Genomic DNA, 56,685 nt, shown 5'->3' with positions numbered 1-56,685 from the left:
CACGGAGGTGGAACCGACCGGTACCGCACCGGCGGCGACCAACCGCCGGGCCTGGTGGGAGCCGGTCCCCTCGGAGGCCTTGACGGCCAGGGGCACCCCGGCCAGGGGCAGGTGGACACCGCCGCTGGCCACGGCCGCGTCCACCCGGGCCGCGCACTCCAGCGCCGACTCCGGCCAGACCTCGACGAAGGCGCGCAGGTGCCCGATCCGCTCGACGGCCTCCAGCGCCTCCCGTACGGTCTCGACCGCGCTCGCCTCACCACGCGTCACCCGGTCCGCGGTTTCACTCGCCGTCGGTGGTGTCTCGTTCCTCACCGAATCGAGACTAGTGCGGTCGCGACACCGAGGGGGCTGGAACGCGGCCCTTCCGGCACCCCGGTCGCACCGACGGTCTCGGTGGCTCCAAGACGTGGACGGCGTCGCAGGCGTCGCGGACGGCCGGGTCATGGGTGGCGATGACCACCGCGCGGCCCTCCCGGCTCATGTCGCGCAGGACGTCCACCACCATCGCGCCGTTGTCACCGTCCAGTGCCCCGGTCGGTTCGTCCGCGAGCACCAGGGAGGGCTGCTTGACCAGCAACCGGGCCAACGCCACACGCTGCTGTTCGCCACCGGACAGGTGGTGCGCGCGCTCCCCCTCCCGTCCGGCGAGGCCCACCCGGGCCAGCGCCGCCGAGCGGTCCGTCCGGGGTCCACGCGGGCGGGCGACGGCCAGGTTGGCCCGGACGGTCGCGTTCTCCATCAGGGCGTAGTTCTGGAAGAGGTATCCCAGGTGGTCACGGCGGAAGCGGCGCTGCCCGCGCGCGCCCAGGCGGGTGAGGTCCGTGCCCCGGAACTCGATCCGCCCGCTGGTGGGCCGGTCCAAGAGCCCCATGCAGTTGAGCAGGGTGGTCTTGCCCGAGCCACTGGCGCCGACCAGCGCGAGGAGGCGGCCCGGTTCGACGGTCAGGTCGAGGTCCCGCCACAGGACACGACGGCCGAAGGTCCGGGTCAGACCGGTCAGGGTGAGCATGCGTCTCCTTGTGGGTCGGGGTTCAGCACCGGGTGGCGCCCTCACGGACGATGCGGCGGTGGAGGAGGGCGAGCACGCCCAGGGTGAGGCCGAGCGAGGCCAGGGCGATGCCCGCCGCGTGCAACGGTTCGGCTCCGGTGACCGGAGTGCCCGGTCGTGCCGGGTCGTCCCGAGCGGACAGGCCGACGGCGGTGCTCGCCACGGCCCAGCCCACGAAGCCCACCGCGAGGACGGCCTCCGTGGACAACAGGCGGCGGTGCGTGGCCAGGAACCCCCACCCGCTGATGTGCCGGACGAAGATCTCCTGTGCCCGGGCACGCACGTGGACCACGCAGGCGGCCATGGCGGTCAGCAGGAGCACGGCGCCCGCGCCGACCAGGTTGAACGCCTCGGTGCGCAGGGCGTGCACGGCGACGGCGTGGGCTCTGCGCGCGCTGGTGCCCAGGGTCTCGACCATCGAGACGTAGCGGGCGGCCTCCGGACTCCGCGCGCGGAACGCCTCCACCACCCCGGGGTCGGGGAAGACCGTCTGTCTCGCGGACATGTGGTTGACGTAGGAGTTGTCGGACAGGATGACGCCGTTCGGCAGGGCGATGAGCAGGGGTTCGTGCAGGAGGGGCAGTGCGCCGCCGAGGCGTTCCTGCGCGCCGTAGGTGAACAGGGTCTGGTTGTCGGCGATGGGCAGGACCCGCACGTCGAACCGGTCGCCCGGGTCGCCGTTGACCTCCAGCCACCCCGTCACCCCCTCGACCAGTGGCTCGGTGGACCCGCAGACGGACGCGGGCAGGAGGACCCGCACGGTCGCGGCCGGTCCGTACCGCTTCCCGTCGGGGGAGAGGACCTCCTCCTCGGTCAGATAGGTGTCGTTGACCAGGAGCACCGGACGGTCCTGGGGCGGGGTGCCTCCGGCCGGAACGATCTCGGAGAGGCGCATCTGGACGGCCAGGACCAGGTCGCCCTCCGCGTCGGCTCTCCGCAGCCACGGGCCGAGCGTGTCGTCCACGGCCTGTTCGTCCGCCCACCCGTAGTTGGCGCTCAGCGCGGGTCGGGACGTCTGCCCGTACCGGTCGTGGAGCTCCAGGCCGAGCCGGTGGTCCCGGACCTCCCGCGCCGTGGTGACCACCGAGCCGATCAGCACGAGGGTCAGCGCGAACGCCGGGACGCGTACCAGGTAGACGGCGGCGGTGGTGCCGCGCACGGGCAGCCGCCCCTGGAGCGCGGGCAGGATGCCGGTGGTGCCGACCAGGGCCAGCACCACCGCGTGCGTGATGAGGCAGGGCAGGGCGAGCGAGGCGAGGAGGGCCAGCGCCAGCACCGTGTAGAAGCCGAGCTGCGCTCCTCCGTTGTAGAGACCGAGGAGCCCCAGCACGACCACCGCCGACACGGGCAGGACGACCGCCCACAACCGCAGTACCCCGCGCAGCTCCCCGAGGAGCAGCCGCCCGTAGGAGTGTCCCTGGAGCCGCCGGACGGCGTGGTCCCGGGAGGCGAGCAGGACCCCGGCCCCGGTGGCGGTGACCGTGGTGAGCACGGCGACGGCCACCAGGTGCCACAGGTGCCCGCCGGCGAGGAAGTGCCACAGCCGGGTCCTCTGGACGCCGGGTGCCTCGGTCAGTCCGTGCCCGGCCAGCGCCTCGCGCAGCGCGGGAGCGGCGTCCGGGGCACCGAACACCAGGTAGTAGCCGTGCGGCCCCACCTCCCGGAACTCCTCGATGGGGTGGGTCCGGACGGTGAAGGACCGGCTGAAGGACGGATACCCCTCGTCCAGCCAACGGCCGTACCGCGATCCGGGGTCGGAGACAGCCAGGTACAGGTGGGCCAACGAGGACGGGGTACGGACGTCCAGGACGCTGTAGCCGATGGCGGCGTCATGGGCGTCCGCGACCTCCCGCACCGTGCGCGCCACCTCGTCGGTGGCGTGGGTGCCGTCGCTCTGGGTGATCCACACGAGGTCCGGGTCGTCGAGCACGTGCACGGTCTGTTCGGCGGTGGCGGCCAGGAGGAAGGCGAGCAGCGCGGCGAAGGCCACGCAGGCGGTGTAGGCGAAGGAGAGGGTCCGGTTGGGCACCTGGCGGTCCTGTCAGGGAGGGAACCCCGTGGTCCCGGGAGCGGATCAGCAGCCGTCGCGCCAGTACTGCTGGTTGTTGGCCATGGCCCGTGCGGCCTCGGCTCTGGCCCAGATACCGGCCGAGGCGTTGACCCGCTCGGTGTGGGTACCCACGGCGGTGGCTCCGTGGCAGTTCTTCGGATGCAGGTAGTGGGACCGGACGAACCCCTGCCCGGGGACTCCGGTGAGGCTGCGCTCCCACACCCCGCCGCCGACGTGGGAGGTCTGGGCGAGGGCGGTTCCGGCCGCGAGGACGACGACGGTGACCACGGTGACGGACAGTCGGAGGAGGGCTTTCATCGAGGGCTCCCTGCCGGGGTCTAACAGTTGTTGCGCCAGTAGCTCTGGTTGTTTCCGTTGGCGCGCGGTGCGTTGGCGCGGGCCCACTGCCCGGCGTTTCCGTTCACCCGGACGGTGCGCGATCCCACGGCGGTGGCCCCGTGACAGGAGGAACCGTGGCGGTAATGGGAGTAGACCTCGCCGGATCCGGGAATTCCGGTGATTCCCCAGATCCATTCACCGCCGCCCACATAGGAATGAGCGGCCAGTGCGGCGGTGCCGCCGCCCAGGGCGATCCCGGCGGCGGTGAGGGCGGTGGCGAGAGCACGTGCGGCGGTGTTCACGGGGCCCCCTAGCAGCCGTTGCGGTAGTACGACTGGTTGTTGGTCCAGGCCCTGGGGGCGCTGGCGTAGGAGGTGTGTCCGGGGGCGGCGTTCCTGGAACGGTCGGTGTAGGTGCCCACCGCGGTGGACCCGTGGCAGTTGCTGGAGTGGTGGTAGTTCGAGTACACGGAGGAGACCGTGACCCCGTGGTACCAGGTGCCGCCGCCGATCCGGGTTCCGGCGAGGGCCACGCCCGCGGCCCCGGCGGTGAGACCCACGACGACGAGCACGGTGACGATTCCCTGGTTGACTGTTTTCCGCATTCGAGAACCCCGGTCCTGTCGTTCTCCGTCACATCAGAAACGGAGAATGGGAGAATTCACAGAGGAGGGAGAAGCATTGCCCCTCTGAAATCCATTACTACCGCGCCCTTGCAGGTGTTCTCCTTTTTGTGGCCGGATGCGGACACGATCCAGACAACCGCTCCGACCTGGGGTAACGGGGTTCGCGAATCGGATGTCCGGTGGTCTGTCCACAGGCTGTGGAAAGAACACCGCGAGGCCCCGACCCAGGAGGGTCGGGGCCTCGCGGGGCCGGGCGTCAGCCCCGCACGCCGTCTACGGTGGCGGTGATCCAGTCCGCGTGTGCCACAGGGTCCGTGAAGACCATCGGGCCCACGCAGAGGGGGCTCTCGTCGAAGTCGCCGTCACGGCTGACGACACCGACCAGCTCCCAGTTCCCCTCCACCTCGCGGACCAGGGGGCCGCCGGAGTCGGAGATGCACATCTGCGCCTCGTCGGTCGGGTGCTCCGAGCAGAGGTCGCCCTCGGGGTCCATCTCCGCGCAGCGGTCCGGGGAGACGACCTCGGTGTCCAGCTGCTGGAGGGTGTCCGGCTTCCCCTCCTCACCGAACTCGTCGAGCATCCCCCACCCCAGCCCGCGCACCTCGGCGCCTGGAGCGGCCGACTCCTCCCCGATGCCGACGGGGGTCTGCTCGACCGGGGAGTCCAGTCTGAGCAGCGCGAGGTCGTTGCGCAGCAGGTACTGCGAGAGCGGGTAGTCGGGATCGTCGCTGACGTCCTCCACCTCGTACTCGGGGTGGAAAACGACCTCCACGACGGTGCGCTCGCTGCCGCCCGCGTTCACGTCGGTGCTGCCCACCCGCACGGTGAGCTGCTCGGGGGCGGTGCAGTGGCCCGCGGTGAGGACCCACTCCTCGTCGACCAGCGCGCCCCCGCACAGGTGCTGGTCGTTGTCGTCGTACAGGGCCGTCACGAACTCGTACCCCTCGGTGGCGTCGACACCACCGATGACCGCGACGGCCGGTGCGGCCAGCGCGGTCGCCCCCAGGAACGCCCCTACTCCCAGTGCTCCGGCGATCGTCGTGCTCCTGCGGCTGTCCGCCATGCCAGACCTTCCGTCCCGTGTTCGCGTTCCGTCCACTCCAAGCTAGGGAGCGGAACCCTGCGGAACATCGGCCGCGGGGACCACCTGGGCGTCCGACGAAAGTACGCGCACGACGGCGCGGGGGCTACGGAAGGTCAACCCAACGGGAGGCGGGAGCCGAGAGTCAGCCCGATCCCCTCGGACTCGAACTCGACGGCGCCGATCACCCACACGCGCTCGTCGAGGTGCGTTCCCCTCTCCGTGGTGTAGCCCTCCACCGCCAGGACCCGGGAGTCGCCGTCCCCCAGAACACGGGCGGTCGATCGCGAACCGTCGGAGAACCCCAGGGGAAACGACTCCGGCAGCCGGTCGATGTCCTCGGCCGTGGTCTCGACGAACACCCGGGCTCCGGGGAACAGGTGGCTGTACCCGGCGTGGGCCGTCGTCGGACTCATACGCGCTCCCGGGAGAAGGCTGACCCCACCACACTCCCAGAACACCGCCCGCAGGCCCGCCCCCGAACCCTGCGTGTCCTCCACCCGGAACGGGCCATGGTCCTCGTCATCCGGCCTGGCCGAAGCGGGTGTTCTCGGGCACAGGTCGCTCACCCGGGCTTGTGGCACGGCGACCGGGGAAGAGCAACGGCCGGGGCGGCCGACGGGAGCTGCGCGCGTCACCCGTGGCCCGGGCGCCCCCGAACACGAGAACGGCCCCTGGCGTGCGAACCGTGTTCGCTGCTCAGGGGCCGTCTCAAAGCCGGAGCGGATGACGGGAATCGAACCGCCCACCGTGAGTGGCGTGACCTGCCAAAATACGAGAATCAGCAGGCAGTGGAACTACCCGTCACTTGTGCAAGGCGAGACGTTCACTCAGGTTGCGGCCGGTTTCGAGGTGGGCGCCACCACAGCCTGGCGGTACGTGCGCGAGACCACGGCCCTGCTCGCCGAGCAGGCACCCACCCTGGAACAGGGGCTGCGCCGTGCACGCCGCAAGGGATGGGGGTACGTGATCGTCGACGGCCCGCTCATCGCCTGCGACCGTGTCGCGGCCGACCGCCCGTTCTCTTCCGGCAAGCCCAAGCAGCACGGCATGAACGTCCAGGTCGTGGCCGCACCGGACGGGGAACCCCTGTGGACGTCGTGGTCGCTGCTCGGATCGGTGCACGACACCAGAGCCGCCCGGGTGTGGAGGATCGCCGAACGCATCAAGGCCTCGGGCCTGCTCGGCCTGGGCGACAAGGGGTACGTGGGCGTGTCGGAGACCGTGTTCTGCCCGTTCGAGGGCTGCGGCAAGCCGCAGTGGAAGAATGACGCCAACTCCGAGCACGCCAACCTGCGCAGCCTCGGGGAACGGGCATTCGCCCAGTTCAAGAACTGGGAGGTCCTACGTCGGCTGCGGTGCTGCCCGCACCGGGCCGGAGTGATCACCCGGGCCGTGCTCGTACTTCAACTCCGAGAAGCAGGATGAAAAGCGCTCAATGCTTACTCAAGCTCTGCCATACCACTGTGGTAGTAAGCAAGGCGCGTGTTGATCTCCTCACGGTGGAAGCGCTCAGGTGATTCCTCCCTGAGGGATCTTCCCAGGTCAGAGAAGAACGCACTTTCCGGAACCTCGTCGGCCCCTTCCGGAATGAACTTCAGGACCTCTTCAAGCATGACGACCGCACGCTGCATGAGGTAACGGGCCACACGGAGTTCCTCCTTCGAGAGACCCGTGACATCCACCGGGACTTCCGACGCTCCTCTGTCACTGAGCCACAGGAACTCTCCCGGATCGATGATGCGCGATGGCGTACTTCCACCGATTGCCGGGTAACGTGCTCGTTCTCTGGTCTCGAGTTCGAACTCATACCGGCCTGACCCGGAACAGCGTTCGCACTGCCCCTCGTAGACAGCGACGAACACTCCGTCACGCTTCTCCAACCAGTGATCTACCTGATCCAGGATGGGGTAATCACATGAGCACAGGTGAAGCTGTAGATAGAGGCGGGCCTCTCGGATGGATCGTGCGTACAACATGGTCGCGATACTATCGGGAATCGTCCCTGTCGACGACTGGTGTCCGGTCATGACGGTGACAGGGGATCGGTGGCCGCGCGGACCTCGATGCGCGGTGCGGAGGTGGCGACGCAATGTTCACTCGAAGGGAGCATCGTGCCCGAACGAGACCCTGAGGCGATACGGGCCGCGGCTAAGGATCGGCTCCCCCGGATCGTGAGGGAGGAGTTCGGCGAAGCCTTTCTGCAGATCGAGCAGAAACGTGAGGGTCGCCGCGAATTCTTTGCTCTCGGCGACTCGAACAACACCCCCCTCACGATCCGTGTTGACGCGGGGCCACTTCCGGACAACGAGCTCGTCCGCGTTTACGGGAACACGTCCTCGGACAACCATGTCATTCTGCTCTCCGATCAACTGGATATCAGGGACGTCGACACGGTTCTCCTTGCGAGTCTGGAGGAGCTGGAGGACAAGCGAGAGTATGCGGGACTGGTGGAGGCCGAAAGCCGAGCCGCCGCAGCCGGTCACAGCCGGGGCCTGGGACTCCGTGCGACCTCGGACATCGGCCGTCGCAGGTTGTTGCCGGAGCGTTTCCACTACGCGATGCCGGGAACCCACCCCGACGGGCGAAGGATCAGCAGGGCCGAGCTTCCCACCGCGGTGGAGCGGGCCGGGGCTGAACGCGATCGCGTGAGTCGCGGGACCCTCGAGGAACTCCGTCGCGAAGCGGCTTCCCTGCCAGCCGGGGAGTACCCGAAGCGTCCTGTCATGGTCGGCGGTGGTGCGGCCTTGGCCGCGCGTGATCCCGACCGACTCCTCGTCGATGGGCGGGGACGCTGGCACGTCGACCCGATCCAGAGAATCGTGCAGACGGCCGACCACATGGACCATCTGCGAACCACGGGCATGGGCGACCCCTACCAGTTCGCGAACCGCACCGAGCGCGTCCCTCGTCCGGCGCTGCAACTGTGGGAGAACGAGATCGCCGCCCAGGGGCCTGTGATCGACGGCATGACGCGCTTGTACTTCGATGACCGAAACAGGCTCCTGGCCGAGATTCGTCCATCCGCCGACTCGGATCCGGTGACGATCGAGGTCGAAGGCAAACCGCTGATCGCGACCGGATTCCAGCCAGAGCTGGTTCCGGGGGTCGCGAGAGGCGTGCCAACGGTTCCCGACGCCACCGACAAGATCTCGGATCACCTGTCGGCGCGATCGCATCCCCAGACAGCCGAGGTCACACAGGCCCTCGCCAGGCTTTCGGCGGGTGAGGGCTCGGCGCAGAGCGCGCTTGACACCCTGGAGTCCGCGGATGTGCTGTCGGAATTGCGAGCGTCCGATGACAAGAACGTCAGCGATGCGCTGACGACCCTCGACGCCACGGCGCACTGGGATCGCACCCGTGAACTGGACCCAGATCGGGTTCTGCTGGGCGACGAGGTTGGCGAAGGGCGCTTCGAGGCCCATGCCACTGACCACTGGCTGGTGGTCGGCATGGGAGGCACGGGCGCTTCAGTGGTTGAAGCCATCCTCCAGGAGAACCCGAACGCCCGTGTCACGATTCTGGGCGGCGAACCGGCGTTCGTGCTCCAGAACGCCGTTCAGCTCAAGGAGCTGACAGAGCGGCACGGCCCCGACGGCGACGGGCGTCTGACGAAGATCGATGGTCGGCTCTCGTCACTGGACGCGGCCACCGGACCGGATGGCCGTCTGCGGGTTCACGTGGAGGCTGTGGACACGAAGAGGGACGCTGACAACAACATCGTCCATCAGGAGAGAAAGACCGTCGAGGCGGGCGCCGTCGTCGCGTGTCTGGGCAGGGTGCCCAAGGCGCCACCCGTCCTGAACGAGGTCCTGGGCCAGGCGGTCTCGAAGGACGCGGTCGAGGGCCGGTTGATGTTCGATGACAACGGCCAGTATCTGGGTTACAACCTCTCGGTGGATGTGGGGGGCGACCAGCGCGAGTTCGAGGTCACCGGTGCCGTCTCGCGTTTGCTCCCCGCCGATGTCTTCAGCAGGGAGGACAGCGCTCGTGTCGTCGATGTCGGTGTGACCACGGTGCCGGAGGAGGCCGCCAATGTGCCAGCCGGATTCATGGGCACGGCCCTGCAGTCGGTGGCCCTGGAGGAGCACCGCGCCAAGGGCAATGACGACGGGCCGACATCCGACCCCTCCGCTGGGCCGACAGATCCGGACCCTAACGACCAACTGAGGGCAGGGCCTCCCGAAGCCCGCCATCCGGCTGAACCTGCCACTGGGGAGACTCCCCAACGGAATCCGCGTGGAGCTGGGAAAGCCGCCAACCGCAGATTGCATGGAGTTGAGAAGTACCCAGCTCCTGACACTCCCAGAAGGGAACCCCGGAAAACCAAGAATTCCCCTGAGGTTCCCAAACGGAAACATTTGGGAATCAAGGGCACTCTAGTGCCCAGAGAGAAGCCTCAGACGCCACCCGATAGACCCGTAGAGGAGACGGAGGGACATCAGAACGCGGATCCGGAGAATACGGCGAGGACTTCGAGCGCGATTTGGGAAACCGTCAAGCCGTCGTTCGAATCGTGGGCTCGGCGGCGGTCCCATTGGGGGCAGTACGACGACCAGCATGGTTACGATCGGAGTCCGCCGGTCGGCTCAGTGATGATGCCCAAGATGGCGCCAGGTCCCTACGAGAAGCTGCTGCACCCGGACACGGTTGAGGCGTACGCGCGCGATCTGGAACAGTCCGGGAAGGGTCACCAGGGGCCCACGAAGTAGTGACTGACAGGCCGCCCCTCAGTGCTCCGGGAACGTGAACGGTCAGGTGCTCGAAAATATCGAGCGACCTGGCTGTCTGCGTGTCTGGAACGGACAACGGGAATCGAACAGCCCAAAGCCACCGGAGTGACCTGCCCAAACCCGAGGATCCCCAGAAGCGGCACTGCCCGTCACTTCGTTGCCCTTAGTTTCACAGGCTCATGCCCTCGGACTACGGGAGCACCTGGAGGTTGATCGTGGGATGCTCGCTCAGCTCCAGGAGATGTTCGAGCTGGGTGCGCTCACCTTGTTACCGTCGATCTGGCAGGTGAGGACGGGTTCGTCGATCACCCACCACATCTGTAAACCGGACGTATGACGGGAGTTGGGCACGTCATCTGCGGCCCCGTGCACCCGCCGGTGCACCCTGAACACGAAGACGGCCCCTGGTGTGCGAACCGTGTTCGCTGCTCAGGGGCCGTCTCGAAGTGGAGCGGATGACGGGAATCGAACCCGCGTTATCAGCTTGGGAAGCCGAGAACGCCTCTGGCGGCTGACCTTGCACTTCACCTACCTGCGAGGATACGGCCCGTTTGCCCGCGATTCCCCGTGGTTCCCCACCATTGACCGCCCCGTGTGGCACGCATGTGGCACGGCTCGGATGGGATGAGGGCTGGTCCTGTGGTTCGTTCACGCTTGCGCTCACCACGGCCCTAGTAACCCCAGGAGAGAGCAACCACGGTTCCGATCCCGCATGGGTTCTGGCGCGAACGGTCGTATCCCGGCACGTCCTGCATCGCGCCAGGTTCCATGCGGGCCCGGGGGTCCAGGGGACAGCCCTCTGGTACCACAGTCCCAGACGAAAAACCTGTTTCCCTTGAAAGTCGCACTACCCTGGGGCAATGCGTGCCAATAATGTTAAGATCATGAATAATAATCGCCGTGTCATCGGTATCTTCGGTGACTGATGGAATAATTAGAATTGAGGAGTCATGACTCAAGAGCCCCAAGGGGAAGAAGGCTGGTCTTTTGAATTGGGCATTTGGCAGCGGTTGTTAGCTGCATTGGTTGGCGTTGTTTCTGGCCTGACTGGCGCATATGCTGTGTTTGTTTCGGCCAATCAGGCTGGCACGGCTATTTTATTGCTTGCTTCAGTAGCTTTCTTGCTGATTGGAATTCAGGGAACTCCGCTGTCGACGTTCGGCTCCGGGGAGTACCAAATAGTATGGAAGAAATTTAGGCGGAAAATCGAAGAACAGGCTGTCCAAGCTCACGAAGCGGGGCAGTCCGAGTTGGCTCGTGTTCTAACGGACTATGCTCGGGATCCAAGTGGGTATTCCCCTCATAATGCCAGAATCCTACGGGCTATTGACTACGAGAAGCGTGTCGGGGAAGCCCTGAAAAGAATTCTTCCGAATGGGGCAGTTGTAAGTTCGATAGATGTGAGATCGCCTTTTGATTTTGTAGTCCACCGCAAAGAAGGCAATGATGTCGGAGTCATTGCAAAGCACCTGAAAGAGCCCAATTCCTTAAGGGATTTCGCGAGGCGGTTTGTAGGCTACCTTCCTGGTGCGGGATTCAGTAAGGTAGTCGTCATTACGAATTTGTCTGTCCCTCAGCGCATGGTTGAGCGCTTTCGTAGTGAGAAACCTTCGACCGTCGATATTGATATCGTCACATGGAATTCAGAGATTGATGATGGTATGGTTTTGAACGCTGTCGGTGACTAGCTATCAGATGTGCTAAGTAAAAACGGAAAGTTGTCTCTTTTTCTTCATTGGGTGAGCCGGAGGAAAGCAGGCGCCAGTAGCCACGGTCCAGGAAGGCAGGTGCTGTCCGCTCCTACTGTGAGTCCGACGTCGGTGCTCCGCTATCTTCTGGCTTCCGACCGAGCGAGGGACCGGGCGTCAGCCCGCGCCCTCGCTCGGTCGGGGCCCGCGATGGCGCTTGCGCCGTCGCCTTGATACCGGTCACTGGTCCTGCTGGCGACGTTCGGCAGTATGCGGTGGGGCGAGCTGGCCGGTCTGCGGCGTCGGCACCTGGACTTGGACGCTCGGACGGTGCGGGTGCGCGAGACCGTCTCGGACGTGGGCGGGCTGTACAAGGGCAAGCCCAAGTCCAAGGCGGGGTACCGGACCGTCTCCCTGCCGGAGCTGATCGTTCCGGACCTGCGGCGCCACCTGGACGAGTTCGCTGCCCCCGGACCGAACGGTTTCGTGTTCGTGGGTGTGCGCGGCAACCAGCTTCGCCGGGGCAACTTCTCGAAGTACTGGGCGGACGCCTGTGCGGCCGTGGGCCTGGAGGACGTTCACCTCCATGACCTCCGGCACACCGGGAACACCTACGCGGCTGAGGCCGGGGCGTCCGTGCGGGAGCTGATGCGGCGGATGGGGCACTCCAGCACACGGGCGGCGATGATCTACCTCCACGCGCGACGAGCGGGAGCGGGAGATCGCGGACCGGTTGGGGGAGAGGGCTGCCGAGGAGCTAAGGGCCAACGGGACGGACGGGTCCAAGCCCGGGGACGAGGGCGAGGACGACGGCGACGATCCGCCGTACGCGGATGTCTCCGCCCACCGCCAGCCCGCCGACCTGCACAGATACGAGAATCCCCAGGCCGCGTCGCTGCGCCTCACTCGGTTGCCCCCGGTTCCCCCGCGTTGCACCGGCCCCCGTCCACCCTCCGGGTGCACGACCTTTGCCGTTTTGGTGCACCCTAACGGGTGCACCGTAGGTTGAATCACGCCATCTGGGCACTGCATGTAGCGGGCGGGAAGGATGCGATATAAGCTCCACGCGACTCATCGGCCCGGAGGGCCAAAAATGCTTTTCATGAACGACCTCGCATTTCTCCGACCTGCGAGGATGCGATCCGAATCCCCATAATCCCCTGTGGTGTTCCATATCGCCCTCCTCGTGTGGCACACTGGTGCTCATCTGTCCTATTTTTGGGCCGTACTAATCAGCGCACGCGATCTCAACTTTGATGTATCGTTCGACAGCTCCGCGAACCTGTCGCGCGCCTGTGTGAAGTGTCTTTTATTGATTCTTCAATAGAGGATGGCTGGTCTCTATTGATCAAGGAAATGTCAGCCCATCGCTGTAGCTGTTTTAGGATGATCAAACCGCAGATTCATGGCAATCTTGACAAGGAACGGAAGTGGATTTAATGCCGATTCGAAATGTGGCATACCTGTCGGAGAGGAAAGTGGAGATGGAATTCACTCATGTTTCGGGGGAGCTCTCCTTGTCCAAGATTGATGCGAAACTAAATATGGCCGTGTTGGCCTCTGGTGTTGAGTTCGGCAAGGAGGGAGGATTCGGCCACGCGCTGCATGTAAAGCTAGAGGCACTCATTGATCATCTCGGTGCACTCGCGTTCGATTTCGGAGATTCTGACGTAAAACTGGGTTCCTGGATTAGATTTGATTTGACTTTCGACTACGCTACAGGCCATCGCGACAGTAGTCCTGGCGCTCCGAATGATCTGATTTTCTTTGCGGGTTCTGAATTCTCTTCTGTTGGTCCCCCTGTGAAACTGTTGCTTTGTGGTAGTTCGCGCCATGCACGCTTGCTTCGAAGTGAGCCGCTGGGTCATAAGGATGAGCATGACCGTGGCCACGTTGGTTCTAATACCGACTGGATCGATGATGTGGTTATGCAGATTGAGAGGGATGAATCAGAGAAGCGAACTATAACTCCGAAAATCCGCTCACGAATGACGGAGTCCGAACAAAGGAGGGAGCACTATGACTGGGTTGCTCAACAAGTTCACAGGATCACGGTTCAGGATCATCCTCCTGCGCAGACTGCCGACCTTAAAGGTCTGGCGCAAGTGCTCTGGATTGCTCCTAATGAATATATTGGTTCTGTTGTTCTGGCGACGCCGCTATATTTGGAATATTCTCACAAGAAAAAAAGCTTTCGTGAGCGAATGCGTCGTCGGTTTCGGAGTATCTAGGTGCTCAATCTGTGGGGTGGGGTTAATCACGTCGATAGTCTTTGGAATGAGCTATTGAAGGCGTGGGAAGATCATAGATTTAATTGCATTGGGGGAGTAATCAGAGGAAGTGGGAATGTAGGCTGCCCATCGCTAGCAGTTGGTCTGAGCGCTGTCACGCAGCGCGCTCTATGACAGTCGCGTCGTGCTCTACTGTGCCGGTGTGAGTACTCAATGGACGATCCACGGCGAGAAGCTGGTGGACGAGAATCGGCACATCCGACTGTCTACGGTCGACATCACCCTCCCGGACGGGGTGTCCTTCACGCAGTACGTCGTGGCGATGCCCCCGGCCGCGATGACGTTGGTGGTCAACGACCAGCGCGAAGTGCTCCTGATGCGTCGGCACCGGTTCATCATCGACCGATGGGTGTGGGAGCTGTCGGGCGGATACGTGGACGGCGCCGAGGACATCGAGGCCGCGGCTGCGCGTGAGGTCGAGGAGGAGACTGGGTGGCGTCCCCGCTCGATGGAGCACATGGTGACCTTCCAGCCCGCGATCGGCTCGGTGGACCAACCCCAGATCATCTACCTGGCACGCGGTGCTGACCTGACCGACACCCCTCCGGACATCAACGAAGCCCAGGAGATCCGCTGGTGGTCTCTGGAGGAGGCCGTGAAGATGATTGAACGAGGTGAGATCGTCGGTGCGTCCACGGTCGTTGCGGTGTACCGGGCGCTCACTCTGGTGTGACAGCTTCCCTGGCGCACGGTGAACTCCTCGACAGTGGGCGAGCTTTAATGGGAGCGGAGGCGGTGGCCCAAGCGGCGTAGGTAGGACAGGGCTCTACGGGATTGCAACCCCTCGACCAGATCCAGGGCCTGGTCACCTACTCGAACGGCCTCCACAGGTTCATTAGGGGCATGAGCGGTGGCGAGCATCAGCAGGTTGAACGTGCGGCCGCGGACGTAGTCGGTGTTCATCTCCAGGGAGCGTTCCGCGTACGCGGCGGTCTGGGTGTCGTCGTTCAGTGCGAGGAAGCAGTGCGCGACCTTGGCCGCGAGGTAAGCCTCATCGAAGTAGGCCAGCCACTCCGGAGGATCGGGATCCTCGGCCTCGAACGCCTTCACCCCTGCGCGCAGGGAGGCCGAGGTCGCTCGGTGATCGGTCAGGCCCGCGTGGCCGTGGGCCTCGATGAGGTGGCACTCGGCCATGAGGGCTGTATGCCCGGTGCGGGTGGCTGCTGATTGGGCTGCTCGCGCGAGGTCCACGGCTTCGGCGGATCGGCCGATGTAGGTGGCCTGGTGGCCCATGGCGGCGAGGATCTCGGTGCACAGGCCGTCGTCCTGTGCGGTCTTGGCCATGCGCAGGGCCTGTACCAGGTATCGCTGGGCCAGGCCGTGCTGTTCGCAGTCGTAAGCCATCCACCCCACGGTCTTGGTGAGTTCGGCCGCCGCTGAGAACAGCTCTCGCCCGATCTCTTCGGTGTAGGTGCCGTGGAGGAGCGGGGTGACGTTGGCGTCGAGGTACTGCACGACGGTGCTGCGGATGCGACCCCCGCCCACGCGGTTGTCGAGGTCGCGGAAGGCCCGGGTCATTTGCCGGATGGCGGCGATCTCAGGGCGTCCGACCCGGGTTCGGCCCCGGTGCGCGGGGCCAGGGGAGGGCGGATGGGTGAGCCATCGTGTGGTGGCGCTCGGGTAAGCGGCGGGGGAGTAGCCGCCGAGCAGCACACGGCGGCGTTCGACGTCGGCCCGGTACAGCTGCCCAGCGGTGGAGATACCCGTGGTCCAGGAGAGCGGGAACTCCAGGGAGCGCTCGTCCCCGCCGGGCAGGCCGCACTCTTGCAGGCTGACGGATCGCCCCAGGGCCTCCGAGAGAACTCCGGAGATCAGTGCGGGGACCGGTTGCTGTGGACGTTCCCCTTCCAGCCAGCGGCGCACGCTGTTGTGGTCGTAGGACAGGGAGAGCCCCAGCTCGTCACCGCGCGAGACCACTCGGCGGGCGAGGCCTTTGGCGGGCATACCTGACTCGTCGAGGAGCTGCGCGAGTTGGGTGTTCGGCTGGGGGGTGCGCGGCACGGCGTCTCCACAGTGTTTCCGCGGTGTCCGGGGGGAGTGCAGTGTGGCACGCCCCCGACCTGTGGGGAACGAAGTCGCGAAAACGCACGCCCCCTGTGCACTCCTTCAGCTTGGGCTCACGCACGAACCCCGAGGCCGAGCCTTCTCGGCAAAGGCTCCCCGACGAGACGGTGGGATCTGCCCGAAGCCGCAGAAGAGGAAAGGGAACAGGCATGACGACCACACTCGCTCCGTTCACGGTGGAGCTGCCCGACCACCGCTTCGACCCCCGCTGGGAACGCCTGCCCGGAATCACGGTGGACGGCCCCACGCTCAGTGTTCAGCCCGAGGACTACTTCTTCCGCCTGGAGTCCACCGGTTGGCGGGTCATCGACTGGCAGACCGTCACCGACCGGATGCTGCCCCTGGAGGAGTCCTCCGACGAGGCCCTGGAACAGAAGGCGCTGCGGTTCATCGAGGACCACGTTCGCATCACCCACGACCCCGCCGAGGTCCTGGGGATCGCCTGGAAGGTCTACAGCTACCTCTTCCGCACCGAACACCTGCCCACCTTGGACGTCCCCGGGATCACCGCCGAACACCTGAGGATCCTGGCGGAGGTATCCACGCTCACCGCGCTCAACAAGGTAGACGCCGACGGCCGGATCTCCGTGGTCGGCCCCGCCTGGTTCTTCGGCGATACCGCACGCGTGGTCTACGACCTGGACGAGCCCACCGTGCAAGCTTTGGACGAGGTCTTCCACGGCGGCCTGTTCAACGAGAACCGCAGGATCGAGTCGATCAAGGCCCACACCGCCCTGGGCGGCCGACTAGTGCACGGCTGCCAGTCCACCCCCTCCCAGAAGGGTGGTGTGGTCGCGGCCTACGGCACCCCCATGGGCCGCTTCCGTGACGAACTCGCCCAGTTCCGCGACCAGTGGATCCAGGCCGTGCGCTCCTACGGCTCCACCACCTGAACACACAGGCCCGCCGGGGCCCCACGGCCCCGGCGCTTCGAACGAGAGAAGGGGAGTGTTCGTGCACACCCAGGACATCGACTGGCTGCGCCAGGAGGTCACCGGCGCGGCAGGCTTCGACAACACTTCGACGGAGGTCCTGCACAGCTGGGCACTCTCGCACGTCGAACGCCTCGAATCCCCTGAGGGTGGGACGGTGATTTTCAAGTGCGCCAGTGAACCCTTCACACATGAGGACGAGGCCCTCATCGCCGCCCGCCAGGCCGGGGTCGACGTCCCCCGGGTGCTCACCTCCACCAGAGGCGGCACCACCTTGGGCATGGTCCTGGAGGACCTGGGCCAACCCTGCCGCCAGGCCGGTGATGACGACGGGGTCACCGCAGCTCGGCAACTGCACTCGGCCGCTGTCCCCGACTTTCTCTCACCCGGAGACACCGACTGGCTGGCCTCACTGCCCGGCCGGGCCCTGCGCACCCTGACCGTGCTGCACGAGAACAACCGCTGGGCCGACACCGCCGACCTCGAAACCGCTCTGAGGTCGCTGGAGAAGGCGGCACCGGCCAGGGCACAGGGTGCCACGTTGGCCCCGTTCGGGTGGGTGCACTCCGAATTCCACCCCACCAGCCTGATCATCGGCCCGGACCGGGTGCACATGTACGACCTCGCCCGCGCATTCCACGGGCCCGGCCTGCTCGACCTGGCCTCCTGGCACGGCACCATCGACCCCGCCGACCCTGACCGCACCCGCGCCCTGCTCGAACGCTACGTCCAGGCCGGAGGGCCCGAGGAAACCCTGGCTGATCGGGGCGGGCTGTCCGCTCAGGACTGGGCGCTGGGCTGGCACCGGGTGTGGATCGTCGAGTGGTACCTCGCCCAGGCCGCGCTGTGGATCGCCCATGAACCCGATGACCACATGTACGCCCGGGTCGTGCGCACGCATATCGAAGAAGCGGCCCGGCTCCTCAACGTCTGACGGGATGTGTGATGACAGCCAACCCTCCGTACCTGCTCAACGACATCGACGGGGTCCTCAACCCCTTCCCCGGGCCCGGAGGCTCACTCCCACCCGACTACCGGCCCCACCGGGTCGACCTCAACGGCACCGACGTGCCGGTATGGCTGAACCCGGACCACGGTTCGTGGATCACCGAGCTCCACTCCACGGGCCTGGTCCGCCCGATCTGGGCCACCAGTTGGCAGAGCGCGGCCGCGTGCACCATCGGCCCCCGGCTCGGCCTCGCCACCTACCCGCACATCGACCTCGGCCCCACCAGGCAGCTCACCCGACACCCCAACGGCTACCTGTGGAAACGCGACGCCGTCGCCACCTGGGCCGCGCAGGCGCCCCTCGTGTGGATCGACGACGACTTCGCCCACCCCGACCACGAGTGGGCCCGCCAGCGATCCCTGAACGGGGTGCCCACCCTGCTGATCCAACCCGACCCCTACCAAGGCCTGCGGCGCGCCCACATCGACGCGGTGCGGACCTGGGCCCTGGCCATCGCACGGAACGTACGCACGAACGGAGACCGCGATGACGTCGCCGCCCGCACTCCACCCCTGGCGGCCGCTGCGCACACCCCAAGGAGCGAAGGTTCCCATTGACGAGGACCTGGTTCCGCTCATCACCAGGCTCTGGCAACTCGGCATCCGCACCCGGTCGAGCTGTCAGGACTACGGGGCCATGCTGGCCGCCTCACCGCCCGGACTCGCGGCGGGAGATCGCCGGTGGATCGACTTCTGCGCGGACCGGGCTTGGCTGGAGCTGGAGGCCGAGGACGCCGAACACCTGGTGGGCCTGCTCAGCCGAGACTCCGAGCTCCGCTTGGCCCTGTCCCAGTGGGGACTCGCCGAGTCCTGGTGGTGCGTCCGCCCGCTACTGCCCGAGCTCATCGGTGGCCGAGGCAGGAGGGCTCCCAGCGCGCATCTTCTCTTCCCCCGTGAGCACGTGGAACGGGTGGTGAACGTACTCCGCGAGGCCGGATGAAGGGAAGCCGGGAGGGGATCTGGGGCCGCTCGTCCTTCGGGACGGGTGGCCGTCCCGGCGTCGGTCAGGCTTCGGGGCGAAACGCGCGTCACGGACACGGGCTGTACCGGCTGCCCAGGAGCGGTTTCCGCCCCCGGTGGGTACTGCTGCGCGAACTGATGCGGCGGATGGGCCACTCCAGTACGAGGGCCGCGGTGATCTACCTTCACGCGCGCGACAAACGTGAACGCGAGATCGCGGACAAGCTGGGGGCCGCCGAGGCTGAGTGCCAACGGGTCGGCGGGGGACGGGGACGAGGACGACGGCGACGCTCGCGGGTGTCCCCGCCTGAACCTCACCCCGGACAGGCGTGTGGCACGTGTGTGGCACGGCGACCGGCTCACACCCCTAGAAAAGCAAACGGCCAGGTGTTCGAAAAACCTCGAACGACCTGGCCATCTGTGTGTCTGGAGCGGATGACGGGAATCGAACCCGCGTTATCAGCTTGGGAAGCTGAAGTTCTACCATTGAACTACATCCGCGTCGGGTGGCCCGAGGGGCTCTCCAACGCTGGCTATCCTAGCCCAACTCTGGGCCCGGTAGGCAAGTCGGCGGGGTGCCGGGTGCTGCCCTCGGCCCGTTCTCGCAGGCGGTAGGTTCGGAGCGTGCTGCTCTCCGATCGCGATATCAGGTCAGAAATCGACTCCGGGCGGGTCCGGATCGATCCCTTCGAACCCTCTCTCGTCCAGCCGTCGAGTATCGACGTCCGCCTCGACCGGTTCTTCCGGGTCTTCGAGAACCACAAGTACCCCCACATCGACCCCTCGGTGGAGCAGCCGGACCTGACCCGGCTCGTCGAGACCGACGGGGAGGAGGCCTTCATCCTCCACCCCGGTGAGTTCGTGCTGGCGTCGACCTACGAGGTGGTGACCCTCCCGGACGACATCGCGAGCCGGTTGGAGGGCAAGAGCTCCCTCGGGCGGCTGGGCCTGTTGACCCACTCCACGGCGGGGTTCATCGACCCCGGGTTCTCCGGGCACGTCACCCTGGAGCTCTCCAACGTGGCCACCCTGCCGATCAAGCTCTACCCGGGCATGAAGATCGGCCAGCTGTGCATGTTCAGGCTGACCTCCCCGGCCGAGCGTCCGTACGGCTCGGCGGCCTACGGCTCCCGTTACCAGGGGCAGCGCGGTCCCACGCCGTCGCGGTCGCACCAGAACTTCGCGCGTACCCGGATCGTCGAGGCCTAGGAGGGGCGGTCTCCTCTGGTCGGGCGAAAACCCTTACGGTACGGTTATGTACTGACACGTTCTGTCGCATTGCGCACATGTCGCTGAAACGTGATCCGAGTCACCATGAAATGGGCAGTGGCATAGATCACATAAGCGTGTTTTTCGAGGTCGCCATCCCGTGCCACAGGTCGGCAGACGGGTTTTATGGCGGTTAAACACGTTATCTGGTAGTGACATGCCGCCTGAACTGTGCGTTCATATCTCGGTAAGGTGGCGCCCCGACGTGAACCAGGTAGTGGTTTCGCCCGATTCGGGTGCGCACGGAGGGGGCTCTGCGCGGACCGGCTACCTGAAGTAACCGCTGGCTGAGCGCTGGGAATCGCACCCTGCTCGGCTTCGCGCCAGGGACAGCCCCCTTGAGGAGACCGTGCCAGTAGTACGCGCAGACCACCTGTACAAGGTGTTCGGTAAGCAGACGAAGGCGGCCGTAGAACGGCTCGCCGACGGCAGCCACCGCGACACCATCGCCGACCTCGACGTGACCGCTGCCGTCATCGACGTGTCCTTCGAGGTCCAACCCGGCGAGATCTTCGTCGTCATGGGACTCTCGGGATCGGGGAAGTCCACCCTGATCCGCATGCTCAACGGACTGCTCGACTCCACGTCGGGATCGGTCGAGATCGACGGCGTGGACATCACCACGCTCAGCCACAAGGACCTGCTGAAGCTCAGGGGCGAGAAGATCAGCATGGTCTTCCAGCACTTCGCCCTGCTTCCCCACCGGTCGGTGCTGGAGAACGCCGCCTACGGGCTGGAGCTGCGCGGGTTCTCCCGCGCCGAGCGCTTCGCCAAGGCCAAGGAGACCCTCGCCCTCGTCGGGCTGGAGGGTTGGGAGGACAAGCTCCCGCAGCAGCTTTCCGGCGGCATGCAGCAGCGCGTCGGCCTGGCGCGCGCCCTCGCCGCCGACACGGACATCATCCTGATGGACGAGGCCTTCAGCGCGCTCGACCCGCTGATCCGACGGGACATGCAGACGCAGCTCCTGGAGCTCCAGGAGACGCTGGGCAAGACGATCATCTTCATCACCCACGACCTGAACGAGGCCATGCGCCTCGGTGACCGGATCTGCGTGCTCCGCGACGGTCGCGTCGCCCAGATCGGTGAGGCGTCGGAGATCCTGAACTCGCCCGCGAACGAGTACGTCGAGCGTTTCGTGGAGGACGTGGACCGCAGCCGCGTGCTGACCGCCGCCGAGGCGCTCGCCGACGTCGCCGTCGACGCTGGCGCACCGCAGGTCGCCGCGGGCACCCTGGTCGCCGACCTGTTCACCAGCGTCGCCACCGAGAACCGCCTCCGGGTGGTCACGGCCGACGACGAGGTGCTGGGCATGGTCACCCGTGAGTCGGTGCTCGCCGCACTGGTCCAGGAGGTGGCCAAGTGACCCCCGTCGACTTCCCTCCGTCGTTGCCCATCGGTGACGGCTTCGAGGCGTTCAACGCCTGGCTGAAGAGCAACTTCGGGCTGTTCTTCGACCTCACCGGCGACTTCATCCGCTGGGCCGTCGCGGTCCTGTCCGGGTTCTTCGTGGAGCCGGCGGCCGGACAGCTCGCCTTCGTCGCGGCCGTGATCATCGCGGTCCCGCTGGTGCGCTCGCGCCGGGTGCCGCTGCTCGCCATCGTCGTGGTGGTGTCGCTCCTGTACATCGCGGAGGCGCAGTTCTCCCTGGTGACCGGCTTCATCAACAGTGTCCCGGGGCTCTTCGTCTGGGCCATGAACCTGTTCGACACGAACGTCGAGCCCACCTTCGTCGTCTCGCTGGTCTTCCTGATCGCGACGGCGGCCCTGGGCATGGTGGACCGCGCCAACCGGGTGCGCACGGGGATCGTCGCGGGCGGTTGGCTCGCGCTGGTGCTGCTGGGCTGGCTGGTCCTGCCCATGCTGGTCACCAACCCGATGTCCCTGCTGATGATCCTGCTGCTGAGCCTGCTCGCGCTCTCGGTGGCCGGATGGCGCCTGGGCGTCTTCGCGCTGCTCGCCCTGACCGTCGTGGCCTCCGTCGGCCAGTGGTCGAACGCCATGGACACCCTCGGCCTGGTCCTGGTGGCCAGCCTCATCGCGGTGGTCATCGCGATCCCGATCGGCATCCTGGCCGCCTACAACGACTACGTCAGCAAGGTCGCCAAGCCGGTCCTGGACCTGATGCAGACGCTGCCGGCGTTCGTCTACCTGATCCCGGCGATCTTCTTCTTCTCCATCGGCGCGGTGCCCGGTGTGGTCGCGACCATCGTGTTCGCGATGCCGCCCGGCGTGCGCCTGACGGAACTCGGCATCCGGCAGATCGACAAGGAGCTCGTCGAGGCGGGTGAGGCCTTCGGCGCTCCCAGGCGCAAGATCCTCACCGGCATCCAGCTCCCGCTCGCCCTGCCGACGATCATGGCCGGTGTCAACCAGGTCATCATGCTGGGTCTGTCGATGGTCGTCATCGCGGGCATGGTCGGCGCGGGCGGCCTCGGCAGCCAGGTCTACCAGGGCATCACGCGTAACGACGGCGCGCTGGGCTTCGAGGCCGGAATCGCCGTGGTCATCCTGGCGATCTTCCTGGACCGCCTGACCGCCGCCGTCACCCGCAAGAGTCCTCAGGCCAGTGTCAGCAGTTCCTGACCCCGGTCTTCTTCGAGCAGTCCTGATGGAAGGAATCAGATGTACAGCCGTAAGCGCATGATGGGTCTGGCCGCGGCCGGTATGAGCGGGGTCCTCCTCCTGACCGCCTGTGGCGGCAACGGTGAGGACCTGACCGGCGGCTCCGGCGAGGGCCAGGGCGGCTCGGGCACGGGTGACGACCTCCAGGACGTCAACATCGCCCTGATCGCCTGGGAGGAGGCGATCGCGGTCACCCACATGTGGGAGGCCATCCTGGACGAGAAGGGCTACAACGTCGAGGTCACCGACGTCGACGTCGCCCCGATGTACCAGGGCGCCGCCAACGGTGACGTGGACCTGTTCCTGGACACCTGGCTGCCCGCCACCCACCAGCAGTACTGGGACGACTACGGGGACCAGCTGGAGGACCTCGGCTCCTGGTACGACAACGCGATCCTCACGCTGACCGTCCCCACCTACATGGAGGACGTCAACTCGATCCCCGACCTCCTCGACCACGCGGACGAGCTGGACAACCGGATCGTCGGCATCGACCCGGGCGCCGGTCTCACCGACACCACCCAGAACTCCGCGATGCCCGGCTACGAGCTGGACGACGACTTCGAGCTCGTCACCTCCTCGGGTGCGGCGATGCTCGCGGAGCTGGACTCCGCGATCGCCGAGGAGGAGCCCATCGTCGTGACGCTGTGGCGTCCGCACCCGGCCTACGCCAAGCACGACCTGAAGGACCTTGAGGACCCCGAGGGCCTCATGGGTGACGCCGAGACGATCCACGCCGTGGGCCGTGACGGTTTCGGCAACGACTACCCGCAGCTCTCCTCCTGGCTCGAGGGCTGGGACATGAGTGACGACGAGCTCGCCAGCCTGGAGGCGCTGACCGTCGGTGACGACGTCGACGACCCCGACGCCGGCGCCCGTCAGTGGCTCGCCGACAACCCCGAGTTCCTGGAGCGCACCCTGGGCGACGACGCCGAGGGCCTGAACTTCTAGAACCCAGAGTGTGGCACCCGTCACGGGGTGTACCACTCGTCCCCTTTGATGGGGTAGACATACGATGACGGCCGCCTTCACCGAGTGTGGGGGCGGCCTTCGTCTGGGCGAAGTCCCGGAGCCGGTACCGAGGGCCCCCTGGGCTCCCCCCTCTCCTCGGTCGGCTCCGCACGTGTGCGTAGCGAGGGAAACGAATACATGAAGGTCGGACGTAGGCGAGGAACGGGGCTGGCCGCCGCCGGTCTGAGCGGCGCGCTTCTGCTGTCCGCCTGCTCGGGGGACTCCGAGGGAGCGGATGAGGACCTGCGGGAGGTCGACATCGCGTTGATCCCCTGGGAGGAGGCGGTCGCGGTCACCCACATGTGGGAGGCGGTCTTGGAGGAGAAGGGGTACGACGTCACCGTCACCGAGGTCGACGTCGCCCCGGCCTTCCAGGGGGTGGCCGACGGCGAGCTCGACCTCTACCTCGACATGTGGCTTCCGGTCACCCACCACGAGTACATGGAGAAGCACCGGGACGACATCGAGAGCCTGGGCTCCTGGTACGACAACGCCGTCCTCACTCTCGCGGTCCCGGAGTACGTGCGGGACGTGCGGGAGATCGACGACCTCCCGGCGCACGCGGACGAGCTCGGGGGCACCATCGTCGGCATCGAGCCGGACGCGGGCCTGACCCAGGTCACGCGTGACCAGGCCATGCCGCTGTACGGGCTGGACGGGGACTTCGAGCTGGAGACGTCGTCGGGCGCGGGGATGATGGAGCGGCTGGACGCCGCGATCGCGGAGGAGCGGCCGATCGTCGTGACGCTGTGGCGTCCGCACCCGGCCTACGCCCAGTACGACCTCCGGGACCTGGAGGACCCGCAGGGCGGCATGGGCGGCACGGAGGGGCTGCACTCGATCGGTCGCGCGGGGTTCGCCGAGGACTACCCCGAACTGGCCGAGTGGCTGCGCAACTGGACCATGGACGACGAGGAGCTGGCCTCCCTGGAGGCGCTCACGGTCGGCCCCGGGGTCACCGACCCCGCGGCCGGGGCGCGTCAGTGGCTCGCCCAGAACCCGCTGTTCCTGGAGCGCACGCTGATGGAGGACGCCGAGGGTCTGGAGTTCTGACCGGTCCGGACACGACGACGGGGCCGTCTCCCCTCCGGGAGTCGGCCCCGTCGTCGTGCGGTGCGCGGGGATCAGGGGGCGTAGTAGCCGCCCTGGGCGCCGCCGACGCTCCGCTGGTTCGCCTGGCCCGTGTCGCGCCTGGGCAGCACGTAGGCGGACAGGAGCCCGCCCAGGAAGCCGAACAGGTGCGCCTGCCAGGAGACGCCCGGGTGCTGGGGCAGAACCCCCCAGATCATCGTTCCGTAGAAGATGACCACACAGATCATGATGACGATGTCGACGGTCCGACGTTCGATGATGCCGCGCAGCACCGTGTAGCCGAAGTAGCCGAAGACCAGCCCGCTGGCGCCCACCGTCACGACGTGTGAGGGGGTGAACAGCCACACGCCGACGCCGCTGACGACGGCGACGATCAGCGTGGTGAGCAGGAACCGGCCCAGGCCGCTGAAGGCGACGAGGGCGCCCAGCACCAGGAACGGCAGTGAGTTGCCGATCAGGTGGGCGAAGTTGCCGTGCATGAAGGGCGCGGTCAGCACGGTCCAGGGTGCGTCGGCGTTGCGGGCCTGGATTCCGAACTGCCGGTCGAGGTGTCCCCCGAGCGGGGTGTCGAGGATCTCCAGGACCCACATGGCCGCGAGCATCCCCGCGACGGTCAGGATGGCGGTGATTCTGGACTGCTTCACCCCATCGAGACTAGATGAAGCTGCCTTGCGTCGGTATGTTCCTGGGGCGCGTGTGGGCGAAATGATCTGTTGTGTTCACAGATGACTGCTCTGTCGCGACCGCTCAGGGGAGCTCGCGGGAGCGTCAGGAGGACAGGGAGCGCTTGCGCGGGGGGATGCCCGCGACGGCCATGAAGGCCTCCACCTTCGCCGGGTTGGTCATCCCGGTCAGCGGCAGGTAGGTGCGCGAGGTCCGGCGACTCTTGAGCGAGGGGAAGCGCTTGGGGCGCCCGGTGTGGTCGCACAGGCCGAGGGAGCGGATCCGGCCGGGAAGCACGTAGTAGGAGCCGATGTCGATGAAGGGCACCCGCACGACGTAGGCGCCGCGCCGGTAGCGGAACTCGTCCTCGGTGACCTCCAGTACCGGGGCCTTGATCCGGTGTCCGTCGACGGCCGAGGCGGCCCCGAGGAGCCCGAGGAGGACGCCGAGCACGATGTTGGCCCAGTGGGTGGGGTCGACGGCCACGACCACGGCGCCCAGGGCCAGCAGAGCGTAACCACCCCACAGCTCCACGTACTTACGGCCGACGGGGCAGACCAGGCGGACCGGTTCGGACACGGCGGATGCCTCTCTCGCTGGGCGGGGCGCTGAGGATGACGGAGGTCGTCACTGGGAACCCTATCCGCTTCGTGGGTACGGGCATCGCGGTTTCGGTCATCTCGTGCGTGGAGTTCAGGACAGGCGCAAGGAGGTTTCCTCCCCCGTGTCGCTTTCCATGGAGTGATGACCGGGTTATCCCATGAATTGCTCTCCGGGAGAGGTGAGGTGGGGAGGGGTGGTATTAGATGTCCTCGGGTGCATGTATGGAGCCGTGTGTGAAGTTTGGGTCGTTTGTCCTGTTCTCTCTCGGTAGTTGCGTGCTTCGAGGCCGTAGTTAAACGTCGTTTACGTTTGTGTCTTTGCTCTGGAAGCCCTTGATTGAACCCGAATACTTTTCCAGTGTGTCCGAATCCCGCTGGCCTGGGCCCCTGTTCCACGTGTCCGCTTGACCTGGCATGATGTGGGGATGTCCTGGTTGTTGCCGGTGTATTGAGAGTGCGTGACTCGTTCCGGCTCGCCCGGGCGCGGGCCGGTTGCGGATGGGTCACGAAATCGGCATTGGGGCTATACAGACATTTCCCTTAATGGTCTTCTAATCGACTAATCGCCTAGTTTTGGTGGGTTGTGCCCCGTGGGCGCCCACCCCGTGGCCTGTTCGCATGAGTGATCAAGGGTGTGACTATGTTCAAGCGCCGAAAGACGTTGGCACTCGCCGCCGCGGCGACGTCAGCGGTCATGGTGGCCAGCGGCTGTGGAGGAGGAGGGGGTGACGGTGGCGACGGCGGAGCCAAGGAGGTCACCTGGGTCATCAACAGCCTCCCCGGCGCCTGGCAGGCCACCAGCCTCGCCGGCGGCAGCGTCTACGTGATCCAGATGCTCTCCGGTGTGCTCCCCTACACCGGACAGTGGCAGCCGGACGCGACCTACGAGTACGACATGAACGTCCTCGCGGAGGAGCCCGAGCTCATCAACGACGACCCCGACGAGGGGCCGTTCGAGTGGTCGATCACCCTCGCCGAGGACGCCGTGTGGAGCGACGGCGAGCCGATGACCGGTGAGGACCTGCGCGTCTCCTGGATGCTCGGCACCTCGCCCGACGAGGGCTACTGCGGCGGCTGCGACCCGCGCGCCGCCGCGAGCTTCGACAAGGTCGAGTCCGTCGAGGTCGACGGCAAGACCGCCACCTTCCAGCTGAAGGAGGGGCTGGCCGACCCGGAGTGGATGGGCCTGTTCGACGCCCACAGCCAGGCCGGCGGCTTCCTGCCCGCCCACCTCGCGGAGGAGAACGGCTGGGACGTCGACGACGCCGACCAGCTGGGCGAGTTCTACGACTGGCTGCACGCCGAGCGCCCCGAGTGGTCCGGCGGCCCGTACATGATCACCGCCGGGGACCTGGAGAACGAGGTCGTCAAGGAGCCGAACCCGAACTACTTCGGTGAGGCGCCCGCGCTCGACAAGATCACCATGCCGTACAACACCGACGAGGGCACCTTCGTGAACGCCTTCGTCAACAGCGAGATCGACGGGGGCAACCCGGCGGACTACAGCGAGGACGTGATCCTCCAGCTCCAGGACGTCGCCAACGCCGAGGTGACCGTCGCCGAGGGCGCCACCTGGGAGCACGTCGACCTCAACCTGAAGAACGAGACGCTCCAGGACGTCGAGCTGCGCCGCGCGATCTTCACCGCGATCGACCGCGACGACATCGCCAACCGCAACTTCGGCGCCGGCTACCCGGACTACGAGCTGAAGAACAACCACGTCTTCGGCAGCGACAGCCCCTACTACGTCGACCACTTCGAGGGCGAGACGCAGGGCACCGGCGACCTCGACGAGGCGAAGAGCATCCTGGAGGAGGCCGGTTACGAGCTCGACGGCGGAACCCTCACCCTGGACGGCGAGGAGATCGGCCCGTTCCGTCTGCGCAGCACCGACTCCACCGTGCGCAACACCTCGGTCCAGCTCATCCAGGCCCAGCTCTCCGAGATCGGCATCACGACCAACATCGAGATGACCGACGACCTGGGCGGCATGCTCGCCGCGACGGAGTACGACATCGTCCAGTACGGCTGGTCGGGCTCCCCGTACTTCACCAGCAACCCGGAGCAGTTCTGGCACTCCGAGAGCGGCAGCAACTTCGGCGGCTACTCCAACGACGAGGTCGACGACCTGGCGGGCGACGTGGCCAACGCCCCCGACCTGGACACGGCGGCCGAGCACGCCAACGCGGCCATGGAGATCCTGGTCCCGGAGGCCTACGTCCTCCCGATCATGGCGGAGCCGAACTACTTCTTCGCCAACTCCGACCGCCTCGTGAACGTCCACGACAACCTTCAGTCCAGCTACCGAGCCACCTACAACATCGGTGAGTGGGACGTCGCCAGCTAGTCAGGCGAACCACCCAGGTCCGGCCCCGGGACACCCTCCCGGGGCCGGACCGGTCCTCGTCCACCCCTGAAGGATCACTCCCATGCTCGTTTACACGATGCGGCGCATCCTGGGCGCGCTCCCCGTCCTGGTCCTCGCATCCATCCTCACCTTCGTGATGATCGACGTCTCCGGTGACCCGCTCGCCGACATCCGGATGGCCCAGCCACCGCCCACAGAGGAAGTACTGCAACAGGCGGAGGAGCGGCTCTACCTCGACCGCTCCATGCCGGAGCGGTACTGGCTGTGGGTGACCGGAATCGGCGGAAACGGCGACATCGGACTGCTCCAGGGGGAGTTCGGCCCCTCCACCCAGGGCCCCCACTACGACATCGGCACCGCCATCGCGGAACGCCTGTGGACCACCCTGCGCCTGGTCGGCGCGTCCATGGTCTTCGCGCTCGGCCTGGCGATCATCACCGGTGTGATCAGCGCGCTGCGCCAGTACTCCAAACTCGACTACACCCTCACGTTCGTCGGCTTCCTCGCCCTGGCCCTGCCGACCTTCTGGTTCGCGGGCATCATGCAGGCGGCCGGGGTCAAGTTCAACCAGCTGGTGGGCGACCAGGTGTTCGCCACCATCGGTGACGGGCGGTTCCGAGCCGAGGGCGCGCCGCTGTGGGACCAGTTCCTCAACGCCTTCGCGCACATGGCGCTGCCCACGATCGTGCTCATGCTGATCAGCTTCGCGTCGTGGAGCCGCTACCAGCGCACCTCGATGCTGGAGGTGATGAACAGCGACTACGTGCGCCTGGCCCGGGCCAAGGGCCTGCGCAACCACACGGTCATCCGGCGTCACGCCCTGCGCACCGCGCTCATCCCGCTGACCACCGTGGTGGCCATCGGCGTCGCGGGCGTCATCGACGGGGCCATCCTCACCGAGGTGGTCTTCCAGTGGCGCGGTCTGGGTGACTTCTTCATCACCGCGGTGGACAACAACGACTCCTTCGCGCTGATGGGATGGCTGCTGCTCAGCGGCACGATCGTCATCCTGGCCAACCTGGTGGCCGACCTGTTGTACGCCGTGCTGGACCCGAGGATTCGCTATGAGTGAGAACGGCATGTCGAAGAGCGCGCGCCGTGACCCGGCGAAGAAGCGGAAGAGGAGCAGCGCCGACCAGACCCAGCTCCAGACCATCCTGATCCGGTTCACCCGACACCGGCCCGCGATGATCAGCCTGGTGCTCCTGGCGGTCATCGCCCTGTTCGCGTTCGTCGGACCCTTCCTCTGGGCCTGGGACCACACGGTCTACAAGGAGATCCCCAGCAACCAGCCGCCGTCCGGGGCGCACCCGCTGGGCACCTCGGCCGCCGGACACGACGTCCTCGGCCAGCTCATGCGCGGCGCCCAGCAGACGCTGAAGGTCGCCTTCACCGTCTCGCTGCTGTCCACCGCGGTCGGCTCCGTGTGGGGCGCCACCGCCGGGTACTACGGCGGCCGGGTGGACGCGTTCATGATGCGCGTCGTGGACATCTTCCTGATCGTCCCGCTGCTCGTGGCCGCCGCGGCGATCGCGGGCAACAGCGGGGCCGGGACCTCGTGGTCCGCGATCGCGCTGATCATCTCGATCTTCTCGTGGGCCACCATCGCCCGCGTGGTGCGCGGCGTGGTCCTGTCCCTGAGGGAGCAGGAGTTCGTGGAGGCGGCCCGCGCGTCGGGGGCCTCGGCACCGTGGATCATCCTCCGGCACCTGCTGCCCAACGCGGCCGGACCGATCATCGTCGCCGCCACCCTGCTGGTGGCCGTGGCCATCCTCGCGGAGGCGGGCATGTCCTTCCTCGGCCTGGGCATCCAGCTGCCGGACATCTCCCTCGGCCAGATGATCGGCAGCGCGCGCACGGCGGTGTCCACGCGGCCGTGGCTGTTCTATCCGCCGGGTGTGCTGCTGGTGCTGATCTGTCTGACGATCAACTTCATCGGTGACGGCCTCCGGGACGCCCTCGACCCACGACAGACCAGGGTGCGGCGATGACGACTGAGTACGAGAACAAGGGAAACACCGCCGTGGCGGACACCGACGACGTGGTGCTGGAGGTCAGCGACCTCAGCGTCACCTTCCCCTCCGACGACGGCCCGCTGCCCGCGGTCCGGCAGGTCTCCTACAAGGTGCGCCGGGGCGAGGCCCTGGGCATCGTGGGGGAGTCGGGGTCGGGCAAGTCCGTGACGTCCATGGCGATCATGGGCCTGCTGCCCAGGAACGCCCGGGTGGAGGGTTCGGCCCGGCTGCTGGGCCAGGAGATCATCGGGCTCGACGACAAGCAGATCAGCCAGGTCCGGGGGCAGAGGATCGCGATGATCTTCCAGGACCCGCTGACCTCGCTCAACCCCGTCTACACGATCGGGTACCAGATCGCGGAGGCGGTGCTCGCCCATCGGAAGGTGAGCAAGAAGGTCGCCATGGCGCGGGCGCTGGAGCTGCTGGAGATCGTGGGCATCCCGTCCCCCGAACAGCGGCTCAGGCAGTACCCGCACGAGCTGTCCGGCGGCATGCGCCAGCGCGTGGTGATCGCGATCGCGATGGCCAACGACCCGGACGTGATCATCGCCGACGAGCCCACGACGGCGCTCGACGTGACCGTCCAGGCGCAGGTGCTGGACGCCCTCCAGCGCGCTCGCCAGGAGACCGGGGCCGCCCTGGTGCTCATCACCCACGACCTCGGCGTGGTGGCCGGGCAGGTCGACCGGGTGGGCGTGATGTACGCGGGCCGGATCGTGGAGATGGGGTCGGTGGAGGAGGTCTTCTACCGGCCGCGCATGCCCTACGCGCTGGGACTCCTCGGCTCGCTGCCGCGACTGGACGGCGACCGGGGCGACCGGCTCACCCCCATCCTCGGCACCCCGCCCTCGCTGCGGGACCTGCCGGGCGGCTGCGGGTTCGCGCCGCGCTGCCCCATGGCCAGGGAGCGCTGCCACGAGGAGGAGCCCCGGCTGCTGGCCATCGAGAACGGGTCACCGGAGCGTGAGACGGGCGACGGGCTCTCCGGGCACACCGCCGCCTGCCACTTCAGCGAGGACCTGGTGGGCGCGGAGGCGGGCGACCTGTTCCGGGCCACCTCCGTGGACACCGAGGGCGTGGGATCCGTGGCCGAGGTGGAGGCGGCCGAGTCCCAGGTGGCCGAGGCCCGCGAGGGGTACCGGGGGGAGGCGGACGAGGAGGGCTCCCGCGCGGCCTCCGACACGGCCGGACCCGAGGTCCTGCTCACCGCCACCGACCTGGTCAAGCACTTCCCGATCCGTTCCAAGGGGTTGTTGCGGCGCAGGGTCGGCGCGGTGCAGGCGGTCTCCGGGATCTCCCTGGACCTGCGCGAGCGGGAGACCCTCGCGCTGGTGGGCGAGTCCGGCTGCGGCAAGTCCACCACGGCGCGGCTGCTGCTCAACCTGATCAAGCTCACCTCGGGCGAGGTCACCTACCTGGGACAGCCGCTGCACGGCCTGTCCGACCGCAGGATGCGGCCGCTGCGCAAGGACCTCCAGCTGGTGTTCCAGGACCCCTTCGCCTCCCTGGACCCGCGCATGACGGTCGCGGACATCATCGCGGAGCCCATGCGCATCCACGGGTCCGGGCACCGGGACGCCCGGAGGCGGGTGTCGGAACTCCTCGAACTGGTGGGGCTCAACCCCGAGCACGGGTCGCGGTACCCGCACGAGTTCTCCGGGGGCCAGCGGCAGCGCATCGGCGTGGCCCGGGCGCTGTCGCTCAACCCGAGGGTGCTGGTGCTGGACGAGCCGGTCTCGGCTCTGGACGTGTCCATCCAGGCGGGCGTGATCAACCTGTTGGAGGACCTCCAGGACGAGCTGGGGCTGTCCTACCTGTTCGTGTCGCACGACCTGTCGGTGGTCAAGCACATCGCGGACCGCGTGGCCGTGATGTACCTCGGCAAGATGGTGGAGACGGCCACGACGGACCAGCTGTTCAGCTCGCCGGCGCACCCGTACACCCAGGCGCTGATCTCGGCGATCCCGCTGCCGGATCCGGTCAAGGAACGGACCCGGGAGCGGATCACCGTCACCGGTGACATCCCGAGCCCGGCCGACCCGCCCTCGGGCTGCCGGTTCCGGACGCGCTGCCCGAAGTTCGCCAACGAGCTTTCGGACGCCGAGCGCACCAGGTGCGTGGAGGAGCCGCCGGACCTGAGGGACCGGGGCACCGGGCACCGGGACGCGTGCCACTACTCGAAGGCGATCGAGCTCATCTAGGCGCCGCACACGGGGCGGGCCGGGGAATCCCCGGCCCGCCCCGTCCGTGTGTGCCCCGTTTGAGACGCCCCTTTTGCCATCGAACCGCCGGTGGCGTCCTGGCGTGGAGTGAAACGGTCGGTTACGTTCTCCTGGCATGCTCCCGATCGGTCCTTCCGGAGGAGACACATGACCCCCGCACCCCCACGCCGTTGGCTGGTCGCCCTCGCCGCGGCCCCGCTGGTGGCCCTCGCCCCGGTCGCGCCCGCCTGGGCCGACACCGCCGAGCCCGCCCAACGCGCCGCCGACCTGCGCGCCGACCTCGACACGATCCTGGCGAACCCCGTGCTGGAGGGCGCGACCTCCGGTGTGGTCGTCACCGACGCCGAGTCCGGAGAGACGCTCTACTCGCGGGACGCGGACACCCCGCTGCTGCCCGCCTCGAACACGAAGCTCTTCACGGCCGCCGCCGCGCTGGAGGTGTTGGGGGAAGACCACACCTTCGCCACCGAGGCCGTGGTGGAACGCCGCCCGGGCCGAGGAGACGTGCCCGAGCTCTACCTGGTCGGCGGTGGTGACCCGACCCTGAACACCGAGGACCTCGACTCCCTCGCCGCCGACGTGGCCGCCTCCGGGGTGACCTCCGTAGGCGACGTGTTCGCCGACGACTCGTGGTTCGACGAGCAGCGCCTCGTGGACGACTGGTGGCCCGAGGACGAGCCGTACGCGTACTCGGCGCAGATCTCCGCGCTCACAGTGGCCCACGGCGAGCGCTACGACACCGGCGTCACCGAGGTGACCGTCACGGCCGCCTCCGCGGGTGCTCCCGTCCATGTCGACCTGGGCGACGCCGAGGGATATGTGGAACTCGACAACCGCGCCGTCACCGCCCCGGCGGGGCAGGGCACCGGGATCACGGTCGACCGCCCGGTGGGCACCAACACCGTCACTGTCACCGGGTCGCTCTCGGTGAACGCCGGACCGGTGGTGGCGCTGCGCACCGTGGACGAGCCCGCGGGGTTGGCCGGGCACCTGTTCGCCCAGGCCCTGGAGGAGAACGGGGTCGCCGTGAAGGGCGGGGTCGCGCGGGGTGAGGTACCCACCGAATGGCACCGGCCCCGAGTGGTGGGGGAGCACACCTCCATGCCGCTGAGCGAAGTCCTGGTCCCGCTCATGAAGTTCAGCAACAACGGGCACGCGGAGATGCTGACCAAGACCCTCGGCCGCGAGGTCGCGGGCGAGGGTTCGTGGGAGGCGGGTCTCGCCGCCGAGGACACCGCGCTCCAGCAGCTGGGCGTGGACACCTCGGACCTGGTCCTCACCGACGGCTCGGGTTTGTCGCGGGGCAACCTGGTCACCGCCAACACCGTCGTCGACCTGCTCGACAGCGCCCAGGACGCTCCCTGGTACGAGGTGTGGCACCACTCGCTGCCGGTGGCGGGCGACAGCGACCCGTTCGTCGGGGGCACGCTGGCCAACCGGATGCGCGGCACCGCCGCCGAAGGAGTGGCGCAGGCCAAGACCGGCACGATGACCGGGGTGAGCGCCCTGTCGGGCTACGTGCAGGGCCCGGACGGCGGCGAGCTGTACTTCAGCGTCGTCAACAACGGCCACACCGGCGGCGCGCCCCTCGACGTGCAGAACGCCGTGGTGGTCCGGCTGGCCGAGCACCTGGGCAACCAGGCCCGTACGGGCACGGTCACGCAGCGCGCCGAGGTCACCGACGGCGGCGAGATCGAGTGCTCATGGGAGCTGACCTGCTGATCCGCTGACCGAACCGAGGGCCCACGGGAGGCAGGCCCGTGGGCCCCTCGTGTGTCCGGAGCGCAGCGAACCCAGACGAGGTACGCCGGTCCGGGCGAAGTACGCCGGTCCGGGGGCGAAGTACGCCGGTGCGGGGCGGGTTCACCTCCGCCCGCTCCTCCGGCCCGGGGACGCGTGCGGCCGGACGGACGGGACGGGGCCGCGGGGACCTCGGTTCGGCGGCGCCGGTCGCGGGCGGTGACGCGGGCGCGGGGGTTGTCCACAGGCTGGGGACCGGGGCTGTCGGTGGGTGCCCGGGGGTGACAGTGTTGAGGTCTCCCCACCCTCCTCCGGCTGAAGGACGTTGATGGAAACACTGACCGTGACCTCGGTGTTCGGCATGGTCGTCAGTCAGGTCGTGTCGCTGGTCGTCCTGGTCCTGGTCCTGTTGGGCCTGGGCAAGCTCGCGAGTCGGCTCATGGACGTGCCGTTCAACCTGCCGAGGCTGGCCCTGGCGGCGTTGGTCGGGGCACCTCTGGGTTCGGTGGGCGCGATCCTGGCCTACTACGGCAGCTTCGAGGCGCTGAACTCCCTCGAACCGGCCGACATGGAGGACCCCGGGTACATGTCCCTGATGCTCTTCGCCATGGCGGTGGGCGCCATGCTCGCCTTCGTCGGCCTGGAGCTGTTGCTGCCCCGGGGCACCCGCTTCCGGCCGCTGGCCATGGTCCGGGAGGCCAGGAACTGGTTCGGGCGGCTCGGCAGGTACCGGCGCATCCTGTGGATCCTGGCCCGCCACGGTCTGGGCGGCTACGTGCTGGGCGGGAGGAAGGGGATCGAGGACACCTCGGTCCAGCGGCGTCTGGCGCGTTCCCTGGCCCGGTCCATGGAGGAGGCCGGGGTGGTGTTCGTGAAGCTCGGGCAGGTGCTGGCCACCCGGCGGGACCTGCTGCCACCGGCCTTCGTGGAGGAGCTGGGCCGTCTGCACAGCGAGGTGGCCAAGGTGCCCTTCGAGCGGGTGCGCGAGTGCGTGGAGGGCGAGCTGGGGCGCCCCCTGGAGGAGGTCTTCGCCGGGTTCGACCCCGAGCCCCTGGCCGCCGCCTCGATCGCGCAGGCGCACCCGGCGCGGCTCCACGGGGGCGAGGAGGTCGTGGTGAAGGTGCAGCGGCCGGGGATCGTGCCGGTGGTCCGGCGGGACCTGGACATCATCCGCAGGCTGGCCCGCCGCTTCGACGAGCACACCGACTGGGGGCCCGCGATCGGGGTGCTCGAACTGGCCGACGGGTTCGCCGAGGCGCTGTTGGAGGAACTCGACTTCGAGGTGGAGGCCGCCAACATCGCGGCGGTCGCGGACGCCACGGGTGGTACGCCGGTGCGTATCCCGCAGGTGTACGAGGCCTACACCAGCCGTCGGGTCCTGGTGATGGAGCGCCTGCACGGAACCCAGGTGGGTGTCGGTGACCTCTCGGTGGAGGAGGGGGAGCGCCTCGCCAGGGTCCTGCTGGACTGCCTGCTGGAACAGGTGCTGATGAGTGGGATCTTCCACGCCGACCCGCATCCGGGCAACATCCTCGTCCTCGACGAGGGCGGTGTGGGGCTGTTGGACTACGGGTCCGTGGGGCGCCTCGACGCCCGGACCCGGGAGGCCCTCCAGATGATGCTCCTGGCGATCGACCGGGGCGACGCGGTCCTGCTGACCGACACCCTGCTGGACGTCGTGGACGATCCGGGGGAGATCGACGCCGAGCGGCTGCGGAGGTCCCTCGGGCAGTTCATGGCGCGCTACCTGCACGGGGGCGCCACCGCGAGCATGCGGATGTTCACCGAGCTGCTGATGCTGGTCACCCGGTTCGGGCTGGTGCTGCCCGGGGAGCTGGCCGGGGTCTTCCGCGCGCTGGCCACGCTGGAGGGGACGCTGGTCCACCTCGCGCCGGGGTTCGACACCGTGGCGGAGGCCAAGCGGTACGCGGGGGCCAGGATGTCCGAGCAGCTGGGAACGGGGAACCTGCGGGAGATGGCGTCTGCGGAGCTGATCGCCCTGCTGCCCACCCTGCGACGGCTGCCGCGCAGACTGGACCGGATCACCGACCAGCTGCACAAGGGCCGGTTCACGGTGCAGGCGCGGTTGTTCGCCCACCCCGAGGACCGAAGACTCCTGCGCTCGGTGGTGTGGCGTGCGGTGATGACGGTGCTCGCCGTGGTCACCGGGTTCATGTCGGTGGGGCTGTTCAACGTCACCGAGGCACAGGGGGTGTCCTGGCCGGACCTGGCCACGCACACGAAGGCGCTGAACCTGTTGGCGTGGGTGCTGCTGGCCGCCACGGCGATGTTCGTGCTCCGGCTGCTCGTGGACATGGTCCGGGACGGTGACCGGCGGAGGCGGTGACCAGCCGCTGTCCTGAGGAGGTGGTGACCGGGCGGTGGCCGGGGAGACGGAGGTCAGCCGGTGATGAGGCGGCGCAGCACCCGGTGCACCTCGTCGGCGTCGGGCGGCGGGCTGGTGGTGCAACAGCACAGGAAGTAGCCGTTGGCCGCCGCGGCCACCCCGGCCCTGACCTCGGGATCGGGGAGGTAGGGCACGAGGAAGGCGTCCACCGCAGCCGTCCAGCGGTCGGTCTGCTCCCGCAGGGCGGGACGGCGGGCGGCGAGGAGAAACAGCTCCATCTCGGCGAGGGCGTGCGTGCGGTCGGTGCCGGTGCCCTCCGCGATGAGGACGGCGAAGCCGCGCAGCGCCTCGGCGGGGTCGTCGGGGAGGGTGTCCATGTGCTCGACGTAGGAGTCGTTCACCCTGGTGAGGGCGGCGACCAGGAGGTCGTCCACGCAGGAGTAGTAGTAGGTGACGGTGCTGGGCGGGACCCCTGCCTCGGCCGCCACCCGCCGCTGGCTGACGGCGGCGACACCGTCCCGCGTGATGACGTTCATGGTGGCGTCCAGGAGCAGCCGACGCCGCAGCTCGCCCTTGCGTCGGCGGCCGTCGCTGATGTTCTCCGGGTCCTCCGGCTTGGTACTCACGCCACCATTTTGCCGGTCAGTGCTGTCCTCCCATCTCCAGGGCCATGACCCCGGCGATGACCATCGCGATGCCGCCCACCTGGATCCAGGTCAGGGACTCCCCGAGGAAGACCACCCCGATCACGGCGAGGAGGGCCACCCCCAGCGCGGCCCACACCCCGTACGCGACCCCGAGCGGCATGCCCCGGTTGAGGGTCTGGGAGAGCATGTAGAACGCGCCGACGTAGCCCACGACCACGAAGATCGAGGGCAGGAGCCGGGTGAACCCCTCGGAGAGTTTCAGGGAGGTGGTGGCGAAGACTTCCAGGACGATCGCTCCGGCGAGCCAGAACCAGGGCATGTGTTTCCCCTTGTCACGGGAGGGGTCGGAGTGACCCCGAATAAGTTGGCCGATCGAACAGGTTTCTCGGGAGAAACAACCTGAGCGAGTGAACAAGATTCTATGTCGGGCATGATGGTCAGGGCAAGCGGAGACGCCCTTCCGGACGGCCGCAAACCCCACCCCCCGGTGGTCCGGCCCCGTACCCCCGGGGTGTATTCTCAGCCGTTCCGGGCGCGGCAGGTGGGCCGTTCCGGATAACCGCTCTATACCGATGCGCACGAGTTCAGAACCTTTTCCGTGCCGGAGCGTCTTACTCAGAGCAGTAGGTCGGGTTCGAGTTTCAGCTATGGAGGTCCAGACGTGACGGGGAAGTCCCACCCGGCGGTGACGCGTCGGTTCGGCATCGGTCTGGTGGCGCTCGCTCTCGCAGCGACCGCCTGTACGTCCGGTGACGCCGAGACGCAGAGCAACGCCGATCCCGCCGACGCCGAACCGGCCGAGCTGAGCATCACTCCGGAGGCCGGCGGCGAGGAGATCGCGCCCAACACCCCCATCCGGGTCAACGCGTCGAGCGGAGTCATCACCGACGTCAGGGTCGACCAGGTCGTGGTCGACGAGGCGGCGGCCGAGGGCGAAGGTGACGGTGACGGCGACCTCTACGCCATGACCGGCACTCTCAACGAGGACGAGACGGAGTGGGTCAGCGACTGGAACCTGCGCCCCGGCTCGGAGATCGTGGTGACCGCCACGGCGGCGAACGAGGCCGGTGAGGAGACCGAGTTCACCACCGAGTTCACCACCCAGGAGGCCGCCCCCGGCCAGCGCCTCGAACTCGTCTCCAACTTCCCCAGCTCCGGCGACACCGTCGGTGTCGGCATGCCCGTCGTGATCAACTTCGACCTGCCCGTCACCAACAAGGCGCAGGTCGAGAACTCCATGAACGTGGTGGCCGAGCAGGAGACCGTCGGCGCCTGGAACTGGGTCACCGACCAGATGGCGGTCTTCCGGCCCGAGGAGTACTGGGAGCCGTACCAGAACGTCACCGTGGACCTGAACCTCGCGGGCGTCGAGGCGTCCGAGGGTGTCTTCGGGGTGCGCAACTACCAGATCGACTTCGAGATCGGCCGTGAGCTGATCGCGACCATGCACGTGCCGGACCACGAGATGATCATCGAGATCGACGGCGAAGAGGAACGCGTCATCGAGGTGAGCAACGGGGCGGCCAACCGTCGCTTCGACACCACCACGACCGGCACCCACGTGATGATGGAGCGCTACGAGCAGCTCACCATGGACTCCGCGACCGTGGGCATCCCCGAGGACGCCCCCGGCTCGTACCTGGTGGACGTGCAGTACGCGGTCCGTACCTCCAACAGCGGCGAGTTCGTGCACGAGGCGTCCTACAACAGCGCCATCGGCTCGGCCAACACCTCCAACGGTTGCACCAACCTGCGGATGGACGACGCCCAGTGGTTCTTCAACAACACCCTCATGGGCGACATCCTCGACACGACCGGCACCGACCGCGAGTTCGAGTGGGACAACGGCTGGGGCTACTGGCAGAAGTCCTGGGACGAGTGGCTCGAGGGCAGCGAGACCGCCGAACCGCAGTCGACCACCGACGGGACCCCCGGCTCCGTGCACGGCGAGGACCTGTAGTCCGGATCCGGTCCGGAGGCGCCGGTAGTCACGTCCAGGGGCGTCAGGGTGCGAACGGCACCGTGGCGCCCCTCGCGCCGTCCGGGGGTGCTCAGCGCCCGGCGGCCTCGTGGTGGGTGAGCCGGGCGACGACGGCCTCCACCACCAGCTCGGTGACGGCGGCCATGTCCACCGCCTCCGGGTCCAGCAGCCACTGCACCTGGAGTCCGTCCATGGCGGCGAGTACCGCGGTGGCCGCCGCCCGAGCGGGGGTGTGGCCGTGCGGGCCCGGCGTGCTCGCGGCCTTCCGGTGCTCGGGGCCGATCCGGTCCAGGACCGCCGCCTCCGCCTCCTCGCGCAGCACGGAGTAGCGTTCCCGGAACCACTCCTGGGCGGGGTGTTCGGCGGTGGCGCTCTCGGCGGAGAGCACCGCGTACAGCCGGGTGGTACCCGGGCGTTCGGCGTTACGGCGGGCGGTGGTGACCAGGTGGTCGAGCATGCCGCTGCCCTCGGGCGCCGGGTCGTTGGTGTCGCGTAGCTCCAGGACGGCCGTGAGCAGGTCGGTCTTGGAACCGAAGTGGTGCAGCACCCCGGCGGGGTCATGTCGAGCATCGCCGCGATGTCCGCCAGCGAGGTGTTGTGGAAGCCCTGCGTGGCGAAGACCTCGGCGGCGGTGCGCAGGATCCGTTCGCGCCGGTTCACCCGCCGACGGGGTACGCCTTCCGGCGCCCGCTCCTCCTCCGAACGCGTCCGCGTGGGGGTCGTCTCGCTCATGCCTGTTCTCCACTTCCTCGTACCGCTCGGGTACTCCGGACCGGACACCGGAGGTGCTCGACCGTTCCCCACGCTATCCACGGCCCCCGGCGGTTCCGCCTCTCCCGGGGTCGTTCGGGCTCAGACCGGAAGGCCGCAGAGCGGGTCGGCGCAGGTGATCAGCTGACGTCCCATGAGCAGTTCGGGCCGTGCTCCGTCCACGGACAGGATGCGCACGGGCGCGTACCCCGAGGGGTTCGCGGCGCTCATGTGGATCGGGAGGTCCCGAGGGGCGAGGGGTCCGGCGCAGGCTGACGTACGCGCCGAGCAGCTGGCCGGGGACCAGGGGGAGGGCGGTGGTCGCCAACAGGACGAACGGGTGACGGGCGTAGTGGGCCAGGGGGAACCACAGGACGGAGCCGAGGGTGCGCGGGAGCCGGGGATGCGACACGAGGCCTCAGGGGGGAGGGGGATCGGGGCGGGGACAGACTACCGGTGGCCGCTGATCTCGCTGAGCCGTTCCGTGCCCCGCCCCGCCCCGTCGTGTCGGCGGCCGGTCGGTGCCGGCACCCGGTTCACGTCGCACTGGAGACGCGGCGACGGAAGAGCGTGTAGTCGGCGCCGCCCTCGAAGGTGGTGCTGCTCAGCCGCTCGAAGCGGGCGGGATCGAAGGCGGCCCCCTCGAAGAGGGGGCGGCCGTGACCGGCGACGACGGGGTAGCGCTTGATCATGAGTTCGTCGATCTCCGGGAGCAGGTATCCGGCCATGATCGGGCCGCCGACGATGACGATCCCCAGGGGACCCTCCTCCTTCTTGAGTTCGCGGACGGTCTCCAACGGGTCCGTGGCCACGACGGTGACGTTGGGGTCGATGTCGGTGGGCAGGCTGCGGGAGAAGACGATCTGGCGCATGTGGTCGTAGGGGCTCGTCACGCCCTCGTCCAGGGCGACCTGGTAGGAGCCGCGGCCCTGGAGCATGGTGTCGAAGTGCTTGTTGGGAACGTCCAGCCCCAGCGCGGCGCGCGCCACGGTGGGAAGGAGTTCGGGGTACTCGTCGACGTGGAACCGGCCGTTGTCTCCGAGCTCGCCGCCCGGGTCGGGGGCCTCGTAGAAGTCGTACGAGTTGTCGGGGCCGCAGGCGTAGCCGTCGATCGATACCGCGACGAAGTAGGTGAGGGTTCGCATGTGTCTCCTGGGAAGGGGTACTCCTGCGGCCGATTAACCACTAAGCTTGAAGTACTTCGATTAAAGTACTTCACACATAGTGGTTTGCCAAGCGGTCGCACGAGATTTCCGCACACGAAGGGAAGAACGCATGGTCAGGAACCCTGAACGGCGTGCCGCGCTGCTCGACGCCGCCATCGACGCGCTCGCTGAGGAGGGCGCGCGGGGGCTCACCTACCGCGCCGTGGACACCCGCGCGGGTGTGCCCGTCGGCACGGCCTCCAACTACTTCACCAGCCGTGAGGACCTGCTCGCCCAGACCAGTGTCCGCACCTACGAGCGGTTCATGCCCGAACAGGAGGAGTGGGCCAACGTGCTGGAGGGCCCCCGGACCCGGGCCAAGGTCGCGGAGGTCATGCGCGCCACGGTCACGCGTATGGCCGCGGACCCCAACGTGTACCTGGCCACGCTCGAACTCCAGCTGGAGGCCACCCGCCGCCCGGAGTTGCGCGCCGACCTCACCGCCCGGGTCCGCGCCGACCTGGACGCCAACATCGCCTTCCACGAGCAGAGCGGCATGCCCGGCGGCCGGAGGACGGTGGTGGTCCTGTACCTGGCGCTGAACTGGCTGGTCACCGAGCACCTGACACTGCCCGGAGTGCTGGCGGCCGAGGGAAGCCTGGAGGGGCTGGTGGATCTGGTCGTGGACCAGCTCACCCTGGAGGGCTGAGGCCCGCAGCCCGACGGGCGCGGGGCCGCCACGCCCCGCGCCGGAGGCGGATCACCAGGCGCGGACGCCGATCGGGGCGGGCAGGCGCTCGGGCAGCCAGGTCCACGTGCCGTCGTTCTCGGTGAACCGGCGCTGGACGCGGCTCACCTCCCCGATCGGGTTGCTGAACACCTGCCGCCAGTCGCCGGCCGCGCGCTCCTCCAGGTAGAGGCTGCTCGCGTCGGTGCGTAGGCGCACCGCCTGGAGGGTGCGGGAGGAACCGTCGTTCAGCTGGATGCGGTAGTAGGCCATGGGAGTCCCCTGAGTGTCGTCCTGAAGGTGAGGACGGTGGAGTCCGGAACGCGCGCTCGAAGCTGGAGGATCTGTCTCCCGGGAACGGCGGGACCCCGGGGTGGTCCGCGAGGTCGAGCCGAGGGTGTCGGCGCGGGGCCAAGGGCGGGAAACAGGCGCGGGTGCCGGGGCACCGTGCTGTCCGCGTGTTCGGACTCTACTCCCGCCGGTGCGACCACACAGCGTGAACAGGGGAATCCGAAGTGAAATCGGGGAGAACGGTCTCCCTCGTTCAGCCGGTCTCCTTGGAGAGCCTGGCCCTGGCCTCCATGAGGGCGAAACCCAACAGGTTGCGACCGCGCCAGAAGCGGGGGCGCTCGGCGTTCTCGTGGGAGCGGCCCAGGCCGATGCCCCAGATCCGGTCGCGGGGGCTGGCCTCGACCAGCACGCGCCGCCCGGTGCCGAGCAGGAACGCGCGCAGGTCCTCGTGCTGGCCGAACTTGGCGACACTCCCCTGGACGACGATCTCGAAGCGCTCCCGTTCCCAGACCTCCTGGTCGAAGCCGCGGACCTGGCGGCCGATCACCTTGGCGTCGCGCGGGTGTCCGGCCGCCACGATCCGGTCGGCGGCCTCGGGGTCCCCGAAGAGCCGCGCCTTCCCGGCCATCATGTAGTGCTCGGCGGTGCGGTAGGTGGTTCCGTCCACGGTGAAGTCGGCGGGCCACCACTGGGAGAGGCAGCTCGACGACACCCCGCTGGGCGGCGGCTGGTGCCCCCAGAAGTGCAGGTACCTGACGCGGCCCTCGACTCGGAGCAGGTCTGCCACGGACCTCGCGTCGGCGGGGTGGTGCTCTTCGTCCATGGCGGCAGTCTGCCAGCATCCGCCGACGTTCCGGCGGGTGCCGATCAGTCGAACTGGAACGACCGCTTGGCCAGCCCGTGCCAGAAGCCGTCCACCGTGGACGTGGCGGTCCGGTGGTCCTCCAGTCCCGCGCCGAGCGCGACGAACAGGGGCGCGAAGTGGTCGCTGCGCGGGTGGGCGAGGGCCGCGGCCGGGGCCTTGTGCCGGAAGTCCAGGAGCGCGTCGACGTCGTGGTCCAGGACGGCCCGGTGGGTCCAGTCGTCGAACTCGACCGACCAGGAGGGCGCGTCCCCGTGGGTCCGCCGGGACATCTCCCGGAGGTTGTGGGTGGTGAAACCGCTGCCCATGATCAGTACGCCCTCGTCGCGCAGGGGCGCGAGGCGGCGCCCGAGTTCGAGGAGGCGTGCCGGGTCGAGCGTGGGCATGGAAACCTGGAGGACCGGGATGTCGGCTTCCGGGTACATCTCCTTCAGCGGTACGTAGGCGCCGTGGTCGAGGCCGCGGGTGGGGTCCTGGTGGAGGGTCTCACCTGGACCAGTGGTGAGTTCGCGGACGCGCTCCGCGAGTGCCGGAGCACCCGGGGCGGCGTAGGTCACGTCGTAGTAGCGTTGCGGGAAACCCCAGAAGTCGTAGGTCAGAGGGGTGTCGTCCGTGGTCGCGCCGATGGTGAGCGGTGCGTCCTCCCAGTGCGCGGAGACGACGAGGATCGCCTTCGGGCGGACGAGGTCACCAGACCAGTCGGCCAGCTGGCGGGTCCACTCGGTGTCGTCGGCCAGGGGTGGTGCGCCGTGGCTCAGGTACAGCGTGGGCATGCGTGTCGCCATGGCGGCGCCTCCGGGTTCGGGGTGATGGTCCGTGTCCGGTAGAAACACAATTGAACGCTCAAGTATTTCAGGGGGCACAGGACCGATGGCCGAGACACGCTGGCTCGACGACGGCGAGCAGAACACGTGGCGTGCCTTCCTGATGGCCGTCAACCTGCTCGACGGCGCACTGGACCGCCAGCTCAGGCACGACGCCGGGCTGCCGCACGCGTACTACCAGATCCTGGCCATGCTGTCGGAGGCGCCGGGGCGTGAGCTGACGATGACGCGGCTGGCCCGCCTGCTGCGCTCGTCGCCGAGTCGGCTCTCGCACGCCGCCGCGCGGCTGGAGGGCGACGGGATGATCCACCGCCACAAGCGGCCGGAGGACCGGCGCACCGTGATCGTGGAGATCACGCCCGTCGGGATGAAGGCGCTGGAGGACGCGGCTCCGGGGCACGTGCACGAGGTGCGGCGGGTCCTGTTCGACACGCTCAGCCCCGAGCAGGTGGGGCAGCTGCGGGAGATCTCCGAGTCCATGCTGTCCGTGCTCGACCCCCAGGGCGAGGAGCCCCGGTACCCCGACCCTGACGGGATCGGCACCCGGGACTGAGTGGAGTTCTGTTCCCTGTCCTGACCTGGGTGGATGGTGGTTCCGTCGAACCCGTTTCCCGGGACGCTATGTGTTCGGCCGGATACGTACTACCATGCTGCTTCCCGGGAAAAGGTTGTGGCCTCAAGTGTTGCAGTCTGTGCAACGAGGTGGCCGCCCACTCCGGGATACCCGCTCACAGAACAGGAACACCATGAACGAATCGATCAGAAGCAGGGCCGGCGATCTCGTCGCCCTGCTCGCCAGGGCCGTGATCGGGGGGCTGTTCATCCTCCACGGGCTCCAGAAGGCCGTTGACCTGGGAGGCGCCACCCAGGGCTTCGCGGCCATGGGCGTGCCCTTCCCGACCCTGTCCGTCCTCGTCGCCGTGATCGTCGAGGTGGGTGCCGGTGTGGCGCTCGTCGTCGGCTTCGCGCTGCCGCTCGCGGGCCTGTCCCTCGCCCTCATGATGGTGGGCGCGTACGTCTTCGCCCACGTCGGTACTCCGCTGGTCGGCGGATACGAGCTGGTGCTCGTGCTCGGCGTCGCCGCCCTGGCTCTCGGGTTCTCGGGAGGTCGCCACGCGGTGGACCGACTCCTGCCCTGGGGCCGCGTCCGCCAGGCGCGCGGAACCGAGGAGTCCGTGTCGGCATGAAGCGCACGGACTGATTCGGCGTCCGTCCTGACCAGGGGCCCGTGATCTCACCCCCTGTCCGGACTCGCACCGCTGACGCGGCCGTCCACACCGGTGCTGGGCGGCCGTTCGTGCTGTCCGGGGTCCCCGCGCGGGAGACCCCCGACCCGGCACGTCAGTGGTAGGAGATCGACACCAGCCCCGCCGCCGCGAAGTTCCCCGCCGCGAGCTCGTCGCGCTGGATGATCCAGAACACGCACGCGGTGAAGCCCGGGTCGTCGGGCATGTCCAACTGGGCCTGGGCCAGCAGTACCCAGCCCCCCTTCTCGTCCTCGGGGGAGGAGCCCATGATGGGCGGGTCCTGCGGCGAGTAGGCGTATCCGCCCAGGTACAGGCTGACTTCCCATTGACGGGATCTCTGGTCGAGGTACTCCAGATCGTGCTCGAAGTAGAGGTCGCTGATCTCCGGGTGGAGAAGGACGGCGTCGTCGGCGCTCGACGGGAGGCTCGGGAAGGTCCGGGCGTAGAGGGGGTGCTGGTCGAGGGCGGGGAAGTACTCCTGGTCGTCGGGGACCGGCCGCTCGGTGGTGGGCGCACCCGCCGGAACGTGGATCACGGAGCGGGAGTTCTCCATCAGCGCTAACCCGTCGGGGTCGGTCCGGGCGGCGAAGAACAGCAGGTGGCCGTCGCGTGGCAGGGGGAGGTTGCAGGCGTCCGGGGGCAGGGCGGCGCAGTCGACGCTCGCGACGAAGTCCAGGCCGCTGTTCCACTCGACGCCCTCGGGGAGTGAGGGGAGGCCGCCGTACCGCCCGACCAGGATGCCGCCGTCCTCGTCCGTCCCGGTGAGCTCGGCCTGGGGGAGGGCGAGACTGAGGGCCAGTTCGATGGCGTGTTCGGGGACACCCTTGGCGCGGGCCGCTTCGCGGTAGGTCTGAGGGCTGTGCATACCGGACATGCTGCCGCAGCGGAGCGACAGTTTCGGAACCGCTGAGGAAAGCGCTGGTCCCGCCGGTCGCTGCCCGTGGAAGGCTGGGGAACCCCCGCTGCGGAGGCGCGTTCCGGTCGACCGCGACCGAACCGTTCCGCCGTCGAGTCTTTTCCACAGGCTGTGGAAACCCGATCCTTCGTGGGCCCGGCGCAGGTGATCCGGGAGGCCATCCCGCACGTCCCTCGGCGGGTGAACCTGCGGGGCTGAGCACGTGCCGGTGGGGCGGCTGCCGCCCGTCCCCGGAGGGCGGCCGAGCAGGGCTGGACGCGTGCCGGTGGGGCGAGTACCCCGGTCTCTGCCTACTATGGCTAGCCATGCGTATTCTCGTGGTCGAGGACGATGACCGGGTGGCGCGCGGGCTGGTCACCGCGCTCCGGGCAGCCTCCTTCGACGTACAGCGGGTGGCCACCGCCGAACGGGCCCTCTCGGCGCCCTCAGCGGACGTGGTCCTGCTCGACCTCGGCCTGCCCGACGCCGACGGGATCGACCTCCTGCGCAAGCTCCGCGAACGCCCGCAGACCGCGATCATCGCCGTCACGGCCCGGGGCGAGGAACGCGACCGGGTCCGGGGCCTGCGGGCGGGCGCCGACGACTACGTGGTCAAGCCCTTCGGCGTCGCCGAACTCCTGGCGCGCATCGACGCCGTGCTGCGCCGCACCCGGACGGCGCGGGCCGAACCCGAGCAGGCCGACCCCCCGCTGCGGGTCGGGAAGCTGACCCTGGACGTCCACTCCCGGGAGGCCCTCATGGGAGCCGAACCCCTGCCGCTGACCCGCAAGGAGTTCGACCTCCTGCGTCTGCTGGTGGAACGCTCCCCGCGCGTGGTCGCCCGGGACCAGATCCTCGACCAGGTCTGGGGCGCCGCCTGGGAGGCCTCCTCCCGCACCCTCGACACCCACATCGCGTCCCTGCGCGCCAAGATCGGCCCCACCCCGCGCATCCGCACGGTGCGCGGGGTCGGCTACCTGCTCGACGAGGTCTGACCGGTGCTCCGCCGTCTCCTGACCATCCTGCTCCCGGTCGCCTTCGTACTGGTCGGCGCGGTCCTGGTCCCCATAGCGACGGTCATCGCCCAACAGCAGACCCAGGCCGTGTACGTCGACCGCCTGGGCGACGCGGGCCGGTTCGCCTCGCTGGCGGGGACGGCCCTCCAGGCCGAGCGGAGCAACGCCCTCACCCAGGAGATGTCCCGGTACGAACAGCTCTACGGCATCCCCGTGGTGCTGGTCGCCCCGGACGGGGAGGTGATCGCGGGCTCAGGTGAGACCGACCGGATGCGCGCACTGGTCGCGGACGTGGGCATGGGTTCGGTGATCACGGTGGCACTGGCGGGCGAACGCCCCGAGCCCCCGACCACGGTGTGGCCCTGGCGGTCGGACCCCCTGGTCATCGCCGAACCCATCGGCCGTGACAGCGAGGTCGCCGGGGCGGTGGTGCTGGTCTCACCCACCGACGTGCTGGGCGCCGGGATCCTCACGACCTGGGGCTGGATGGTCCTGTTCAGCGTGGTGCCCCTCGGCCTGCTGGTGACGGCGTCGCTGCCGCTCTCGCGCTGGGTCCTCCAACCCATCCACCGCCTGGACGCCGCCACCACGGCGGTGACCTCGGGTGACCTCGACGTCCACGTGGACGCTGAGAGCGGCCCGCCGGAGCTGCGCCGCCTCACCGACTCCTTCAACACCATGGTGGGGGTGGTGCGCCGCGCCCTGGAACGCCAGCGCTCCTTCGTCTCCGAGGCCTCCCACCAGCTTCGCAATCCCCTGGCCAGCCTGCGGCTCTCGGTGGAGAACCTGGCGCCCTACCTGAGGGGGCCCGAGGCCCGCGAGGCGCACGAGATCGCCATCGACGAGGCCACCGCCATGAACCGCATGCTCAACTCGCTCCTGGCCGCGACCCGGCTGGAGAGCGTGACCGGTTCCGAGGTGGTGGAGGTCGCCGGACTCGTCGACACCCGGGTGCCGCGCTGGAACGCGCTCGGGGAGTCGCGCGGGATCGAGGTGACCACCGATCTGCCCGACCTCCTGTGGGCGCACGCCCCGGCGGGCGGCCTGGGCAGCATCCTGGACGAGTTGGTCAGCAACGCGCTGCGGCTCTCCGGCGGAACCCGGATCGAGGTGCGCGCCGAGGACGGTGAGCAGGTGCGGATCGGGGTGCTGGACAACGGTGTGGGCCTGCCGAAGGAGGAGCGCGAGGCCGCCCTGGACCGCTTCTGGCGCTCCCCGACCCAGCAGAACACCGAGGGCACCGGGCTGGGCCTGCCGATCGTCGCGGAGCTGGTCCGTGAGTCGGGAGGTCAGCTCAGGCTGGGCGACGGCCTCGCGGACGGGGGCCGACGCGGGTTCGGCGTGGTGATCACACTGCCCTCGGCCCCGCCCCCGTCGGTGGAGGACTGACCGGGCGGAGCGCCGCTTCGGACGCGGGTTTGTTGTGCCGGTACCACTGTTCGGCTCCGGAGTGCAGGGGCACGACCCCCGTGGAGATACCGGTCCGCACGTTGATTTGCGCGGCCTCGGGGCGCTGCTCGGCCAGCCGTGACGCCCCGGTGTAGACCGTGTCCGTCACCGTGTACACGAGCCGTTCGGGCAGGTCCTCCCGGCACAGGAGCAGGTTCGGGATGGACATGGTGGGACAGGCCGGGACCCCGGTGTAGGTGGTGGCGGGGATGGTCGCAGGGAAGTAGGACTCCGGGTACACGGTGACCATCTCGTTGGCGGGTCCGGTGAGGTCGATCAGGCGCAGCGGCATTTGGTCCGCCAGGTCCGCGATGGCCGGGGTGGGCAGTCCGGTCAGGGAGAACATGGCGTCGATCTCCCCGGCGGCGAGCGCCTCGGCGGAGCTGGCCTGGTTGATCCGGACCGCCTCGGGGCGTACGCCCGTGACCTCCGTGATCTGCCGTGCGGTGAACTCGGTGCCGGAGTTGACCGCGCCCACGGAGACCCGCAGGCCGTCGACGTCGGAGAGCGAGCGCACGGGGGAGTCGGCGGGCACGACCAGGTGCACGAAGCTGTCGTAGAGCCGCCCCACCGCCTGGATCGTGGAGCCCTCCGTGACGACGTCGGTCGCGAGGATCGAGTCCAGGTTGGCCAGACCCAGGTCGGCCTCGCCCGCGCCCAGCAGGGTGAGGTTGTCGTGGGAGGCTCCGGTCTCGACGGGTTCGACCTCCTGGTCGGGCAGCCGTTGGTCGAGGAGCCGTGCCAGGGCCCCTCCGATCTCCCGGTAGACGGCTCCGGGCGGGCCGGTGGCGACGACGATCCGGTCGATCCCCGGGGCGGGGTCGTTTGTGCAACCGCTCACGACCGTGGTGGTGAGCGCTCCGAGGCTCCCCAGGATCACTGCACGTCTGGTCGGTCCTGTCGATCGCATACCCGCAGCTTAGGCGGGGTCGAGTACGGCCAGGGAGGCCGCCGTCGCCTCACCGCGTGTTCCAGGGCACACACCCAACGTCGTCCTATGTCAGAGAAATCCCAAGAAATGGGGAGTTACTTTGCACACATGCCGGTGTGAGCTCACCATCTGGGGAGTTGAGAGGTAACTCGGAGGTCATCCTGCGGCAATCCGCAGATCACACCTCCGAATACGGGCACTCCGCAGCGTCGGGGCCCAATGGAGGAGGTACCCATGACTGTCCAGAAGGACGTCGAGGCCCCCGACGGTTCGTCCGTCCAGAGCGAGGAGGACTCCTCGTCGGGCATGACCCGCGGTCGTCTGATCGGACTCATCGTCGGTCCGCTGGTCGGTTTGGCGATCTTCCTCGCCATGCCGGAGATGCCGCTGCCGCTGGGTGACGGTGAGACCGAGGCGGTCCTGTCCGTCAACGGTGCCGTCGTCGCCGCGATCACCGCGTGGATCGCGATCTGGTGGGCCACCGAGGCCCTGCCGATCCCGGTGACCTCGCTGCTGCCGCTGGTGCTCTTCCCGCTGATGGTCGAGGGCGCCGCGATCGGTGACGTCGCCTCCTCCTACGGTTCCGACACGATCTTCCTGTTCATGGGCGGCTTCATGCTGGCCCTGGCCATGCAGAAGTGGAACCTCCACAAGCGCATCGCGCTGACGATCGTCTCGAAGGTCGGCTCCAACACGGTCGGTCTCATCGCGGGCTTCATGATCGCGACCGGGTTCATCACCATGTGGGTGTCGAACACCGCCACCGCCGTGATGATGCTGCCGGTCGGCCTCTCCGTGATCGCGCTGATCACCCAGTTCCGTGGCGGCCGCACGGACGCGAACTTCGCCACCGCGCTGATGCTGGGCATCGCCTACTCGTCGTCGATCGGTTCGGTCGCGACCCTCATCGGTACTCCGCCCAACGTCCTGATGGTCGGTTACCTCAAGGACAACCACGACATCAACATCGGCTTCGGCCAGTGGATGATGGCCGGTGTGCCGCTGGCCGCCGTGTTCATGCTGATCGCCTGGTTCGTGCTGACCCGTCTCTTCAAGCCCGCCGTCAGGAAGGTCGAGGGCGCGCAGGAGCTCATCGGTGAAGAGCTGGCCAAGATGGGCGCCATGTCCAAGGGCGAGAAGCTGGTCCTGGGTGTCTTCGCCTTCGCCGCGCTCTCCTGGATCTTCATCCCGATGATCGCGGACCTGGGCCCCGTCGCCTCCGTCGCCCCGTGGCTCGGCAGCGTCACCGACGCCGGTATCGCGATGACCGTCGCGGTCCTGCTCTTCCTGATCCCCGTGGACCGCAAGACGCAGCTGATGGACTGGGAGACCGCGGTCAAGCTGCCCTGGGGCATCCTGCTGCTGTTCGGTGGCGGTCTGGCCATCTCCGCGCAGTTCACCGCGACCGGCCTGAGCGCCTGGGTCGGCAGCCAGGTGTCCTTCCTGTCGGGTGTGCCGGTCTGGGTGCTGATCCTGGCCGTCACGGCTCTGGTCCTCTTCCTCACCGAGCTCACCAGCAACACGGCCACCGCGGCCACCTTCCTGCCGATCATGGGCGGTGTCGCGATGGGCATGGACATGGACGTCCTCGCCCTCGTGGTCCCGGTCGCGCTCGCCGCCACCATGGCGTTCATGCTGCCGGTCGCCACCCCGCCCAACGCGATCGCGTTCGGCTCGGGCTACGTCAAGATCGGCGAGATGATCAAGGGCGGCCTCTGGCTCAACCTGGTGGCCCTGTTCCTGGTCCTGGGCACCATGTACGGCCTGATGACCTGGGCTCTGGGGATCTCCCTGTAGCCGTCGAGGCCACGGGCCGCCCGAAGCAGAGAGCGGGCGGCCCCTTCCCCGGGACGGTGCCTCCGCCTCTTCCGGAGCCGTCCCGGAACACCCGGGAGCGCCCCTTCCGACCCCGTCACCGTTCACCGGGGTCCGGGAGGGGCGCTCCTCTTCGTCGGTCAGATCCCCCGGTCCCTGCCCGCCCCGAGCGCGACCCCCGTCTGCACCAGTGCCAGGCCGCCCACCAGGACCAGGACCAGGTCCGTGGCGCCGGTGAGCTGGATGAGGACACCCGCCGCGATCGGTCCGCAGGCGGCGAGCAGGTAGCCCATGGACTGCGCCATGCCGGACAGCCGGGTGGTCTCCGCCTGGGTGCGGCCGCGCAGGGCGATCAGGGACAGCGCCACCACGATGGAGCTCCCCGTCCCCGCGCCCGCCAGCATGATCCACAGCGGCCCCCAGGCCGGGACCCACAGCAGACCGGCCATGGCCACCACGATGAGCAGGCTCACCGCCAGGCAGGCGGGACGCTGCTCCGCGCGCCGGCCCATCAGGGCGGTGATCGCCAGACCGGCCACCACACCGGTGATCTGGAACGCGAACAGGTGCCATCCCGCGGTCTGCGCGCTCACCCCGCGCGCGGCCTCCACGCTCGGCAGCCAGTTGATCAGGGTGAAGTAGGACGTGGACTGGAGCCCCATGAACGCGGTGACCAGCCACGCGGTGGACGAACGCCAGACCGAGCCGACGGGCTCGTCGGCTCCGGCCGAGGCCGCGACGGGCGCGGGTGAGGGGACCCAGCGGACCCGTGCCGCCCACACCAGCAGGGCGAGCACCACCGGGACCGCCCACAGGGCCAGCGAGGCCCGCCACCCGCCCGCGAGCGCCGCGAGGGGCACGGACAGCCCGGCGCCCAGGGCGGCGAACCCGGTCATCACCGAGGAGGACACCCCGGTGAACAGGGCGATCCGCCTCGGGTGGTCGCGCCGCAGGATCACCGGGACGAGCACGTTCCCGAACGCCACGGCGGCACCGATCATCGCCGTGCCCAGCCACAGGGTGGCCGGGGCCGGGAGCGAGCGGACCACGATCCCGGCGGCCAGGAGGGCCAGCGCGGCCAGGACGACGCGGTCCACGCCCCACCGGGCCGTGGGGCCGTGGACGATCGAGGAGAAGAGGGCGAAGCCGAGCAGGGGAAGCGCGGTGAGCATCCCCAGGGCGCCGTCGGAGAGCCCGGTGGTGGTGCCGACGGCCGCCAGGACCGGACCGACCGAGGTCAGGGCCGGGCGCAGGCACGAGGCGATCACCAGGACCGAGCCCATGGCCAGGGCGGCGCGCGCCCAGGAGCGGGTGCGGGCCCGGGTGGCGGGGGCGGTCACGAGGCCCCGCCCGGCCGGGTCTCGTTTTCCACGACGGCGCTGATGAACCCCAGTTCGTCCGCGAGCTCCGTGGCGATGGCGCGGGCGTGCTCGGGGGAGCCGTCCTCGACCGCCGCGAGCAGGCCCTCGTGCAGGTCGTTGAGGCCCTGCACCTCGGGCAGGGAGGTGGTGCGCCGGATGGACTCCACCACGTTCTCCCGGAGCGCGTCGTAGAGCCGGGTGAGGAGCGGGTTGTCGGCGGCCTCCACGACGGCCCGGTGGAAGCGCGAGTCAGCGGCCACGTAGGCGTCGACGTCGTCGGCGCGCTCAGCCTCGGCACGGGCGGCGACCGCCTCGCGCATGGCGTCCAGGTGGGCGTCGGTGCGGTTGCGGGCGGCGCGTTCGGCGGCGGCGATCTCCAGTACGGCGCGGACGTCCAGGACGTGTTCGAGGTCGGTGCCGCCGCCCTGGGCGAGCAGGCCGGTGAGCTCGTCGCTGGCCCGGACGTAGGTGCCATCGCCCACGCGGGGCTCCAGCAGACCGGCGGCGGTGAGGGCGCGCAGGGCCTCGCGGACGGTGCCCCGGCTGACCCCGAGCTCCTCAGCGAGGTGCTTCTCGCCGGGGATACGGCTGTGGACGGCCCACTCCCCGGCCGCGATACGTTCCCTGAACTGCCTGCTGACCTGCACGACCAGGGGTTCGGCCCGGGTGGGCTGGGTCATGGGCGTCACGGCGGCCTCCTGGTTGTCCGACATTTGCACGGGGAGTCTAGGGACCCGGGGTCCGCGCCCACAAGGGCGCCCCGGGGCCTTCGCCCGGGATCAGGGGTGTGCGACAATCGCCCCGGCCGCACACCACTCTCCACCTTGGAGGTCTGTGTGCTGCCCGCACTCGGAACCGACGGCACGACGCCCGCCCGCAGGGCCCCGACCGAGTGCCCGGACCGCCCGCCGCACCGAGGGCTCTGACCCCGGCCCGGCCCGTCCGTCCCCCTCGCCGCTCGACGGCCCCCTCCGCACCCGAGCCCTCCGGGGCGGTCGCGGTCGCGCCCGGCGCCGTGTTCGTCCGATGATCCGAAGGAGTGTCCACCACCGTGACCAGTACCGAGCCCGAGGACCGGACCGACCCCCGCTGGGGCGTGTGGTGGGGTCCGCTCCTGGCCGCCGCCGCCACCCTCATCTGGTCCGGGAACTTCGTCATCGCCCGGGCCGTCTCCGGGGAGATACCGCCCGTCCAGACCGCCTTCTGGAGGTGGGCGATCGCCCTGGTCGTCCTCCTGCCGTTCGCGGCCAGGGGGCTGTGGGAGCACCGGCGGACCATCCGGGAGCGCGCTCCCTACATCGCGCTGGTCAGCCTGCTCGGCGTCACGCTCTTCAACACCCTGATCTACGTCGCGGGCCACACCACGTCGGCCACCAACCTCGCGCTCATCGCGGCGGCCTCCCCGGTGGCGATCGCGGTCTTCGCGGCGCTCGGCGGGGAACGCCCGTCCCCGCTGCGGATCACCGGCATGGCCGTCGCCCTGGCGGCCGTGGTCGGCCTGATCACCAAGGGCGACGTCGGGGTGCTCCTCACCCTGGACCTCGCCACCGGCGATCTCTGGATGCTCGCGGCCATGTTCACCTTCGCCGGGTACTCCGCGCTGCTCAGACGCAAACCCCAGGGGCTGCCCGCCGTGGTCTTCCTCGCCGCCACGGTCCTCTTCGGCCTGGTCATGCTGCTCCCCGCGCAGATCGTCTCCGTGACGACGCAGGGCGGGTTCACCCCCGCACCGGGGAACCTCGCGGCCCTGCTCTACATCGGGGCCGCCTCCTCCGCGCTGGCGTTCTTCCTCTGGAACAGGTCCGTGGAGATGATCGGCGCCACCCGCGCCGGGGTCCTCTACTACCTCCAGCCGGTCTGCGTGGCGGCCCTGGCCTACCTGACCATCGGGGAGCCCGTCACGGGAGCCCAGGCGGTCTGCGCGGTGCTCATCGTGGCCGGGGTGGCGCTGTCGTCCGCGCGCAGGTGACACGACGAAGCCCCGCCACGGACGTGACGGGGCTTCGTGAGGTCGGAACCTAGTCCTGCGGGGCGCGACGCGGACGGCGCGGGCGGGAGGACCCACCCGAGCGCGGACCACCGTAGCCGCCGCCACCGCGGGGGCCGCCCTGGCCGCCGCGCGGACCGCGCTGACGGTTCTCCCGACGCGGCTCGGCGGGCAGGCTCACGGGGACGCCGGACGGGGTGCGGGCGCCGGTCACGCGGGCCAGCTCCGGGTCCTCGGCGTGCACCTGGGCGATCTGCGGCTCGATCCGCGCGCGGTACATCAGGCGGCTCATGTCGCGGCGCTGGTTGGGCGTCACGAGCGTGACCACGTTGCCGGACTCGCCCGCGCGGGCGGTACGGCCGCCACGGTGCAGGTAGTCCTTGTGGTCGGTGGGCGGGTCGATGTTCACGACCAGGTCCAGGCCGTCCACGTGGATGCCGCGCGCGGCGACGTTCGTGGCGATCAGCGCGGTGACCGTGCCCTCCTTGAACTGCTTGAGGGTGCGGGTGCGCTGCGGCTGCGAACGGCCGCCGTGCAGCGGTGCCGCCCGGACGCCGCTGGCCAGCAGGTGCTGCGCCATCCGGTCCACGGCGTGCTTGGTGTCCAGGAACATGATGACCTGGCCCTCGCGAGCCGCGATGTGCGTGGCGGTGGCCTGCTTGTCCGCGTGGGACACGTGCAGGACGTGGTGCTCCATGGTCGAGACCGCGCCCTCGGACGGGTCGACCGAGTGCACCACCGGGTCGTTGAGGAAGCGGCGGACCAGCTGGTCCACGTTCCGGTCCAGGGTGGCCGAGAACAGCATGCGCTGGCCGTCGGCCGGGACCTGCTCCAGGATCGCGGTGACCTGCGGCATGAAGCCCATGTCGGTCATCTGGTCGGCCTCGTCGAGCACCACGGCCTCGACCTGGTCCAGGACGCAGTCGCCGCGCTCCATGAGGTCGCGCAGACGGCCGGGGGTGGCCACGACCAGCTCGACACCCTGGCGCAGGGAGCGGGCCTGGCGGTGGATGGGCATGCCGCCCACCACGGTCGCCATGCGCACCCGCACCGAACGGGCGTAGGGCGTGAGGGAGTCGGTGACCTGCTGGGCGAGCTCGCGGGTCGGCGCCAGCACCACGGCGAGCGGGTGCCGCTCCTCGGCCTTGCGGCCGTCCAGCCGGGCCAGCAGCGCCAGACCGAAGGCGAGGGTCTTGCCCGAGCCGGTCTGGCTGCGGCCCAGGACGTCCCGACGGGCCAGCGAGTTCGGCAGCGTGGCCGCCTGGATCGTGGAGGGCGTGGTCAGCCCCTGGCGGGCCAGCGTCTCCTTGAGCGGAGCGGGCATGTCCAGGGCCTGGAAGTCGTCCACCGGGTCGAGCCCGGGGTTGACGGTGGTCGGCAGCGCGAACTCGCCGCCGGAGAAGCGGGAGCCGCCGCCGGAGCGGCCGCCCTGGCCGCCGCCGCCACGACGCGGACCGTCGAAGGAACGGCGGGGGCGGGGGCGGCCGTAGGAGCCGGAGCCGCCACGGGAGCCGTTGGAGGTGCGGTCGCGACGTGCGTTGGTACGGGGATGGTTCACAGATGACCTTTCGCCGACGACAGAGGCCGGGTCGGAAGTCCACAGCACTGCTTCGGTGAGTGACACCGAAGATGCGTGGGGGAAAATACTTCGATATCCACGGCCGCCCACACGTAGCGCTGGGGGTCGTGGCGGACGAACCGGTGCCTGTCGGAGAACGACTGCCAGATGACCGGCTCTGGGAAATCAGGAGAAACGACGGGGACGCGCTCCCGTGGGGGCGGACCGCCTCCGTTCTCCCGTCACTGTGGTGATCACCCGAGAACACGGGCACCACGATTGCAACCTCACGAACCTAGCACACGGCCCCCGAGCTCACGGGTACCGCGTCCTGTGGCACTGCGCACCCGTACGAAGGAGGGCCCCGGGGGGGGGGGGGGGGGGGGGGGGGGGGGGGGGGGGGGGGGGGGGGGGGGGGGGGGGGGG

At 68.7% G+C, this 56,685-nt stretch carries 52 protein-coding genes, 1 tRNA gene and 2 pseudogenes (1 of these 55 only partly in view); 29 read left to right on the top strand and 26 right to left on the bottom strand.

Annotation, left to right across the window (positions count from 1 at the left end):
- From ACRWK8_RS18650 to ACRWK8_RS18615, 8 genes are all read right to left on the bottom strand, one after another.
- Positions 1-270, bottom strand: partial view of an amidase gene (locus ACRWK8_RS18650; RefSeq protein ID WP_431871835.1) — the 5' end (the start) only. It extends 831 nt beyond the left edge of the window; the window shows 270 of its 1,101 coding nt (coding positions 1-270); the start codon lies at positions 268-270; the stop codon falls past the left edge of the window.
- Between the two features lie 55 nt (positions 271-325).
- Positions 326-1,012: an ABC transporter ATP-binding protein gene (locus tag ACRWK8_RS18645; protein ID WP_431871833.1), complete on the bottom strand. Its 687-nt coding sequence runs from the start codon at positions 1,010-1,012 to the stop codon at positions 326-328.
- Between the two features lie 22 nt (positions 1,013-1,034).
- Positions 1,035-3,080 carry a hypothetical protein gene (locus ACRWK8_RS18640; RefSeq protein WP_431871831.1) on the bottom strand — a complete coding sequence of 682 codons (2,046 nt, stop codon included), beginning with the start codon at positions 3,078-3,080 and terminating at the stop codon, positions 1,035-1,037.
- A 45-nt stretch (positions 3,081-3,125) separates the two neighbouring features.
- Positions 3,126-3,419 carry a lactococcin 972 family bacteriocin gene (locus ACRWK8_RS18635; protein WP_378735895.1) on the bottom strand — a complete coding sequence of 98 codons (294 nt, stop codon included), beginning with the start codon at positions 3,417-3,419 and terminating at the stop codon, positions 3,126-3,128.
- A 20-nt stretch (positions 3,420-3,439) separates the two neighbouring features.
- Positions 3,440-3,742, bottom strand: a complete 303-nt coding sequence (locus ACRWK8_RS18630; RefSeq protein WP_352388593.1) for a lactococcin 972 family bacteriocin — start codon at positions 3,740-3,742, stop codon at positions 3,440-3,442.
- An 8-nt stretch (positions 3,743-3,750) separates the two neighbouring features.
- On the bottom strand, positions 3,751-4,044 hold the full coding sequence (locus ACRWK8_RS18625; protein ID WP_352388595.1) for a lactococcin 972 family bacteriocin: 294 nt from the start codon (positions 4,042-4,044) through the stop codon (positions 3,751-3,753).
- A gap of 277 nt (positions 4,045-4,321) precedes the next feature.
- A complete protein-coding gene (locus ACRWK8_RS18620; RefSeq protein WP_431871828.1) occupies positions 4,322-5,128 on the bottom strand; it encodes a S1 family peptidase in 807 nt (268 codons plus the stop codon).
- A 134-nt stretch (positions 5,129-5,262) separates the two neighbouring features.
- Entirely contained in the window at positions 5,263-5,562 is a 300-nt protein-coding gene (locus tag ACRWK8_RS18615; RefSeq protein WP_431871826.1) for a hypothetical protein, read from the bottom strand.
- Positions 5,563-5,998: 436 nt separating this feature from the next.
- On the opposite strand from ACRWK8_RS18615, the gene ACRWK8_RS18610 reads away from it, so the two are divergent.
- Positions 5,999-6,574, top strand: a complete 576-nt coding sequence (locus tag ACRWK8_RS18610) for a transposase family protein (protein WP_431871824.1) — start codon at positions 5,999-6,001, stop codon at positions 6,572-6,574.
- Positions 6,575-6,588: 14 nt separating this feature from the next.
- Here the strand turns inward: ACRWK8_RS18610 and ACRWK8_RS18605 are convergent, their stop codons facing one another.
- Positions 6,589-7,125 (bottom strand): hypothetical protein, encoded by a 537-nt coding sequence (locus tag ACRWK8_RS18605; RefSeq protein ID WP_431871822.1) that lies wholly within the window; start codon positions 7,123-7,125, stop codon positions 6,589-6,591.
- A gap of 135 nt (positions 7,126-7,260) precedes the next feature.
- Between ACRWK8_RS18605 and ACRWK8_RS18600 the strand changes: the two genes are divergently transcribed.
- The 5 genes and pseudogenes from ACRWK8_RS18600 (at position 7,261) to ACRWK8_RS18580 (ending at position 14,531) form a co-directional block, all read left to right on the top strand.
- Positions 7,261-9,858 carry a hypothetical protein gene (locus ACRWK8_RS18600; RefSeq protein WP_431871820.1) on the top strand — a complete coding sequence of 866 codons (2,598 nt, stop codon included), beginning with the start codon at positions 7,261-7,263 and terminating at the stop codon, positions 9,856-9,858.
- 971 nt (positions 9,859-10,829) lie between these two features.
- On the top strand, positions 10,830-11,567 hold the full coding sequence (locus tag ACRWK8_RS18595) for a hypothetical protein (protein ID WP_431871818.1): 738 nt from the start codon (positions 10,830-10,832) through the stop codon (positions 11,565-11,567).
- Between the two features lie 234 nt (positions 11,568-11,801).
- A pseudogene (locus tag ACRWK8_RS18590) lies at positions 11,802-12,399 on the top strand (tyrosine-type recombinase/integrase); the annotation flags it as partial.
- Between the two features lie 607 nt (positions 12,400-13,006).
- A complete protein-coding gene (locus tag ACRWK8_RS18585; protein WP_431871863.1) occupies positions 13,007-13,798 on the top strand; it encodes an SAVMC3_10250 family protein in 792 nt (263 codons plus the stop codon).
- A gap of 202 nt (positions 13,799-14,000) precedes the next feature.
- On the top strand, positions 14,001-14,531 hold the full coding sequence (locus ACRWK8_RS18580; protein WP_431871814.1) for an NUDIX hydrolase: 531 nt from the start codon (positions 14,001-14,003) through the stop codon (positions 14,529-14,531).
- Between the two features lie 44 nt (positions 14,532-14,575).
- On the opposite strand, the gene ACRWK8_RS18575 is transcribed toward ACRWK8_RS18580, so the two are convergent.
- Positions 14,576-15,859, bottom strand: a complete 1,284-nt coding sequence (locus ACRWK8_RS18575; RefSeq protein ID WP_431871869.1) for an NsdA family TPR-like regulatory protein — start codon at positions 15,857-15,859, stop codon at positions 14,576-14,578.
- Between the two features lie 212 nt (positions 15,860-16,071).
- Between ACRWK8_RS18575 and ACRWK8_RS18570 the strand changes: the two genes are divergently transcribed.
- The 4 genes from ACRWK8_RS18570 to ACRWK8_RS18555 all read left to right on the top strand — a co-directional run bounded on the left by ACRWK8_RS18570 (position 16,072) and on the right by ACRWK8_RS18555 (position 18,802).
- Entirely contained in the window at positions 16,072-16,815 is a 744-nt protein-coding gene (locus ACRWK8_RS18570) for a hypothetical protein (protein WP_431871812.1), read from the top strand.
- A gap of 61 nt (positions 16,816-16,876) precedes the next feature.
- Positions 16,877-17,788 carry an aminoglycoside phosphotransferase/kinase family protein gene (locus ACRWK8_RS18565; RefSeq protein ID WP_378735911.1) on the top strand — a complete coding sequence of 304 codons (912 nt, stop codon included), beginning with the start codon at positions 16,877-16,879 and terminating at the stop codon, positions 17,786-17,788.
- An 11-nt stretch (positions 17,789-17,799) separates the two neighbouring features.
- Positions 17,800-18,420, top strand: a complete 621-nt coding sequence (locus tag ACRWK8_RS18560) for an HAD domain-containing protein (protein WP_378735913.1) — start codon at positions 17,800-17,802, stop codon at positions 18,418-18,420.
- Positions 18,350-18,802 (top strand): hypothetical protein, encoded by a 453-nt coding sequence (locus ACRWK8_RS18555; protein WP_431871810.1) that lies wholly within the window; start codon positions 18,350-18,352, stop codon positions 18,800-18,802. Before ACRWK8_RS18560 ends, ACRWK8_RS18555 begins: the two co-directional genes overlap by 71 nt.
- Before the next feature lie 447 nt (positions 18,803-19,249).
- Here the strand turns inward: ACRWK8_RS18555 and ACRWK8_RS18550 are convergent.
- Positions 19,250-19,323, bottom strand: a tRNA-Gly gene (locus ACRWK8_RS18550).
- A gap of 123 nt (positions 19,324-19,446) precedes the next feature.
- Here ACRWK8_RS18550 and dcd point away from each other — a divergent pair.
- The 5 genes from dcd to ACRWK8_RS18525 all read left to right on the top strand — a co-directional run bounded on the left by dcd (position 19,447) and on the right by ACRWK8_RS18525 (position 24,777).
- Entirely contained in the window at positions 19,447-20,031 is a 585-nt protein-coding gene (dcd, locus tag ACRWK8_RS18545; RefSeq protein ID WP_378735919.1) for a dCTP deaminase, read from the top strand.
- Positions 20,032-20,440: 409 nt separating this feature from the next.
- Entirely contained in the window at positions 20,441-21,454 is a 1,014-nt protein-coding gene (locus ACRWK8_RS18540) for a quaternary amine ABC transporter ATP-binding protein (RefSeq protein WP_431871807.1), read from the top strand.
- Positions 21,451-22,674 carry an ABC transporter permease gene (locus tag ACRWK8_RS18535; RefSeq protein WP_378735922.1) on the top strand — a complete coding sequence of 408 codons (1,224 nt, stop codon included), beginning with the start codon at positions 21,451-21,453 and terminating at the stop codon, positions 22,672-22,674. The genes ACRWK8_RS18540 and ACRWK8_RS18535 overlap by 4 nt, the downstream gene beginning before the upstream one ends.
- A 39-nt stretch (positions 22,675-22,713) precedes the next feature.
- Entirely contained in the window at positions 22,714-23,664 is a 951-nt protein-coding gene (locus ACRWK8_RS18530; RefSeq protein ID WP_378735924.1) for a glycine betaine ABC transporter substrate-binding protein, read from the top strand.
- A gap of 198 nt (positions 23,665-23,862) precedes the next feature.
- Positions 23,863-24,777: a glycine betaine ABC transporter substrate-binding protein gene (locus ACRWK8_RS18525; protein ID WP_378735926.1), complete on the top strand. Its 915-nt coding sequence runs from the start codon at positions 23,863-23,865 to the stop codon at positions 24,775-24,777.
- Positions 24,778-24,848: 71 nt separating this feature from the next.
- Here the strand turns inward: ACRWK8_RS18525 and ACRWK8_RS18520 are convergent, their stop codons facing one another.
- Together ACRWK8_RS18520 and ACRWK8_RS18515 are read right to left on the bottom strand one after the other, a co-directional pair.
- Positions 24,849-25,460 (bottom strand): rhomboid family intramembrane serine protease, encoded by a 612-nt coding sequence (locus ACRWK8_RS18520; protein WP_378735928.1) that lies wholly within the window; start codon positions 25,458-25,460, stop codon positions 24,849-24,851.
- Positions 25,461-25,584: 124 nt separating this feature from the next.
- Positions 25,585-26,058, bottom strand: a complete 474-nt coding sequence (locus tag ACRWK8_RS18515; protein ID WP_378735930.1) for a hypothetical protein — start codon at positions 26,056-26,058, stop codon at positions 25,585-25,587.
- A gap of 663 nt (positions 26,059-26,721) precedes the next feature.
- Between ACRWK8_RS18515 and ACRWK8_RS18510 the strand changes: the two genes are divergently transcribed.
- From ACRWK8_RS18510 to ACRWK8_RS18485, 6 genes are all read left to right on the top strand, one after another.
- Positions 26,722-28,428: an ABC transporter family substrate-binding protein gene (locus ACRWK8_RS18510; RefSeq protein ID WP_378735932.1), complete on the top strand. Its 1,707-nt coding sequence runs from the start codon at positions 26,722-26,724 to the stop codon at positions 28,426-28,428.
- Positions 28,429-28,510: 82 nt separating this feature from the next.
- Positions 28,511-29,521, top strand: a complete 1,011-nt coding sequence (locus ACRWK8_RS18505) for an ABC transporter permease (protein ID WP_378735934.1) — start codon at positions 28,511-28,513, stop codon at positions 29,519-29,521.
- A complete protein-coding gene (locus ACRWK8_RS18500) occupies positions 29,514-30,440 on the top strand; it encodes an ABC transporter permease (RefSeq protein ID WP_378735936.1) in 927 nt (308 codons plus the stop codon). The genes ACRWK8_RS18505 and ACRWK8_RS18500 overlap by 8 nt, the downstream gene beginning before the upstream one ends.
- A complete protein-coding gene (locus ACRWK8_RS18495; RefSeq protein WP_378735938.1) occupies positions 30,437-32,665 on the top strand; it encodes an ABC transporter ATP-binding protein in 2,229 nt (742 codons plus the stop codon). Before ACRWK8_RS18500 ends, ACRWK8_RS18495 begins: the two co-directional genes overlap by 4 nt.
- A gap of 168 nt (positions 32,666-32,833) precedes the next feature.
- Positions 32,834-34,408 (top strand): D-alanyl-D-alanine carboxypeptidase/D-alanyl-D-alanine endopeptidase, encoded by a 1,575-nt coding sequence (dacB, locus tag ACRWK8_RS18490; RefSeq protein ID WP_431871802.1) that lies wholly within the window; start codon positions 32,834-32,836, stop codon positions 34,406-34,408.
- A 346-nt stretch (positions 34,409-34,754) separates the two neighbouring features.
- Positions 34,755-36,773 (top strand): ABC1 kinase family protein, encoded by a 2,019-nt coding sequence (locus ACRWK8_RS18485; protein WP_378735942.1) that lies wholly within the window; start codon positions 34,755-34,757, stop codon positions 36,771-36,773.
- A gap of 53 nt (positions 36,774-36,826) precedes the next feature.
- Here ACRWK8_RS18485 and ACRWK8_RS18480 read toward each other — a convergent pair whose 3' ends face one another.
- Together ACRWK8_RS18480 and ACRWK8_RS18475 are read right to left on the bottom strand one after the other, a co-directional pair.
- Complete coding sequence (locus ACRWK8_RS18480; RefSeq protein WP_378735944.1) at positions 36,827-37,399, bottom strand: TetR/AcrR family transcriptional regulator; 573 nt, start codon at positions 37,397-37,399, stop codon at positions 36,827-36,829.
- A 16-nt stretch (positions 37,400-37,415) separates the two neighbouring features.
- Positions 37,416-37,739, bottom strand: coding sequence for a DMT family transporter (locus ACRWK8_RS18475; RefSeq protein WP_378735945.1), 324 nt, complete (start codon positions 37,737-37,739; stop codon positions 37,416-37,418).
- A gap of 342 nt (positions 37,740-38,081) precedes the next feature.
- Between ACRWK8_RS18475 and ACRWK8_RS18470 the strand changes: the two genes are divergently transcribed.
- On the top strand, positions 38,082-39,380 hold the full coding sequence (locus tag ACRWK8_RS18470) for an Ig-like domain-containing protein (RefSeq protein ID WP_431871799.1): 1,299 nt from the start codon (positions 38,082-38,084) through the stop codon (positions 39,378-39,380).
- Between the two features lie 91 nt (positions 39,381-39,471).
- On the opposite strand, the pseudogene ACRWK8_RS18465 reads toward ACRWK8_RS18470, so the two are convergent.
- The 3 genes and pseudogenes from ACRWK8_RS18465 to ACRWK8_RS18455 form a co-directional block, all read right to left on the bottom strand.
- Positions 39,472-40,133 (bottom strand): annotated as a pseudogene (locus ACRWK8_RS18465) (TetR/AcrR family transcriptional regulator).
- A gap of 120 nt (positions 40,134-40,253) precedes the next feature.
- Entirely contained in the window at positions 40,254-40,382 is a 129-nt protein-coding gene (locus ACRWK8_RS18460; protein WP_378735951.1) for a hypothetical protein, read from the bottom strand.
- A 305-nt stretch (positions 40,383-40,687) separates the two neighbouring features.
- On the bottom strand, positions 40,688-41,296 hold the full coding sequence (locus tag ACRWK8_RS18455) for a dihydrofolate reductase family protein (protein WP_378735953.1): 609 nt from the start codon (positions 41,294-41,296) through the stop codon (positions 40,688-40,690).
- A 130-nt stretch (positions 41,297-41,426) separates the two neighbouring features.
- Here ACRWK8_RS18455 and ACRWK8_RS18450 point away from each other — a divergent pair, with 130 nt between their 5' ends.
- On the top strand, positions 41,427-42,005 hold the full coding sequence (locus ACRWK8_RS18450) for a TetR/AcrR family transcriptional regulator (RefSeq protein WP_378735955.1): 579 nt from the start codon (positions 41,427-41,429) through the stop codon (positions 42,003-42,005).
- Positions 42,006-42,056: 51 nt separating this feature from the next.
- Here ACRWK8_RS18450 and ACRWK8_RS18445 read toward each other — a convergent pair whose 3' ends face one another.
- From ACRWK8_RS18445 to ACRWK8_RS18435, 3 genes are all read right to left on the bottom strand, one after another.
- Entirely contained in the window at positions 42,057-42,296 is a 240-nt protein-coding gene (locus ACRWK8_RS18445) for a hypothetical protein (protein WP_378735957.1), read from the bottom strand.
- 271 nt (positions 42,297-42,567) lie between these two features.
- The gene (gene ybiA, locus ACRWK8_RS18440; RefSeq protein WP_431871795.1) at positions 42,568-43,137 is read right to left on the bottom strand and encodes a riboflavin biosynthesis intermediates N-glycosidase; all 570 of its coding nucleotides are present in this window, start codon (positions 43,135-43,137) and stop codon (positions 42,568-42,570) included.
- Between the two features lie 44 nt (positions 43,138-43,181).
- The gene (locus ACRWK8_RS18435) at positions 43,182-43,961 is read right to left on the bottom strand and encodes a dioxygenase family protein (protein ID WP_378735961.1); all 780 of its coding nucleotides are present in this window, start codon (positions 43,959-43,961) and stop codon (positions 43,182-43,184) included.
- Positions 43,962-44,046: 85 nt separating this feature from the next.
- Between ACRWK8_RS18435 and ACRWK8_RS18430 the strand changes: the two genes are divergently transcribed.
- Complete coding sequence (locus tag ACRWK8_RS18430; RefSeq protein ID WP_378735963.1) at positions 44,047-44,553, top strand: MarR family winged helix-turn-helix transcriptional regulator; 507 nt, start codon at positions 44,047-44,049, stop codon at positions 44,551-44,553.
- Positions 44,554-44,746: 193 nt separating this feature from the next.
- Entirely contained in the window at positions 44,747-45,187 is a 441-nt protein-coding gene (locus ACRWK8_RS18425; protein WP_378735965.1) for a DoxX family protein, read from the top strand.
- A 154-nt stretch (positions 45,188-45,341) separates the two neighbouring features.
- On the opposite strand, the gene ACRWK8_RS18420 is transcribed toward ACRWK8_RS18425, so the two are convergent.
- Complete coding sequence (locus tag ACRWK8_RS18420) at positions 45,342-46,112, bottom strand: YwqG family protein (protein ID WP_431871792.1); 771 nt, start codon at positions 46,110-46,112, stop codon at positions 45,342-45,344.
- A gap of 356 nt (positions 46,113-46,468) precedes the next feature.
- On the opposite strand from ACRWK8_RS18420, the gene ACRWK8_RS18415 reads away from it, so the two are divergent.
- Together ACRWK8_RS18415 and ACRWK8_RS18410 are read left to right on the top strand one after the other, a co-directional pair.
- Positions 46,469-47,137, top strand: coding sequence for a response regulator transcription factor (locus ACRWK8_RS18415; protein WP_378735969.1), 669 nt, complete (start codon positions 46,469-46,471; stop codon positions 47,135-47,137).
- Between the two features lie 3 nt (positions 47,138-47,140).
- On the top strand, positions 47,141-48,547 hold the full coding sequence (locus ACRWK8_RS18410) for a sensor histidine kinase (protein WP_431871790.1): 1,407 nt from the start codon (positions 47,141-47,143) through the stop codon (positions 48,545-48,547).
- Here ACRWK8_RS18410 and ACRWK8_RS18405 read toward each other — a convergent pair.
- Positions 48,507-49,517, bottom strand: coding sequence for a TAXI family TRAP transporter solute-binding subunit (locus ACRWK8_RS18405; protein WP_431871789.1), 1,011 nt, complete (start codon positions 49,515-49,517; stop codon positions 48,507-48,509). The two genes, ACRWK8_RS18410 and ACRWK8_RS18405, sit on opposite strands and share 41 nt — an antisense overlap.
- A 255-nt stretch (positions 49,518-49,772) precedes the next feature.
- On the opposite strand from ACRWK8_RS18405, the gene ACRWK8_RS18400 reads away from it, so the two are divergent.
- On the top strand, positions 49,773-51,335 hold the full coding sequence (locus tag ACRWK8_RS18400) for an SLC13 family permease (RefSeq protein ID WP_431871787.1): 1,563 nt from the start codon (positions 49,773-49,775) through the stop codon (positions 51,333-51,335).
- 158 nt (positions 51,336-51,493) lie between these two features.
- On the opposite strand, the gene ACRWK8_RS18395 is transcribed toward ACRWK8_RS18400, so the two are convergent.
- The gene (locus tag ACRWK8_RS18395; protein ID WP_378735979.1) at positions 51,494-52,693 is read right to left on the bottom strand and encodes an MFS transporter; all 1,200 of its coding nucleotides are present in this window, start codon (positions 52,691-52,693) and stop codon (positions 51,494-51,496) included.
- A complete protein-coding gene (locus ACRWK8_RS18390) occupies positions 52,690-53,427 on the bottom strand; it encodes a FadR/GntR family transcriptional regulator (RefSeq protein WP_431871784.1) in 738 nt (245 codons plus the stop codon). The genes ACRWK8_RS18395 and ACRWK8_RS18390 overlap by 4 nt, the downstream gene beginning before the upstream one ends.
- A 338-nt stretch (positions 53,428-53,765) precedes the next feature.
- On the opposite strand from ACRWK8_RS18390, the gene ACRWK8_RS18385 reads away from it, so the two are divergent.
- Positions 53,766-54,683, top strand: a complete 918-nt coding sequence (locus tag ACRWK8_RS18385) for a DMT family transporter (protein WP_378735983.1) — start codon at positions 53,766-53,768, stop codon at positions 54,681-54,683.
- Between the two features lie 49 nt (positions 54,684-54,732).
- Here ACRWK8_RS18385 and ACRWK8_RS18380 read toward each other — a convergent pair whose 3' ends face one another.
- Positions 54,733-56,259, bottom strand: coding sequence for a DEAD/DEAH box helicase (locus ACRWK8_RS18380; RefSeq protein WP_378735985.1), 1,527 nt, complete (start codon positions 56,257-56,259; stop codon positions 54,733-54,735).
- Positions 56,260-56,685: the final 426 nt, after the last annotated feature.

The organism is Nocardiopsis eucommiae (assembly GCF_965344335.1).
Classification (GTDB): domain Bacteria; phylum Actinomycetota; class Actinomycetes; order Streptosporangiales; family Streptosporangiaceae; genus Nocardiopsis; species Nocardiopsis eucommiae.
This window is presented reverse-complemented; position numbering and strand designations above follow the sequence as displayed.

Excerpts from the sequence above, each read along its gene's own strand:
- ACRWK8_RS18645 (WP_431871833.1), bottom strand. The coding sequence starts at position 1,012 with ATGCTCACCCTGACCGGTCTGACCCGGACCTTCGGCCGTCGTGTCCTG.
- ACRWK8_RS18635 (WP_378735895.1), bottom strand. The coding sequence starts at position 3,419 with ATGAAAGCCCTCCTCCGACTGTCCGTCACCGTGGTCACCGTCGTCGTC.
- ACRWK8_RS18625 (WP_352388595.1), bottom strand. The coding sequence starts at position 4,044 with ATGCGGAAAACAGTCAACCAGGGAATCGTCACCGTGCTCGTCGTCGTG.
- ACRWK8_RS18620 (WP_431871828.1), bottom strand. The coding sequence starts at position 5,128 with ATGGCGGACAGCCGCAGGAGCACGACGATCGCCGGAGCACTGGGAGTA.
- ACRWK8_RS18615 (WP_431871826.1), bottom strand. The coding sequence starts at position 5,562 with ATGAGTCCGACGACGGCCCACGCCGGGTACAGCCACCTGTTCCCCGGA.
- ACRWK8_RS18605 (WP_431871822.1), bottom strand. The coding sequence starts at position 7,125 with ATGTTGTACGCACGATCCATCCGAGAGGCCCGCCTCTATCTACAGCTT.
- ACRWK8_RS18595 (WP_431871818.1), top strand. The coding sequence starts at position 10,830 with ATGACTCAAGAGCCCCAAGGGGAAGAAGGCTGGTCTTTTGAATTGGGC.
- ACRWK8_RS18585 (WP_431871863.1), top strand. The coding sequence starts at position 13,007 with ATGCCGATTCGAAATGTGGCATACCTGTCGGAGAGGAAAGTGGAGATG.
- ACRWK8_RS18570 (WP_431871812.1), top strand. The coding sequence starts at position 16,072 with ATGACGACCACACTCGCTCCGTTCACGGTGGAGCTGCCCGACCACCGC.
- ACRWK8_RS18560 (WP_378735913.1), top strand. The coding sequence starts at position 17,800 with ATGACAGCCAACCCTCCGTACCTGCTCAACGACATCGACGGGGTCCTC.
- ACRWK8_RS18555 (WP_431871810.1), top strand. The coding sequence starts at position 18,350 with ATGACGTCGCCGCCCGCACTCCACCCCTGGCGGCCGCTGCGCACACCC.
- ACRWK8_RS18530 (WP_378735924.1), top strand. The coding sequence starts at position 22,714 with ATGTACAGCCGTAAGCGCATGATGGGTCTGGCCGCGGCCGGTATGAGC.
- ACRWK8_RS18525 (WP_378735926.1), top strand. The coding sequence starts at position 23,863 with ATGAAGGTCGGACGTAGGCGAGGAACGGGGCTGGCCGCCGCCGGTCTG.
- ACRWK8_RS18510 (WP_378735932.1), top strand. The coding sequence starts at position 26,722 with ATGTTCAAGCGCCGAAAGACGTTGGCACTCGCCGCCGCGGCGACGTCA.
- ACRWK8_RS18505 (WP_378735934.1), top strand. The coding sequence starts at position 28,511 with ATGCTCGTTTACACGATGCGGCGCATCCTGGGCGCGCTCCCCGTCCTG.
- ACRWK8_RS18500 (WP_378735936.1), top strand. The coding sequence starts at position 29,514 with ATGAGTGAGAACGGCATGTCGAAGAGCGCGCGCCGTGACCCGGCGAAG.
- ACRWK8_RS18495 (WP_378735938.1), top strand. The coding sequence starts at position 30,437 with ATGACGACTGAGTACGAGAACAAGGGAAACACCGCCGTGGCGGACACC.
- dacB (WP_431871802.1), top strand. The coding sequence starts at position 32,834 with ATGACCCCCGCACCCCCACGCCGTTGGCTGGTCGCCCTCGCCGCGGCC.
- ACRWK8_RS18485 (WP_378735942.1), top strand. The coding sequence starts at position 34,755 with ATGGAAACACTGACCGTGACCTCGGTGTTCGGCATGGTCGTCAGTCAG.
- ACRWK8_RS18475 (WP_378735945.1), bottom strand. The coding sequence starts at position 37,739 with ATGCCCTGGTTCTGGCTCGCCGGAGCGATCGTCCTGGAAGTCTTCGCC.
- ACRWK8_RS18460 (WP_378735951.1), bottom strand. The coding sequence starts at position 40,382 with ATGAGCGCCGCGAACCCCTCGGGGTACGCGCCCGTGCGCATCCTGTCC.
- ACRWK8_RS18455 (WP_378735953.1), bottom strand. The coding sequence starts at position 41,296 with ATGCGAACCCTCACCTACTTCGTCGCGGTATCGATCGACGGCTACGCC.
- ACRWK8_RS18450 (WP_378735955.1), top strand. The coding sequence starts at position 41,427 with ATGGTCAGGAACCCTGAACGGCGTGCCGCGCTGCTCGACGCCGCCATC.
- ACRWK8_RS18445 (WP_378735957.1), bottom strand. The coding sequence starts at position 42,296 with ATGGCCTACTACCGCATCCAGCTGAACGACGGTTCCTCCCGCACCCTC.
- ybiA (WP_431871795.1), bottom strand. The coding sequence starts at position 43,137 with ATGGACGAAGAGCACCACCCCGCCGACGCGAGGTCCGTGGCAGACCTG.
- ACRWK8_RS18435 (WP_378735961.1), bottom strand. The coding sequence starts at position 43,961 with ATGGCGACACGCATGCCCACGCTGTACCTGAGCCACGGCGCACCACCC.
- ACRWK8_RS18430 (WP_378735963.1), top strand. The coding sequence starts at position 44,047 with ATGGCCGAGACACGCTGGCTCGACGACGGCGAGCAGAACACGTGGCGT.
- ACRWK8_RS18425 (WP_378735965.1), top strand. The coding sequence starts at position 44,747 with ATGAACGAATCGATCAGAAGCAGGGCCGGCGATCTCGTCGCCCTGCTC.
- ACRWK8_RS18420 (WP_431871792.1), bottom strand. The coding sequence starts at position 46,112 with ATGCACAGCCCTCAGACCTACCGCGAAGCGGCCCGCGCCAAGGGTGTC.
- ACRWK8_RS18415 (WP_378735969.1), top strand. The coding sequence starts at position 46,469 with ATGCGTATTCTCGTGGTCGAGGACGATGACCGGGTGGCGCGCGGGCTG.
- ACRWK8_RS18405 (WP_431871789.1), bottom strand. The coding sequence starts at position 49,517 with ATGCGATCGACAGGACCGACCAGACGTGCAGTGATCCTGGGGAGCCTC.
- ACRWK8_RS18400 (WP_431871787.1), top strand. The coding sequence starts at position 49,773 with ATGACTGTCCAGAAGGACGTCGAGGCCCCCGACGGTTCGTCCGTCCAG.
- ACRWK8_RS18390 (WP_431871784.1), bottom strand. The coding sequence starts at position 53,427 with ATGTCGGACAACCAGGAGGCCGCCGTGACGCCCATGACCCAGCCCACC.